Genomic DNA, 57,077 nt, shown 5'->3' with positions numbered 1-57,077 from the left:
CGGGCGCCGCGCTCGGTGGTGTGCAAGTTCGCCTCGAGCGATCCGACCAGTCGCGCGACCGGTGTGGCGCTGCGCACGTACGAGGTCGAGGTCGGGTTCTATCGCGAGATCGCGCGCACCGTCGACATTCGCACGCCCGCGTGCCACTTCGCCGACATCGACCTCGCGACCGGCGAGTTCGTGCTCGTCCTCGAGGACCTCGCGCCCTGCGTGCAGGGGGATCAGCTCGCAGGCTGCACGGTCGAGCAGGCGGGGCTCGCGATGGACGAGCTCGCGAAGCTCCACGCGCCGCGCTGGAACGACCCTGCGCTCGCCGCCGTGGAATGGCTGAACCGCAACGGCACCGAAGAAGCCCACGCCTTCGGCGAGATGCTCCTGCCGCCGCTCCTGCCGGGGTTCGTCGAGCGCTACGGCCACCGGCTCGATCCGCGGCACGTCGAGATCGGCGAGTTGCTGATGCAGCGTATCGGCCGCTTCCTGCGCGACCGCCCCGGACCGCGCGCCGTCCAGCACGGCGACTACCGCCTCGACAACATGCTCTTCGGGACCGCCGACGGCGGCTATCCGCTCGCCGTGGTCGACTGGCAGACGGTCGTGTGGGGCCCGCCGGTGTTCGACGCGGCCTACTTCCTCGGGGCGGGGCTCGAGAGCGATCCGCGCCGCACGCACGAGCGCGAGCTGCTGCGACGGTACTACGGCGGGCTCACGGCGCGCGGGGTCACGGGCTACTCGTGGGACGAGTGTTGGCGCGACTACCGGCGCTACGCGTTCGGGGGATTCCTCATGGCGATCGGCGCGTCGATGATGGTCGTGCAGACCGAGCGCGGCGACGAGATGTTCCTCACCATGCTGCGCCGTCACGGCGCGCAGATCGTGGATCTCGGGTCCGAGGAGTTCCTCGCCTGATCAGCCGACGCTCCACCGTGCCGTCTGGTGCGCGTCGGGGCGGTAGGTGCAGCGGTAGCCGCGGCGGATCGTCGTCCGGAAGTGCTCGGCGAGATCCGGATGCACGTCGTCGAGCCGCGCGATGGCCACCTTGACGCTCTTGGTGACGGCCAGGCGCGCCTGCTCCGCCGTGATCCCCCGCGTGCGACGCCGGCCGTGGGCGGCGATCGCGACCGCGTCGATGGCGGTGCCGGGATTCGCGAGCAGCACCGCCAGGTAGCGAAGGCCCGCCGTGTCGTGCAGGCGGACGACGCGATCGGCGTAGCGGATCATCCAGTAGTCGCCCTCGCGGCGGAAGAGCCACGTGGGTGGCGCGATGCCGTTGCCGACTGCGGCTTCGAGACCCACGATCGGGCCGTCGGCGTGATCGAGGGCGTGGCGCAGGACGTCGAGCACGACGCGCGGGTCGCCCTCGGCGCGCTCGTGCAGCCGCGCCACGACGGGCTCCGCGACGGTCGTCCCGAGCACCAGCTGGACCAGGTGGGCAAGATCGGAGGTTTTCATGGCTGTGGCTCCCCGGAGCACACGGCGTGCCGCCCGGATTCCCACGCCGGGCGGTGACGGGCTCGGGCGGGGTGTCCACTGCCGGAGGCACGAGGACCCGAGGACTGTCAGACGGATTTTACAGGCGGGTGCTACTTCGTCGCGACGGCTTGCCCGTCGCGCAGCGGCGGCGGCGAGCCGACGACGACGACCTCGTCGCCCCCGAGGCCACCCGTCACCTGCACCTGCTCGCCGAACGTGCGATCGGTCACGACGCCGGCGCGCCCGACGCGCCCGTCGCGCACGACCCACACGAACGATCCCGCCTCGTCGGTGCGCAGCGCGCTGCGCGGGACGAGGACGGCACCGGCCCCCGGCGGCGTCGGGACGTCCTCCAGGAACGTGATGCGCGCGCTCATGTCGGGCCACAGGAAGTCGTCGAGGCGTTCGATCTGCACCTCGACGCGCAGCGTCCCCTTCTGGCGATCGACCTGCGGGTAGAGCTTCACGACGTGGGCCGGATACTTCCGGTCGGGATAGGCGTCCGGGACGACCTCGGCCCGCTGGCCCATGTGCACCTTCGCGAGCTCGCTCTCGGTGATGTCGACCTGGCCGCGCAGGTCCTCGAGGTTCGCCATGCGGATCAAGTCGCCCGAGCCGGAGAACCCGCCCGGAACCGCGATCTCGCCGACCTCCTTCAGCTTGGCGAGGATGACGCCGCTGCGCGGCGCGCGCAGGGTGGTGTACTCGAGGTTCACCTTCGCCGCCGCGAGCTCGGCTTCGTTCTGGTTGACGGCGGCATCGGCCGCGTCGGCCTCGGCCTGGCGCACGTCCAGCTCGTCGCGGCTGACGACCTTCGATCCCGCGAGCGAGCGCGCCCGCTCGAGCTGCTTGCGCTTCAGCACCGCCTGCGCGTGCGCGCTGCGGAGCGTCGCCTCGAGCCGCGCGACCGCCGATTCGTAGTCGCGGGCGTCGAGCTGCACGAGCGGATCGCCCGCCTTCACGTGCGCGCCTTCCTCGACGAGGTAGCGGTCGATGCGACCGGGCACGCGCACGCCGATCGAGATGTAGCGATCGGCGCTGACGACGTAGCCCGAGCCCGCGAGCACGGGCACCGCCGACGGGCTGCCGTCGCCGCTCGGGGCGAGCTTCACGACGCGCGCCGTCTCGACTGGCACCGCGGCGCCGCCACGCAGGCCGCGCGCGACGACGAGCAGGAGCACGAGCAGCGCGACGATGCCGGCCGCGATCCGGCGCCGCGAGCGGCGCGGCGCGGGCGCGGGTCGGCGATCCAGCCGGAGCGCCTTCAGGTTCTCGCGCAGCGCGGGAGCCGACTCCGCCATCACGCCCGATGGAGCGCGTCCACGACGCGCAACCGCGACGCCCGCCACGCGGGCGCGAGCCCGCCGAGCCCGCCGATCGCGATCGCGAACAGGAGGCCCAGGAGCACGCCGGTGGTGGACGGTTGGAGCAGCACGGTCGCCACGCTGAAGGTCATCATGCTGAAGGCAACGCCCTGGAGCAACGTGTTGACGGCCCACATGGCGGCGACGCCCAGGACCACGCCGCCCACGAAGCCGCCGGCCGCGAGCAGGAGCGATTCCGAGAGGAACGACAGGAGGATCGCCGTGCGCGAGAACCCGAGCGCGCGCAGGGTGCCGATCTCCGCCGTGCGGCCCGCGACCGCGGCGTACATGGTGTTGAGCGCGCCGAACGTGGCGCCGGTCGCCATGATGACGGCGAGCACGAGCACCAGGACGTAGAGGGAGTTCGCGGCCTCGGCCTGCTCCTCGTAGTAGACGGTCTCCGGCTTCCCCTCGAGCGTCACGCGCGCGTCGGCCGCGATGCGCTCGACGAGCGCCTGCCGGTCGGCTCCCGGCGCGATGCGCAGCCGGATGCCGGAGCAACCCGACGGCCGCCGCGCGTCGTCCTGCACGTCGCTGAGGTCGGCCCAGATCTCGCTGTCGAACGCCGTCCCGCCGCCGTCGAAGACGCCGACGACGGTCCAGGTGCGCCGCCCGAAGGAGAGCCGTCCGCCGACGTGCGCGCCGTCGTGCCGGAGCGCAACGCCCTTGCCGACCACGACCTCGCCGAGCTTCGGCTGCAGCATGCGGCCTTCCACGAGGCGCACGTCGCGATGCACCTCGAAGGCCACGGGCTCGATGCCGCGCACGAGGACGTTCTCGCGCCCACCCTCGCGCGTGCGCATGAACGGCTGGTTGATGATCTCGGGCGAGACCAGCGGCCGCCCGTCGGCGCCGGTCGCGATCCCCGGGAGGGCTCGGACGATCTGCACGGCTTCGCGCGTGAGGAAGCTCGACCCGTCGTTCGTCGCGCCCTTGCGCAGGACGACGAGGTTGTCGGGATCGCCGGTGCCGACCAGCATCCGCTGGAGCCCACCCACCAGGCCCGCGAGGAGGATCGTCACCGCGACCACGAGCCCGATGCCGCCGGCGGTGAAGATGCTCGTCCAGCGCCGGACGAAGAGGCTGCGCGTGCCGTAGGCGATGGGGACGAGCATCGACGTCAGAAGAGGCGCCGGAGCGCGTCGATCACGTTCAATCGCGCGCCGTTCCAGGCCGGCACGATGCCGGACACGAAACCGACGACGAGCGCGATCGCGAGCCCCTGCATCGCCGTCGTGGGCGACATGTAGAAGCTGCCGAGTGGTCCCAAGAGAGGTCCGAGCCCGCCCGTCTTGCCGGCGGCCGCGAGCGCCCGGAAGAGGAAGAACGCGCCCGCCGCACCGGCGGCGCCGCCCACGAGCCCCTGCAGCATCGACTCGCAGAGCAGCACGGTGAGGATCGGCCGGCGGCGGAAGCCGAGGCTCTTCAGCACGGCGATCTCCGGGATGCGCTCGCGGACGCCCATCGCGCTCGTGTTGGCCGCGATCAGCACGACCGCCGCGACGACCAGGAAGCCGACGCCGAGGATCACGCGGATGAAGCCCTGATAGCTCGACATGAAGTTCTGGTAGAAGGACTTCTCCGTCTCGGCGGCGGTCTCGGCCTCGGAGTTGTGGAACAGGGCGTCGATGTCGCGCATCACGCGCTCGACGTTTTCGGGGCGATCGGCCTGCACCCACACCATGCCGACGAACGGGAAGCCGCTGAACGGCCACCCCGGCCGCGGCTGCAGCGACTCCTCGAGGTACTTGTGGTGGAACCACAGCACGACCGGGTTGCCGCTCGCCGCGGGGATCATGCCGACGATCTCGAAGGTGAGGTTCACCGGGAACGCCGTGCCGCGCAGCGTGATGAGCTGTCCGGTCTTCCAGCCGAACTTCCGCATCGTCTGCTCGCCGACGAGCGCCCCGTTGCGGACGGCGCGGAAGCGACGCAGCGCCGCCGGGTCGATCTTGTAGTCGGGCCACATCTCGGCGACGGTGTCGGGGTCGATCCCGAAGTTCGGGAACATGTTCTTCGGCTCGTCGTAGATGCCGCCGAACCACGTGAAGTGGTTGACCGCGGCGACGCCGGGCACGCCCCGGATCTTGTTCACGTACGACGCGGGCAGGAGGTAGGTGAGGCCCGCCTCGTGGTGCACGCTGATGCGCGTGTTCGAGACCGCCTTGTCGAGGATCGCGGCGAGCGCGCTCGGCAGCGAAAGGACGGCGCACACGAGGAAGATCGAGAGCGCGATCGAGAGCGTCGTGAAGAGGCTCCGCAGCGGATGCCGGGAGAGGTTGCGCAGGACCAGGCGGCCGTACGTCATCGGTGCGGGCCGCTCCCGTTCACGAGCACGCCCTTGTCGAGGCGGATCACCGTGTCGACGTAGGCCTCGGCGCGCGGGTCGTGCGTCACCATCACGATCGACTTCTCGAAGGCCTGGTTCAGCTCGCGGAGGAGGGTCAGGATCTCGACCGCGCTCTTGGCGTCGAGGTCGCCGGTGGGCTCGTCGGCGACGAGGAGGTCGGGGTCGGTGACGATCGCGCGCGCGATCGCCACGCGCTGCTGCTCGCCGCCCGAGAGCTGCTGCGGGCGGTGATGTGCGCGGTGCGGGACGCCGACCGCCTCGAGCGCGATCTCCGCCCGCCGGCGCCGCTCGCCGCGCGGGAGATCCGTCAGCAGGAGGGGCAGCTCCACGTTCTCGATCGCCGACAGCACGGGCAGGAGGTTGTAGAACTGGAAGACGAGCCCGACGTGCCGCGCGCGCCAGGCGGCGAGTTCGTCCTCGTCCAGGCGCGAGAGCGCCTCGCCCTCGACCACCACCTCGCCGCTGTCGGGGCGGTCGAGGCCGGCGAGGAGGTTCAGCAGCGTCGACTTGCCCGAGCCCGACGGACCCATGAGCGCGACGAAGCGTCCCCGCGGAATCTGCAGGGTGACGTGCTCGAGCGCATGGACGAGGTCGATCCCGCGCCGATACAGCTTGGAGACGTCGTGGACCTCGATCATCGGCCCTCAAGTTTTGCCGGTTGTCGGCCGATAGCGAAAGTGGAGACGTCCATGCCGAACCCGATCGCCTCGACGACCGACCCGGCGCTGCTGCCGGCCGCCGCCGCGGCGCGGCCGACGCAAGCCGGCATGGAGGCCATGGCGCGCGTGCTCGACGGCGAGACGCTCGAGGGGCGTAAGGCCGTGAAAAGGCCCGCACGCGCGTCGGCGTCGTCCCGCAACGAGCCGGCGTCGGCCGACGGGCGCGGGCAGCTGGTCGATCGTCGCGCCTAGGAGCGGTGCGTTCCTTGATTCGCGGCGGCAGCGGACTATGTTCGATCCGTGGCGACGCCGGCGACTCCGCTTCCTTCGAGCACGCTGCTCCTCCTGCGTGACGACCCGTCGGAGGACGGACCCTTCTCGGTGCTGATGCTGGAGCGGCACGGGAGCATCAGTTTTGCGGGCATGCACGCGTTTCCGGGCGGGATCGTCGATCCGCACGACGCCGAGGCGCCGGGCGCACGTCTTCCCACCGATCAGTCGTGGGCGAGCGCGGGCGAGGGCGACACGGCCGACGACGCGCTCCCGTGCTGGGTGGCGGCGGTTCGCGAGCTGTTCGAAGAGATGGGTATCCTGCTCGCGGCACGCGACGGGCGGACGATTGCCGGAGCGCTTCCGGAGGCGCTGCGCTCGTTGCGGGCACGGCTGCATGGGGGCGAGCCGCTCGCCGCGCTTCTCGCCGAGCACGGGCTCGTCCCCGCCACGCAGGACCTCTTCTACTTCGCGCGCTGGATCACGCCGCGTGTGAACCCGAAGCGGTTCGACACGCGCTTCCTGGTCGGGCGCGTGCCCGAAGGCCAGGACGCCGTCGTCGACGGCACCGAGACGGTGAGCCACGAGTGGCTCACGCCGAAGGCGGCGCTGGATGCGTATCAGGCCGGACGCATCCAGCTCATGCCGCCGACCGTCCGCACGCTGGACGACCTCGGTCGCTTCGCCTCCATCGACGCCGTGCTGGCCGACGCCCGCCGGCGGGTCGTGCGGGCGCTCTGCCCCGAGATCGAGACCGGCGGTGCCGAGCCCGCGATGACGTATCCCGACAACACGGGCTCCGGGCTGCCGCCGCGACGGCTCGTCCTGCGCGACGGCCGCTGGCGCCCGGAGTGACGCTCACTTCGTCAGGGCGTCGTAGATCCCGTCCCAGTCGGGACCGGGCGGATCGGTCATGAGCAGGCGGCAGCGTTTGACGAACTTCTCGATGGCGGCGTCGCCGGGGTTCTGGTCGAGCATCGCTTCCAGCGCGGCGACCGCCTCGCCGAAGCGGCGCGCGCGGTAGGCGACGAACGCCTGCGCGAAGGCCGCGGCCAGCCGCGCGGCGCGCCCCCCGGAGTCGTCCGACCGCAGACACAGGAGCTCGTACACCGTGACCGGCTGCGTTTTTCCCTTGGGACGCACGCGGTCGATCTCGCGACAGATGAAGTCCTCGCCGATTGCCGTCCGGGTCCGCTCCGAGACCAGGATCCGGGTGCCGTAGAGCTTGTTCAGCCCCTCGAGCCGCGACGCGAGGTTCACGTCGTCGCTCAGCACCGTGTAGTTGAAGCGCTGCGACGAGCCGAAGTTCCCGACGATGGCGTCGCCGGTCGCGATGCCGACGCCGATGTTGATCTCGGGCCAGTCGCGCGCCCGCCAGCGCGCGCGCAGCTCCGTCAGCTTGGCGAGGATCTCGAGCGCCGCCAGGCACGCGCGCCGTGCGTGGTCCGGCACCTGCGCCGGCGCGCCCCAGAAGGCCATGACGGCGTCGCCGATGTACTTGTCGAGCAGGCCGCGGTGCTTGATCACGATGTCGGTCTGCGCCCCCAGGTGCTCGGTCAGGAGCTCGCCCAGGTCCTCGGGCGGGATCTGCTCGGAGATGGTCGAGAAGCCGCGGATGTCGGTGAACAGGATCGAGAGCTCGCGCCGCTCGCCCCCGAGGGCCAGGCGATGCGGCTCGCGCGCGAGCTGCTCGACGACCTCCGGGTCGAGGTAGTGCTGGAACGCGCGCCGGATGTACTGCCGCTTGCGCGCTTCGCCGAGGTACTGCTGCACGACGCCGACCAGCGTCGCGGTGATGACCGCCCCGTACGGATAGATGACCGACGCCACGACCCCGCGGTCGGCGAAGGCCACCTGCGTGACGGCGAGGTACACGACGTAGAGGCCGAGCACGCCGACGGCGCCCGCGAACGTGCGCCACTGGATCAAGAGCCCGGCGGCGAGACCGAAGAGGAGCGTGATGCCGGCCTCGACCGGGACGAGCCACGCCGGCCGCACGAGACCGTGGCCGCGGAGCAGGTTGTCGATGACGCTCGCGTGGATCTCGACGCCCGGCGCGGAGCCCGAGAACGGCGTCGGCCGCGAATCGAATCCGACCGCGGTGGGCGCGATCAAGGCGAGCTTGCCCTCGAGCGCCTTCCGTTCCGCCCGTCCCTCGAGCACGTCGCGCGCGCTCACCGTGGGAACGGTTCCGGTCGGGCCCAGGAAGTCGATGCGGAGGTCGCCCGAGGCGTCGATCGGGATCACGTGGTCGCCGATGGCGAGCTCGGTCGGGCCCGCGCTGCCGGTGGTGAGGACGCCGCCTGGGCCGCCGAGGTAGTGCCGGAGCGCCGCGATCGAGAGGGCGGGTGCGACGCGCTCGCCCATCCGGATCGCGAGCGGCACGCGGCGAAACCCCTGGTCGAGGTCGGGAACGAAGTTCACGTGTCCGACGTCGACGGCCGCCGCCGCGAGCTCCGGATCGGGGCCACGGATGCCCTTCGCCTCGCGCAGCTGCGCCATGCCGCCGCCCCGATCGCGGATCGAGATCTCCGGAAAGTCCACCTGCCCGCCGTCCGCGGCGTCGCCGAAGTCGAAGAACTCGCCGAGCACAACACGCCCCGACGACCGCATCGCCTCGGCGAACGCGGCGTCGTTCGCGACGTCGGGCAGGTCGAAGACGGCGTCGAGCGCGATCGTCTTGGTGCCGAGCTCGGTCAGCTTTTGGGTCAGCTCGGCGACGCGGCTGCGCGGCCACGGCCAGCGCCCGTAGCGCGCGAGCGACGGCTCGTCGATGCCCACGATCACCACGTCGCCCGTCGGTGCCCGCGCGCCGCGCAGCGCGAAGCGGAGGTCGAGCGCCTTCAGCTCGAGGATCTCGAGCGGCCGCGGCGTGAGCAGCCGCAGGCCCGCGAACACGAGCGCGATCGCGAGGCAGAGCGTCGTGACGCTGAGACGCTCGACGAGACGACTCACGCGGCTCCGGCCCGGCCGTCAGCGCGGCGGGGGTGGCGGGGGCGGCTGCGGTCCGCGGAATTTGTCGACGGGCTGATCGATCACGCCGTCCGGACGCTGGATCGTGCGACCGCCTCCGGGTCCGGGTGTGGCGGGATCGCCGCGATCGCCGCTACCCTCGGCCGGCACGCTCCCCGGGCCTGACGGAGGACCGCCGGCTTCGCCGCCGCTCGGCGGCCCGGGCTTGATCTCGGTCAGGCCGGTGAAGCTCTGCAGCTCCGTCTTGGTGACCTCGCGGGGCTTCGACGGCTGGCCGCCGACGAGGATCTCGGTCAACTGCCCCGGTCCGATCCGGACCTCGTGGCGTCCCTGCGTGTCGGTCACGCTCCGCACGAAGGTGATGTCGTACAGCCCGATGACGCGCGTGCGCTTGGCGTCGGGATCGACGAGGGAGATGAAGCCCGTCCCGCGGACACCGGCGACGGCGGTCGGGGTCTTCACCTCGAAGCTCGACCCGCGCGTGCCGTAGCGCTCCGTCACGACGGCGCGCAGCGTGCCGACGAGCTGACCCAGACGCGACGTGCTCGGGCCCCCGGGACGCGCCGCCAGCTCGTCGATGGTGATCTCGGACTTCGCGCCGACCGTCAGCACGGAGTCGTCGCGCATGAGGAGCTTCACCCGCGAGGCGTCGGCCGTGCGCACGTGATCGCCGACGAAGACGTCGCTGCCGGCCGCGAGCGCCGCCCAGGTGGCTTCGCCGCCGTGCTGCGCCTCGGCGCGACCCTCGAGCGAGGCGACGCTCCCCGCCGGATCGGCGGCGCGGGCGACGGCGGCCGCGAGCAGAACGAGTCCGAACGCTACCAGCCGGTGGAGTCCTCGATGTCGTGTCATGGTCGACCTGCTCAGAACCAGACCCGCAGCTCGAGCGACACGATGTTGCGGGTGTATTCGAACTCCGAGATGTTCGAGTCGTTCACGGTCGCGTAGTACGAGAGCACGCCATCCACGTGTTCGATGATCGGGCGGCGCAGGAACAGCGCGATGTAGTTGCCGCTGTCGTGCCGCCGCTTCGTGAAGTCGGCGGCGCTGTTCGGCTGCGTGTAGTTCTCGTAGCGGTACACGTAGTCCAGCTCGACGAGCGTGCGCCAGATCGCGGGGAAGCGGAAGCCGAGCGTGCCCTGCTGCACGTGGCGCGCGAAGTCGTTGCCCGACGCGCTGTGCGGCGCGTCCTCGAAGTAGAGATACCCGAGCGTGAGGGCGAGGCGGCGGTCGAAGAAGAACAGGAGCTGCGTGACGCCGATCGCGTTCGACGGCCCATCACGATCGAGGTCGGGCTCGCCGAACGGCGACCCCAGGTAGTCCTCGTAGCTCCACCGGTAGGTGAGCTGCGTCGAGCCGAGGTCGCCTTCGATGAACGAGGCGTACGGCATGACCCAGGGGGTCTGGAGATAGGCGTGGCTGCCCAGCACCGTATGGTCGTAGCCGCCCTGCGTGCCGAGCCATAGCCACGGGACGACGGCGCGCGCGAACGTGCCCTGGAAACGATTCGAGCGCACGTCGAAGTCGGTGACGTCCGTGTGCAGGACCTGGAAGAAATCGTAGTCGAGTCGAACGAGCGTTCGATCGTCGCGATACGGATCGACGTGACCCGCCAGGGTGAAGAGGAAGCCGGCGTCGCCCTTCGGATCCGACGAGTCGAGCCTGACGTTGCTGTCGTATTCGACGCCCGTCCCGGCCTCGATGTCCCACCATTTCACGGTGCTTCCCGGCCGCGTTGCGCCGATTTCCTCGCCAGGTACGTTCGCGTTGATCAGGTCGAGCCAGAGGCGCGCCGCGTCATCGTTGGGATCCGCCTGGAGCGCTTCGCCGAATCGCTGCCGCGCCTCCTCGCGGCGCCCGGCGTTGTAGGCCACTTCACCTTGGGCGACGAGCAGCTCCGAGCGTTCGGACGCGATCGACACGCCGCCACGCAGCACCGCCGTGACGAGGGCGAATCCGGCCCAGAGGAAGCGGGTCCGCAGCATTGGGTGCGCCTCAGTAACAATTTCCATCCGGGTCGCACAAGCCATGGCGGTCCACGGTGAAATTTCTATTGACAGCCGCGCAGCGGCGTTGGATGACCCGAAGCAGGTCCGGGCGTCTCGTACGGCGATCGTTCGCCCGACACAACACAACGAAAACAGGAGGGGTCCATGGTAAACAAAATGAAGGCCCTGCTCGTGGTGGGCGCATTCGCCGTCGTGGCGAGTGGCACGGCGCAGGCGCAAATTCCGACGAACGCGGGGTGCTCGAACGCGAAGATGAAGTGCGCGATCAACTACACGAAGGGCATTCTCGGGGTGCAGGCCAAGGCGGCCAAGACCGGCACAATCGAGGACTCGCTCAAGCTGCAGAAGGTCGTCGACAAGTACTCGGGACTCGCGACCTCCTGCATCGAGAAGGCTGATGCGAAGTACCTGGCGGCGTGTCCGTTCTCCGGCGACGGCGGGCTCAAGACCGAGATGGACGCGTTGATGGTGGGCCTGAAGGCGCAGCTCTACGTCTTGCCGGGGCCGACGAGCATCAACGGGTGCTACGCGGCGCAGACCAAGTGCGTGGCGAACCTGATCAAGGGCCTGATCGGCGCCGACTCGAAGGCGCTCAAGGGCGGTCTCTTCACGGACGCGGTCGCGCTCGACAAGGTCGTCTGCAAGTACGACGACAGCGCGTCCAACGCCGTGTCCTCGCCGACGAAGTGCCTCGGCCTGGGCAAGGGCTGCATGCAGAAGCTCGACGCGCCCGGGAAGGCGTGCACGATCACCGGCCTCTCGGGACAGTCGGCGTCGGTCCTGACGCAGACGACGAACTTCATCAACCAGTCGACCTGTGAGCAGTCGCCCACGGCGGCCACGTTCTCCATCGTTACCGTCGCGGGCTCCGGGACGTGCGGTACGACGAACGGTCCGACAAACCCGACGATCAACTGCGGCGATCTCATCATCGGCGGCGGCGCCGCGACCGTTCCTGCCGGCGCGACACCGGCGGGTACCCAAACGATCTTCAACCTGGCCGGCGGCAAGGACCGCGTCTGCCCGCGCTCGTCGGCGCAGACCGGCTCGAACCTCAACTGCTCGGACGTCGGCTGCTTCTTCGGCTCGCCGCTCCCGATCGCGAACGGCCCGCTCTCGACCTGCGTCGACAACACGTTCGTCGCCAAGGGTTACAGCGCAGTCGTACCGACGACCGGTGCATTCACGGGCGACGTCCTGCTCGGGTCGACCGTGGCCGTGACGGCCAATGCGGCCGAGCCGTGCCCGCAGTGCGTGGCTGGTTTCTGTGATTCCGCGGCGGCGAACGTGGGCGCGCCCTGCGTGGCGGGCGCGACGACGGGCGAGTCGCACGACTGCCTCCCGGCAGGCCCGTCCCTTCCGACCTTCGCCGTCAGCCTGAAGGGAATCACGACGGGGGTCTCCTCGAAGTCGGACGCGGGCGGCCTCTTCTGCCCGCTTCAGGCCAACGCCGGCGCATTCGGCGATCCGACGGTCACCAACATCACCGAGACGGGTACTGCCGGCGGCGACCTGACGGGTGGCTCCGTCGTTGGATCCAGGCTCGCCTCCGTATTCTGTATCCCTGCGACGGGTAACGTCCTGATCGACGGGTCGGCCGACCTGCCCGGTCCGGGCGCGACCTCGCTCGTCGTCGGCGCCCAGATCCTGTAATTTCCTCGAATCCACTGCAGCACGAAGCCCCCGGGCCGGATGGCCCGGGGGCTTCTTCTTTCCTGCCGAGGTAGTGAGGCGGAGCCAACCTACGAACCGGCCGCGAAATCTTCATTGACAGCCGAGCGCGAGCCGGGGATGCCGTTGCGAAGAGCCTGAGGGATCTCGCGCATGAGAATCGAGAGTTTGGAGAGGTCCATGGTGAACAAGGGGAAGGCCCTGCTCGCGGCCGCTGCGTTGGCCGTGACGGCAGCCGGCACGGTGCAGGCACAGATTCCGGCCAACGCGGGGTGCTCGAACGCCAAGATGAAGTGCGCGATCAACTACACGAAGGGCATTCTCGGCGTGCAGGCCAAGGCAGCGAAGGGCGGCGTCGCCGAGGATCCGCTCGGGATCCAGAAGATCACGAACAAGTACTCCGGCCTCGCGACCTCCTGCATCGAGAAGGCCGACGCGAAGTTCCTGGGGGCATGTCCGTTCGCGGGCGACGGCGGGCTCAAGGTCGAGATGGACGCGCTCATGGGCGGCCTCAAGACCCAGCTCTACGTCAACCCCACGCCGACGGGTGCGAACGCGTGCTTCGCGGCGCAGACGAAGTGTGTGGCGAACGCCATCAAGGGCCTCGTCGGCGCCGACTCGAAGGCGCTCAAGGGCGGTCTCTTCACGGACGCGGCCGCCCTCGACAAGGTCGTCTGCAAGTACGACGACAGCGCGTCCAACGCCGTGTCCTCGCCGACGAAGTGCCTCGGCCTGGGCAAAGGCTGCATGCAGAAGCTCGAGGCGCCCGGGAAGGCCTGCACGCTGACGGGCCTCGCGGGACAGTCGGCGTCGGTGCTGGACCAGACGACGGGCTTCATCAACCGGTCGACCTGTGAGCAGTCGCCCACGGCAGCGCAGTACGCCGTGACGACGGTCGCGGGCTTTGGCTCGTGCGGAACCACCAACGGCGCGACGAACCCGACCCTCAACTGCGGCGATCTCTACATCGGTGGCGGCCTCGGCACGACGCCGAACGGCGCCACGCCTGCCGGCACGACCACCAACTTCAACCTGGCCGGCGGCAAGGACCGCGTCTGCCCGCGCACGGCTGCGCAGACCGGCTCCAACCTCAACTGCTCTGACATCGGCTGCTTCTTCGGTTCACCGCTGCCGATCGTGAACGGTCCGTTGTCGACCTGCGTCGACAACACCTTCCTTGCCAAGGGCTACGGCGCCCTCGTGCCGTCGACCGGCGAGTTCAAAGGCGACATCCTCCTCGGATCGACGGTGGCCGTGACGGCCAACGCGGCCGAGCCGTGTCCGAAGTGCGTGGCCGGCGCGTGTGACTCGGCGGCCGCCAATTCCGGCGCGGCCTGCACCCCGGGCGCGACGACGGGCGAGTCGCACGACTGCCTGCCGGCGGGTCCGAGCCTGCCCACCTTCGCCGTCAGCCTCACCGGCACGACCACGGGAACGTCGTCGCTGAGCAACGGTAGCGGTCTCTTCTGTCCCTTGCAGGCCAACGCCGGTGCGTTCGGCGATCCGTCGGTCACCAACATCACCGAGACCGGCACTACCGGCGGCAACCTGACGACGGGTCCGGCCGTTCCGGCCACGCTCGCGTCGGTCTTCTGCATCCCGGCGACCGGCAACGTCCTCATCGACGGCGCGGCTGACCTGCCTGGTCCTGGCGCGACGTCGCTGGTCGTAAACGCGGACGTCCTCTAAGGAGCCTTCCATTTCCCCGTGCAGCACGAAGCCCCCGGGCCCGGCGGCCCGGGGGCTTCTCCTTTTTCGCCAGTCTCCCCCGATTTCCCGATCGACAGGTTCACCGAGGGCAAGGTGATGTGCGGTGGATTGTCCGAGGCAACTCACGCAACAGACATTCAAGGGCGACATCCTGCTCGGATCGACGGTGGCCGTGACGGCCAACGCGGCCGAGCCGTGCCCGAAGTGCATCGCCGGCGCGTGTGACTCGGCGGCGGCCAACGCCGGCGCAGGCTGCACGCCGGGCTCGACAACCAACGAATCGCACGACTGTCTGCCCGCCGGTCCGTCGCTGCCGCAGTTCGCGGTCAGCCTCGCCGGGATCACGACGGGAACCTCGTCGCTGACCAGCGGCAGCGGTCTCTTCTGTCCCTCGCAAACGAACGCCGGCGCGTTCGGTGACCCCGCCGTCACGAACATCACCGAGACGGGATCGCCCGCGGGGAACATCACGACCGCGGCCGGAGCGGCCACGCTCGCGTCGGTCTACTGCATCCCGGCGACCGGCAACGTCCTCATCGACGGCGCCGCGGACCTCCCTGGTCCGGGCGCAGTCTCGCTCCAGATCTCGGCAGACGTTCTGCCCTGATTCACCTCGCATCCTCCGCAGCGCGAAGCCCCCGGACCGCCCGGTCCGGGGGCTTCTTTTCGCGCGCGACACGGCAGATGCGGTTGACGTAGCCGGGGCCCGGCATGGTAACCCTCCTAGGTGGGCCCCTTGTCGGTATTCCAGGATCGCAGAAGTGTATGGTGGGCCGGCCTGTGGGGCTTTTCCCTGGCCGTCCTTCTGCTCGGGCCGTCCGCCGCGCGGGCCTGGCTCTTCCAGCTCCCCGGTACGACGCCCGGTAGCGCGCGGGCAGTCGCGATCGACCCCCAGGGCGAGGTCGTGGCGGCCGGCGACTACGGCTATACGACATTCCCCGTCTTCATGGTCGCGCGGATCAACCCCCAGACCGGCCAGTCGGACAGCTTCTACTTCCCGAACTTCAACGGCGAGGGGCACGCGAACGCCCTCGTCATGCGCGGCTCGAACGCGATCGCGGTCGGCGAGCTGAACGGCGCCGGCCCGGACTTCGCGGTCACGTGCTCCGATTCCCAGGGCGGCGAGGTCTGGTCCAGGCGGTTCAACGACGACAGCTCGGTCTGCGGCGCCGACGTCGCGTACGGGGTCGCCCTCGACTCCGAGAACCGCGTGATCGCGGTGGGCAAGTTCACGCACGACACCGACACGGGCGAGGCGACCGGTTTCGCCGTCATGCAGCTCGCCAGCGATACCGGAGACCCTCTTTGGAGCCGCGAGATCGACGACGGCGTTGCGCGCGCGGTCGTGACCGACGGCACCGAGTCCTACACTGCCGGACAGATCGGTGGCCAGTTCGCGGTCGTCAAGTACGACGTCGACGGGAACGAGCTCTGGCGACAGGACACGCTCGGTGCCGGCGAGGCGCTCGCGATCATCTTCGATGCCGAGCTGGGCGTCGTCTACGCAGCGGGGCAGCTGAACGGCGCGTTCGCCGTCGTGAAGCTCGACGGCGGTGACGGCGATCCCATGTGGCAATCGCCCGCGGGGACGATCCCGAACGGCACGGCCCGCGCCCTGACGCTCCTGTCGGACTTCGACGTCGTCGCCACGGGCGAGATCGGCACCGGAGACCAGCGGCAGTTCGTCACGGTGCGCTTCGCCGAGAGCGACGCCGAAGAAGGCTGGCGGGAGACCTCCGACGTCCCGCTCCCCGCCGCGGGGTACGGCGTCGCGCACGACGACCTCGACGACATCGCGGCGGTCGGCACGGCCGCGTGGGACACGGGTCCCGCCAGCTTCCACGCGGAATCGCGCTTCGGCGCCGACGGCGCGGTCCTGTGGGGCACGGGGATCCTCAGCGACGACAAGGAGACGCGCGCGCTCTCGGTCCTGTTCGACCAGGACGGCGACGTGGTGATCGGCGGGCAGCTCGCGGTCTTCGGATTGCCCCCGGGCTTTGTCGTCCAGAAGCTCGACGGAGCGACGGGCGACGACTTCCAGCCGCTGTGCGGCGACGGTGAGGTCGATCCGGGCGAGGACTGCGACGACGGCAACAACTTCGACGGCGACTGCTGCTCGTCGACGTGCACCTTCGAGGCGGTCGGCTCCTCCTGCGAGAGCGACGGCAACGACTGCACCGACGACGCCTGCGACGGTCAGGGCACCTGCGAGCACCAGGACGTCGCCGACTTCACCCCCTGCGACGACGGCAACGAATGCACCACCGGCGACCAGTGCGTGACCGGCTTCTGCGAGGCGTCGATGGTCGCGGACTTCGGCACGCCGTGCAACCTGGATTTCAACCCGTGCACCACCGACGTCTGCAACGGCGACGGCGGGTGCGTGGCGACGGCGAACACGAATCCCTGCGACGACTTCAACCCGTGCACGACGGCCGACGCCTGCGCTCCCGGCCAATGTTCGAACGCGGACGTCTTCTGTCTCACGGACCAAGATTGCGGCAGCGGTGGCGTCTGCATCGGGGCCGGCACGTGCCGGGGGACGCCGACGCCCGACGCCACCTGCGACGACGGCAACGACTGCACGGCGAACGATTCGTGCGCGACGGGCTTCTGCCGCGGGACGCCGACGCCCGGCATCCCGTGCTTCAGCGACTTCCGCCCGTGCACCGACGACGTGTGCGGGCCGCAGGGCTTCTGTACCCATCCGCCCAACGACTCCCTGCCGTGCGACGATTCGAACGCGTGCACGACGGCCGACCACTGCGAGAACGGCAACTGCGTGGGCACCCCGGGCACGAGCAGCAGCACGACGACCAGTCCGCCGACCACGACCACCACGTCCACCTCGACCAGCACGACCACTTCTTCGACGACCACGAGCAGCAGCACCTCGACCTCGACCTCGTCGACGACCAGCACGTCGTCGCCCGTGCCCACGACGACCTCGACGAGCACGTCGACCACCACCAGCACGTCCACGTCGACGACCAGCACCTCCACGTCGACCAGCACGTCGACCTCGAGCACCACCACGACGTCCACCTCGACCTCGACCAGCACCTCCACGTCGACGTCCTCGACCACGACGACGTCCACCAGCACGACCACCACGACGACGGCGCCCGGCTGCGCCGACGGCACGCGCGAGGGTCTGACCGACGTGGGCGACTTCCCCGACATCGCCGCCTGCGAGGGCGAGTGGGACGGCCACGTCTCGAACGGCGCCATCTTGTGCCAGGAGGGCTGGCGCGTCTGCACCCCCGACGACATGGCGATCCTCAAGACGGTCAGCTTCGAGGATGCGACGGGCTTCCCGGGTTGCTTCGCCTACGACGCGAGCGAGGACAACAACACCTGCGGTCCCTGCACCGGTGTGGACGGCGCCGACGACATGGCCGGCATGGGCACGTACTGCCAGTACAACGACAGCGAGGCGTCCGGCAGCTGCATCGGCAGCGGCCGCGTCGACGCCACCTGCTGCGGGGACTCCCAGTCGGGGACTGCGTGCCAGTTCAAGCCGAAGCTGACGACGGGCGTCGTGTGCTGCCTGCCCGAGGAGGCGACGACGACCACGACCACCACGACCGCGCCGCCGACCACGACCACGACGCTCCCCGCATGCACGAGCTCGGACGAGTGCGACGACGGCGATCCCTGCAACGGGGTCGAGGCCTGCGTGGGCGGCCGCTGCTCCGGCTCCCAGCCGCGCGGCGTCGACGGGCCGACGTGCGACCCCGCCGATCCGATCGCGGTCGTCACGACCTTCCGTGGCGACGGCGTCGCGCTCTGCAACACGCGCCTGCGCTCGGTCGAAACGACGCTCGGCGTCGGCGACCAGCCGTGGGGCGTCGCGTGGCAGGCCGACGGCAAGCGCGTCTTCATCACCAACCGCGGCAGCCGCAGCGTGTCGGTGGTCGACATGGTCTCCCGGACCGTCGTCGCCACCATCCAGGTCGCCTCGCAGCCGCTCGGGATCGCGGCGCATCCGTTCCTGCCGCGGATCTACGTGGCATCCTACGACACCGATTCACTCGACGTGATCGACACGTCGTCGCTCACCGTGGTCGACTCCATCGCGGTGGGTGACGGGCCGGCCGGCGTCGCCGTACACCCGGCGGGCGGGCAGGTCTACGTCGCGAACTACATCGGCGGCACCGTGTCCGTGGTCGACGTCGCGAGCGGCCACGTGACGGCGACGGTCACCACGCCGGACCTCCCCGTCGGCGTGGCCGTGCACCCAGCCGGCACGAAGGTCTACGTCGCGTGCTTCAAGGGACGGCAGCTCGGCGTCATCGGGACGGTCAGCAACACGATGCTCGGTACCGTGCGCGTCGGGCGCCGGCCGATCGGAGTCGCGTTCGATCCAGCCGGTTCGCGGGCCTACGTGACCAACAGCGGCGACGACACGATCACCGTGATCGACGCCGCCGCCGACCGCGTGATCTCGAAGGTGGACGTGGGCTCGTTCCCGCTCGGCATCGCCGTCGTCGACGGTGGTGCGGTGTGGGTGGCCAGCGGCCAGGCCAACGCCATGACCGTGATCCCCGGCTCGGGGAGCACCGCGACGGTGCCGATCGCGAACACGCCGGTCGCCATCGGCGACTTCGTGGGCACGCCGCCCGACAATTGCCCGCGCCCGCCGCTCCCCTGCGACGATGCGAACCCGTTCACGGGCGATGGGTGCCAGCCGGGCAAGGGTTGCGAGCAGAGCGAGATCGAGGGCGTCCAGGGCGTGCAGGCCGGCGTCACCGCGATGCAGACCATCGTGCAGGATCCGGACACGACCGAAGATCCGCTCGTGGCGCAGGTGCGCGATGCGCTGCCCGGGCTCGAGAGCGCCATCGAGGCGGCGCAGACGGGCGGCGATCGCACGGCGATCCGCCTCGTGCGCCGCACCTTGAAGCCCGTCCTGCTGGCGCTCGAGAGCGCGCGCCGCAAGGGAACGCTCGGGGACAGCGGATTGCGGCTCCTCGACATCGCACGGGAGGCGAAGCAGCAGGTGAAGAAGCTTGCGCGCAATGGAGGGCGTTAGATGCAGGCGGACATCGTCCTCAGGGGCGGGACGGTCGTAGACGGCAGTGGCGCCGCGGCGGCGAAGGCCGACGTGGCGATTCGGGGTGATCGCATCGTCGCAGTGGGCGCGTACGACGGCCCGGCGCGCGAGGTGATCGACGCGCGCGGCAAGATCGTCACGCCCGGCTTCGTCGACGTCCACACCCACCTGGATGCGCAGCTCACCTGGGACCCGCTCGGCGCGCCCGCGTGCTGGCACGGGATCACGTCGGTCGTGGTCGGGAACTGCGGCGTCGGCTTCGCGCCGTGCAAGCCCGCCGATCGCGACTACCTGATGTTCCTCATGGAAGGAGTCGAGGACATCCCGCGCGCCGCCATCGCGGCCGGCATGAAGTGGACGTGGGAGAGCTTCGGCGAGTACCTGCGGGCGCTCGGGACGGGCGGCCTCGGGCTCAACGTGGGCGCATACGTCGGGCACGCGCCGCTGCGCGTGTATGCGATGGGCGAACGCGGCGTGGTCGACACGCCGCCCAGCGAGTCCGAGCTCGCGACCATGCAGGCCGCCGTCGACGAGGCGATCGCGTCGGGTGCGCTCGGCATCTCGAGCGGTCGCACGACGATGCACCGCACGCCGGCCGGCGACGCCGTGCCCGGCACGTTCGCCGACGAGCGCGAGGTGATGGCGCTCGTGGAGCCGCTGCGACGCCGGGGCGCCGGGATCTTCCAGATGGTGCCGTACGGCGCCGCGGGCGAAGCGGCCGAGGGTTTCGCACGCGATCTCCCGCTCCTGGTCGAGGTGGCGCGCCGGACCGGGCGGCCGGTCTCGGTGGCGCTGACGCAGGCGCGCCAGTATCCGGACGAGTGGCGTGATTCGCTCGCGCGCATCGAGCGCGCGGCGGGACCCGAGGTGCGCATCGTGCCGCAGGTGGCGCCGCGCTCGATCGGTCTCATGCTCGGCTTCGGCGGCCTCCTCTCGCCGCTGCTGCTCTTCCCTGCGGCCGGCGACCTGCTCGACAAGTCGGAGGACGAGGTCCGGGCGGCTCTGCGCGACGCCGGCCTCCGCCGGCGTCTGGCCGAGAGCCTCGACCCGTCGGGCGAGATCATGGCCGGCATGGCGACGCTCGATCGCGTCTATCCGCTGACGGAGGCGGGTGTGGCGTCCTACGAGACGACGCCCGAGCGGAGCGTCACCGGCATCGCCGCGCGTCGCGGCGTCCTGCCGGGCGAGGTGCTGCTCGACGAGATGGTCGCCTCGGAGCTCCGCCGGCTCTTCATGATCGCGCTCTACAACTTCGACATGGACGCGGCGCGCGCGATGCTCGCGCACCCGATGAGCGTCCCCGGCCTCGGCGACGCGGGCGCGCACACGAGCCAGACGTGCGACGTGGGCGTCCCGACCTTCATGCTCGCGTACTGGGTGCGCACGCGCGGCGCCATGACGCTCGAGTCCGCGGTGCGCAAGCTCACCGCCGCCCCGGCGGCCGCGTGGGACATCCCCGAGCGCGGCCTCGTGCGCGAGGGGTGGTACGCAGACCTGAACGTCATCGATCTCGACCGTCTGGATCTCGGCATGGCGCAGGTCCGGCACGACCTCCCGACCGGGGCGACGAACCTCTCGCAGCGCGCCTCGGGGTTCGTCGCGACGATCGTGAACGGGCAGGTGCTCATGCGGGACGGCGAGCACACGGGCGCGCTCCCGGGTCGCGTGCTCCGCAACGCCGCGGCGGCGTCGTGAGCTGCACCAGCCTCGTGCTCGCGTTTCCGCTGCCTCACCGACGGCAGCAAGCCGACCGGTAGGAACTTCTTCGTCTTCAACAAGAGCAAGAAGAAGGAACGCGCGGCAGTCGCGATGACCGAGTCGGGCGACGTGTCCCGGGGCTATCCCGTGGGCACGCTGCTCCAGCTCTTCCCGTTCGAGGCGATGCTGAAGCGCAAGCCCGGCTTCAACCCCGACGGCGACGACTGGGAGTTCTTCCAGCTCGCGGTCGAGCCGAAGAAGAACGGCAGGTACCGCACGCGGATCGTGAGTCGCGGCAAGAGCGACGTCGCGAACGGGGCGGGATCGTGTCAGGGGTGTCATGTGCGGCTCGCACACGACCACGACCTCGTGTGCGAGTTCGTCATCGGCGCGGCGGGGCTGGGTCTCACCGACGCCCAGATCGCCGCTGCCCAGGCGGCCGACCCCCGCTGCAAGAAGTAGCTCAGCCGCCGTCGCGCGCCCACGCGAGGGCGTTCTCGAGGCGATCGTCGCCCCAGAAGACCTCGTCGCGCGTGACGAACGTCGGCGCGCCGAAGATTCCGAGCGTGATCGCACGCTCGGTCTGGACGCGCAGCGCGTCTTTCGCCTCGCCCGACTGTGCGAGCTCGACGAGCGCAGCGCCGGGCTGACCGATGGCGTCGAGGATCGCCCGCACGGTCTCGGCCGCACCGATGTCGCGGTCCTCGGCGAAGTTCGCGTGGTAGACGGCGCGCACGAAGGCCGGGCACCAGGGTTCGCCCGCCTTCACCGCGGCGATGCGAGCGGCGACGAGGCTGCCGCGCGGGAACTGCGATGGCCGCCGCATCGGCAGGCCGTAGCGCGCGCACTGGCGTTCCATGTCGCGCCACATGTACCGCCCCTTCGCCGGATAGATGTTGAACGGCGAATCGTTCCAACCCTGGCTCTTGAAGATGGGACCCAGGAGGAAGGGCCGCCACACGACCGGCACGCCGGCGTCGGCGGCGACGCGCTCGATCCGGCCCGCCGCGAGGTAGGAGTAGGTGCTCGCGAACTCGAACCAGAACTCGAGGGGCGCCGGCATGCGTCCCCCGCCTATGCCGCCGGCGGGGCGGTCGCAATCCCGGCAAAGACGGGCTGGCACGGGGTGGGGTAGGAAGGATGCGTGAGCGACACCCTCGAGCGGATCCAGCGCGCGATCGACTTCGTCGAGGCGCACCTGTTCGAGGACCTGCCCCTCACGGCGATCGCCGCACGCGCCGACGCATCGCCCTGGCATTTCCACCGGACGTTCTCCGCCGTCACGGGCGAGACGCCCGCGACCTACGTCTGGAAGCGGCGGCTCTCCGAGATCTGCCGGCGGCTCGTCGAGACGCGCGAGCCGCTGGTCGAGGTGGCGCTCGACTGCGGGTTCGAATCGCAGGCCACCTTCACGCGCGCGTTCACACGGTACGTCGGCGTGGCGCCCGGGCGCTTCCGGCGCACGCAGCCGCACCTGTTGCCCGCCTATCGCTATCCCCCACTCGACCTGGCGGCGCTCGCCGAGCGCCAGCGACGGATGGAGTTCATGGAGCCACGGATCGTCCGCAAGCCCGCGTTCATCGTCGTCGGCATGGCCGATCGCTTCACGCCGACCTCGCCCCGGATCCCCGAGCTGTGGGGCCGGTTCGCGCCGCGCATCCACGAGGTGCCGCACCGGCGCGGACTCCACACGCTCGGCGTGTGCATCGGCGCCGAGCCCGCGACCGTCGAGGAGGCGGGGTTCACCTATCTCGCCGGCGTCGAGGTGGAGCGTGCGGGCGACGTGCCCGAGGGAATGATCGTCGTCACCGTCCCCGAGAATGCCTACGCGGTTCTGACGCACACGGGGCACCTCTCGCGCCTTCCCGACACGGTGAAGCACGTCTGGGGACGATGGCTGCCGGCGTCGCCGTACCGTCACGTGCCCGCGCCGGACTTCGAATACTACGACCCGGCGCGTTGGGATCCGGGAACGGGCGAGGGCGAGGTCGATCTGTACGTCCCGATCGCGGACGCATGAGGAGACGGGCGATGGCACAGGACGTCGATGCGTATCGCACCCAGAGCCGATGGTCCGATCCCGGTCGCTGGGCGCCGCGCCTCGCGGAGATCCCGCCCGACCCGGCGGCGATCGTGCGCGCCGTCTCGGGCATCCTGCTGCACCCCTTCATGGCGCCGCTTCGCGGCATCGCGATTCCTCCTGCCGCCACGCACGATCGCGAGCTGCGCTCGGTCGAGGCGATTCTCGACCGCGTTTGCGCGCGCGATCCCCGCGGGCTCGCCGTCGAGCGGGCGCCGGAGGATCGCGGCTTCTGCGTTTGCGCCGGACGCCGACGGGCAGCCACGCGAGATCGCGGTGTGATCCTAGCGTTGCAGGGCGCGCGTGTACCCCTCGAGCTCACGCGTCCACCAGACGCCGGTGTCGCGGCGCGTGCGCCAGTCGCTGAAGCGATAGCGGTACACCGCGACGCGCACCTGCTCGGGCGGCGCGTCGGGGAAGGGATTCGTCGCGAAGAGCGAAGCGACCGCGTCCGGATCGTGCAACAGGCGGTCCAGGAGCGCGTCGAAGTACGGCGCGCCGCGGCGGCCGAGCAGGAGGAACCAGAGCTGGAAGTCGACACGCGGCTGGTGCGGCGCCACGAACGGCGGGGCGCGCCCCGGATCCCCGGGCTTGTAGTCGAACTCGTACGGCAGCCACGTGACGCCGTCGCTCGAGCCCTCGATCACCGGCTCGCGACGCACGAGCGTCATCGAGGCGAAGAGGTGGTACGCGTTGATCGAGCGATAATCGTTCATGACGTCTTCGATCGGTGCGACGGCGCGCGCGAGCCCGGGTAGCTGCAGGAAGGGAAGGAACGGGATGAGGGTCAAGGGCACGAGGACGAGCACCGCCGCCCCGAGGCCCACGTCGGCGACGACCGATCGCTCGCGCGCGACGACCTCCTGCCGGCCAAAATCGTGGTCGTCGAGCGCCCACAGGCAGAGCGCGGCCGAGAGATAGTTGAAGAAGCCGTAGTTCGCGGTGAGGATCACGAACACCTGGAAGCCGAGCATCGCGAGGACCGCCATGCGGCGCACCAGGCGCGGTCCCCAGATGCAGAGCGGTGCTCCGATCTCCACCACCATCGTCGCGGCGCTGGACGCGCGATGCATCCAGAGCGGGAGCTGATGCATCCACCACCCGACCCAGGTCGGGAGCGGCGCGGTCTCGTAGTACGTCGCCATCGCCGTGAGATCGCGCCAGGTGGGATCGCCGGCGAGGAGCTTCGCGGCGCCCGACTCCACCATCAGGCGGAAGAGCAGGCACTGCATCAGGAAGACGCCGATCGGGTGGGGCGGCGGCGCGGCGCGGGGACGGAGCCCCCCGGGAGTCACGAACAGCGTGAAGAAGGCGGTCTCGAGCAGCAGGTTGTCCCACTGGAACCAGAGGAAGTCCTGCCCGACGCTGACGAACGAGAGGTAGAGGATCCAGCACGCGACCAGACACCAGCGCGGCGCCACCAGGAAGACGAGCCCGAGCGAGAGCACGATCCCCGCCGCCGCCGCCCCGACCAGCGCCCCGTCGGTGCACCAGAAGCGGAAGAGCGTCGGTCCCATCGCCTCGGCGACCGGGCAGGCCGGCAGGAGGCCATGCGCACCCCACAGGACGCGTGCCTGCACGCCGAGCGACGCGAACGCGACGGCGAGGATGACGCCGAACAGGCGGAGGAAGAGGTTACGAACGTAGGCTCGGGGCGCGCTCACGTCCCACGCGGCAGCCCCAGCACCTGCATCGCGATGATGCCGCGCATGATCTCCGAGGTGCCCGACGCGATGCTCGCCGCCCGCGCGCCGAGGTACGAGCGCTGGAGCAGGGCGGGCCCGCCGTCGTCGGCGTCGTAGACGAGGCCCTCGGCGCCGAGGATCTCCATGCCGATCTGGGGCATCATCTGCGTGAGCTCGGTCCAGTGCAGCTTGATGATCGCCGACTCGGGCCCGGGAAAGCCGAAACGCATGAGCTTGTCGAGCGTGCGCTGGCAGGTCATGCGGAAGGTCTCGGTGCCGAGGTACGCCTTGGCGAGCTGCTGGCGGAGGATCGGATCGCGTCCGGCACCGCGCGCGCGTGCGAAATCGAGGAGCTTGTCGCGCTGCTCCTTCAAGAGGATCTGCATCCCGACCACGTAGAGGATGCCGCGCTCGTTCTGGAGCGCCGAGGTGGCGATCTGCCAGCCTTCGTGCAGCCCGCCCAGCAGGTTCTCCTTCGGCACGCGAACGTTCTCGAAGAACACCTCGTTGAAGTCGGCCTCACCGGTGATCTGGCGCAGAGGCCGCACCGTCACGCCCGGGGTCTTCATGTCGACGAGCAGGCACGAGACACCCTTCGCGCGCTTCGTCCCGGGATCGGTGCGCGCGAGCAGCATGCACCAGTCGGCGTGGTGCGCGAGCGTCGTCCAGACCTTCTGCCCGTTCACGACGAAATGATCGCCCTCGAGCGAGGCCTGCGTGCGGAGCGACGCCAGGTCGGACCCGGCTCCCGGCTCCGAGAAGCCGAAGCACCACAGGTCGTCGCACGCGAGGATGCGCGGCAGGAAACGACGCTTCTGCTCCTCGGTGCCGTACGCGATGATCGGTGGGCCGGCGATGCCGATGCCGAGGTTGCCGATCACCTCGGGCGCCTGCGCGCGTGCCATCTCCTCGACGTAGACGATCTGCTGAGGGATGCTCGCGCCGCGGCCGCCCGCCTCCTCGGGCCAGTTGATGGCGACCCAGCGGTTCTCGGCGAGCTTTCGCTGCCAGGCTCGCAGGCGCTTCACGCGCTCGGGCTCGGGGAGCTTCTCAGCCGCGTCCGGGTGGAGGTCGCGGGGAACGTTGGTGTCGAGCCAGGCGCGCAGCTCGGCCCGGAAGGCGTCGATGTCGGCCATGATGCCCCTGGCGATAGCAAGGACGCGCGCGTCAATCGAGCCGTGACCCGGTGGTTGCGGGCAGGCGGGCGTCCGCGATACCTCCACCCCGCCGTGACACCCCCCGTCTCGCCCCTGCTCACGACGCATTCGGAGCTGGTGGCCCTGGTGAGGGCCATCCGAGCAGGAGGGCGGCTCGCGCTCGACACCGAGTTCGTGTGGGAGCGGACGTACCGGCCGGAGCTGGGGGTCATCCAGATCGCGACCGACTCGACGGTCGCCGTCATCGACACCGTCGCGCTGAAGGATCTCTCGGCGCTGTTTCCGGTGCTGCAGGATCCGGCGATCCCGGTCGTGCTCCACGGCGGCGGTCAGGACCTGGAGATCCTGGCCGTCCTCATGGGTACGCCCATGCGCGGTGTCGTCGACACGCAGGTGGAAGCCGCGTTCCTCGGCTACGGCCTGCAGGTGGGGCTGTCGGCACTCCTCGAGCGCGTGCTGAAGGTCCGCATCCGCAAGGACCAGACGTACACCGACTGGATCCGCCGCCCGCTCAAGCCCGAGCAGGTCGTCTACGCCGAGCAGGACGTCGTGCACCTCCTCGCGATGCACGACCAGCTCCGCGTCGAGCTGCAGCGCCGCGACCGGCTCGCCTGGGTCGAGGAGGAGCTGCGCGACCTCGAAGATCCCGCGCGGTGGGCCCCCGAGCCCGACGAGGAGCTGTATCGCGGCGTCAAGTCCTGGCAGCGCCTCGACGCGCGCGAGCTGGCGGTCCTGCGCAGCATCGCCGCCTGGCGCGAGCGCGCCGCGCGCCGCGCCAACATCCGGCCGAACTTCATCTGCAACGACGTCGTGCTGACGACGCTCGCGGCGCGCCCGGCCGAGACCGTCGACGAGCTGCGCGGCGTGCGCGGGCTCTCGCCAGGCACCGTCGATCGCCACGGCAAGGGGCTCCTCGCGGCCATCAAGGAAGGCGTCGCGTGCCCGCGCGACCAATGGCCCGAGCCGCCGGTGCGGCAGCGGCGTCACGCGCCGCCGTCGGGACTGATCGCCCTCCTGCGCGCGTCCGTCCAGGCGGTCGCTGACCGCGAGGAGATCGCCCCCGAGGTGATCGCGAGCGCGCGCGACATCGAGGGCCTGGTCGAGCTCTCGACCACCAAGTCACGCAACGGCGATGCCGAAGCCGAGAACCGCCTGCTCCACGGCTGGCGCCGGCGGCTCACGGGCGAGACCCTCCTCCAGATCGCGCGCGGCGAGCTGTGGATCCGCTACGATCCCGAGCGGCGCGAAGTGGTGGGCGAGCCGCGGACGCCGACGGACCGATAGACGTCCCCCACACTCAGCCGGCATTGACGGCGCGTGCCGCGCGAATCATCTCGGCGCGTGTCCTGGCCTCGGCGACGGAGCGGCGTGCCGCCTCCGTCGCGCTGTAGAGCTCGAGCGCCTCGTCTTCGTCACCGTCGATCGGCGCGATGGCGACGTCCGTGTAGCGTCGCGTCGACACGTCACGCTCGAGGCGCCGGCGCAGCCGACCGAGCCGCCAGAGGAACCACAGACCGGGCCCGTACGTCGTGACGATCTCCCACGTCCGCCGAGGGTAGAACACGAATGGAGTCTCGCGGGGCAGGCCGGGGCGGCGCTGGGTGCGGACCTTGCGCCGGACCACGCCGCTCTGCAGCGGGTGCACTCGCTCGTACAGGTGGCTGCCCAGGAAATAGAAGAGCATCGCCGACAGGCGCTGACTCCCGACGCCGGTCGCAATGGCCCGCTTGAGCAGCGTCTCCATGTGCTCCCACGAGTAGTAGAGGGACCAGGCCCGGTCATAGATGGACTGCCAGGCCGCGCGGCTCATGCGGGGATGGTCGGTCGTGACGTGCTCGAGGTCGTAGGCGTTCATGTCCTCGTCCATCGCGACGCTCTTCAGGTGCAGGTCCTTGTGGTCCTGCGATCCCGGAAGCGGGGTGAGGATGAAGAACTCGAGGATGTCGATGGGCAGCTCGCGCTGGATGATGGCGATGTCGCGCGCGATGCTGTCCGGTGTGTCCTCGGGGAAGCCGAGGATGTATCCCGCATACGTGAGCACGCCCGCGGTACGCCACGCCTGCAACATCCGGCGGTACTCCGTGATGCGGTTCTGGCCCTTCGAGGCTCCTTTCAGACTCGCGGGATTGATGCTCTCGAGGCCGATGAAGACCCGCTTGCACCCTGCGTGCATTGCCTTTTCGACGAAGTTCGGAAGCCGATGGCAGAGCGTGTCGACCTGGATCGTGAGGTGCACGCGAAAACCGTGCGTCTCGCGCAGCTCGGCGACCCGGTCGAAGATCGCCTCTCAGCTCCGATTGCGCGCGAAGTTGTCGTCGGTGATGAAGAACTGGTGCACGCCCTGCGACGCGTTGGCGCGGATCAGCTGCTCCACGTCGTCCGCATCACGGTATCGCGACTTGCGTCCCTGGACGTTGATGATGGTGCAGAAGCTGCAAGTGAAGGGGCAGCCACGCCCGGCGTCGAAGCTGCCGAGGGTGCCGACGTAGCGGCGCGCGAGGCGAGCGGGCAAGAACGGGATGGGTTGTCCCGTGAGGTGCGGAAGGTCTTGCAAGTGGTTGTAGAGAGGCTCGAGCCGCCGCTCGTGTGCGGCGCGCACCAGCGCCTCCAGCCGCCCCTCGGCCTCGCCGGCGAACAAGGTGATGCCGAGCGTTTGCGCCTCGGCGAGATCGGAGGGGACCTCGGGGAGCATTGCCAGGCTGCCGCTCACGTGGAAGCCCCCGATGGCCACCTGGATGCCGGCGGCGCGCAGGGGTCGCGCGATGTCGAGCGCCCTGGGGAACTGGTTCGTCTGCACGCCGACCAGGCAGACGAGCCCACCGCCGCCGTTTCTCCGCAAGCGGCGAACGAGCCGTCGCAGCGGGAGCACCCGGTTCGTCTCGTCGAAGGCCTCCACCTCGATGTCGACCTCGTCGCCGAGCACCTTCCGAGCTTGGAGGTCGAGCATCAGACCATAGACGCTCGAGAGCGAGTTCGACGGAATCCAGCCGCGCAGCCACTGGATCACGTACCCCTGATCGTCGTAGTGCGACGGCTTGATCAGCGCGACGAGGAACCGCTCGCGGGCCATGGGGCCTCTTGCCACACATGGCCAGGTCCGTCACCTCGGAGCCCCCGAGGAGGGACGCTACTCGGCCGGCGTCACCTTGACGATGAGCGTCTTCCCCTCCCGCACCCGATCGGCGCGCGGCCGGAAGAATCCCATCCACGAGATCCAGTACTTCTGGTCGTAGACGGGGGCCATCTTGTCGGCGATGGCCGGGTCGTGGACGATCTCGCCCTTGCCGACGAAATGAGGGCCGTTCTCGGCCCCGACCCAGACGAGGACGGGGCTTCCGTGCTCGATCCGCGTCGCCTTGTGGGTGCCGGGCGCGGTCGTGAAGTAGACGGCGTCGCCGTCGAACATGAACCAGATGGGAGCGACGGAGCTCTGCGTGCCGTCCTTCCGTTTCGTGGCCACGTAGAGGTTCTTCGACGTCTTCAGGGCCTCGACGACGTCCGGCGGGAAGCTCGCGGCGCCGCCGACGGCCGCGAGGGCGAGGACGCAGACGGTGGCGAGGGCGACACTCCACATCGGGCGCCTCCTTGGCAGCATTGGTGGACGAGCCAGAGCAGGGCCCCGGGGGCGAGTCAACGCTCCCTGGTGCGCGCATGCATGCCACGGGGCGGCGTGATATGGGCTCGCCGTGGCAACTAGGAAACGATCCACGACACCAAGGAAAAGATCCACCGGCCGAAAGGCCCCAACCCCCACCAGCCAGGACCCAGAGTTCCTGCTCGAGCCCGCCCAGGAGACGGCGATCGTCGAGGCGGAGGCCGAGACGCTACCCGACCCGGTGGTGACGGTCGTCCCGGAGCCGGCGTTCGCCGCCCGGGTGCTGCCGCCCCCGCCGCCGCGGCCCCTTCCCGACCAGCGTCGCGGCATCTTCCTCGACGTCGAGAACACGAGCCGCCCGGAGGACATCGAAACCGTGCTCCGGCACCTCATGATCGACCGCATCGGCATCGACACCGACTTCACCGCGGTCGGGAACTGGCGGGTGATCGGTCACGAGACGGCGCGGCTGCTCGCGCAGACCGGTGCCCACCTCGTGCACAGCGCGCCCTCGGTCGGCGTGCGCGACTGGAGCGATCTCCGCATCGCCGTCGCCGCCGGCGTCTGGCTCGCGGGTGCGCGTCCCGGCGACATGATCGACGTGGTCTCGGACGACCAGGCATTCGACGCGGTCGGTGACGTGGCCGCGAGCCTCGGCGTTCAGTATCGCCGGCTCTCGTATCGCTCGCTCACCGGGCACGTCGTCGCCGAGCGCATGGAGGGGGCGCCCGCCGAGTCGCGCTCGCGCGGCCGGCGCGGGCGCGGCGGACGCGGACGGCGTGGCGGACGGCAGCAGGAGCCGGCGCGGCATCGCCCGTATCCGCAGCCGGTCCGCCCGCACGCCCCGGCGGCCGTCCACCATCACGCGCCCGCGGCCGAGGTCGTCGACGCCGAAGCCCACACGGCGCCGCACGACGAGCTCATCGACGTCGTGCGCGACCTCATGGTGGGCTCGCCCGGCGGCGTCACGCTCGACCAGCTCTCGAACGGGCTCCGCTCCCGCGGCTTCCGGCGCACGCCGGGGTCGCCGAGGCTCATCACCCGCCTGAAGCGCATCAAGGAGCTCGACGTCAGCCGCAACGGCATGATCCGCCTCGTCGACGGGCCCGCCACGGAGCACGTGGCCCCGGCCCGCGCGACGGCGATCGATCCCGACGAATTCGAAGCCGACATGGAATCCGAGATGGAGGAGCGCGGCGTGGCCGCCGTCGCCGACGAGGCGGCGCCCGACACGAACGGCGCGCCCGCTGCGCCGAGCGGCGAAGGAGGGCGCCGGCGACGGCGCCGTCGTGGCGGCCGGCGCCGTCGCGGACGTCGTGGCAACGGCGGAGGCGCCGCCAACGCGCCGGGCGAGGGCCCGGTCGAAGTCGTCGCGGCGGCCGCGCCGGCTGCGCTCGAGACCTGATCGCGCTCAGGCCATCCCGAGGCGCTCGCGCCCCTCGGGCGAGATCATCTGCGGCGTCCACGGGGGATCCCACACGATCTCGACGTTCGCGTCGGTCACGCCCGGCAGCGCCAGGATCTTGTGGCGCGCGTCGGCGGCGATCGACGTGCCCATGCCGCAGCCCTGCGCCGTGAGCGTCATCTGGACGTCGACGCGGCTGCCGTCGCCCTCTGGGCTGATGCGCATGTCGTACACGAGGCCGAGGTCGACGATGTTCACCGGGATCTCGGGGTCGAAGCACGTCTTCAGCATGCTCCACACCTGGCTCTCGAGGCTGCCGCTCTCGGCCGTGGCCGTCGCCACCGGATCGGGCAGGGGTTCCTTCCCGATCGCGTCGGCGTCGCGCCCGGCGATCCGGAAGAGCCCGCCATAGGCCGGCGCCTGCACCGTGTAGGAGCCGCCGAGCGACTGCATGAGGTAGACCTCGGTGCCCTTCTCGAGCGTGACCGCGGTGCCGATCGGAATCTGTACGGCCTCGCAGTCTCTGCCGAGCTCGATCCGTTCCATTGCCATGACGTTCCATACATCTGCCCTTCGCGCGGCTCGTGCAAGGCGGCGTTCGGTGCGTGGTGGCGGCGACCGGCGGCGCGGGCGGCCCGGCGGGGCGAGGCGTTCGCTCGCGGTCCTCGGGCCACGCGCGCCTCGTGGGCCGCGACGTCACACCCGCCAACCGAAGCGCGCGCAGGGCCCTGCGGGCTCGCTCACGCCTCGCCCCGCCGGGCCGCTCGCGCCGCTCGCTTCGCATCGCACGGCACTGCACGTGCGTCCTTGACGCGGTCTCGGGCGGGATTCTACAAACCGCAGTTCCCATGGATTTCGAGCTGACGGACGAGCAGAAGCTGCTGCGCGATACGGCGCGGCGGTTTCTCGAGCGGGAGGTGGCGCCGCGGGTGGCGGAGGCGGAGGCGAAGCAGCAGTTCCCGCGCGATCTCTATCCGCGTCTGGCGGAGCTCGGGTTCGTCGGGGCGACCGTGTCGTCCGAGCACGGGGGGCACGGGCTCGACTTCACGTCCTATCTCGTGCTCGTCGAGGAGCTGGCCTACTGCTGGGGATCGCTGCGCAGCTCGGTCACCACGCACAACATGGTGACGGGGATCATCGCCGAGGCCGGCACGCCCGAGCAGCGGGCGGCGTACCTCCCGGGTCTCACCGGCGGCGCGCTGATCGCGTTCTTCGGCCTCACGGAGCCGAACGTCGGCTCGGACGCCTCCGGCGTGGAGCTGGTCGCCGAGGAGGCGGGCGACGCCTATCGCCTGCGCGGGACGAAGACGCTCATCACGAACGGCACCGTGGCCGACGTCGGCCTCGTGATCGCGAAGGTGCGCGACGCGGGTCCGACCGGCTTCATCGTCGACCGGCGCGAGTCGCCGTTCGAGGCGCGCGCGCTCGAGAAGATGGGCAACCTCGCGACGCCGCTCGCCGAGCTGTCGTTCGAGGACGTGCTCGTGCCGAAACGGAACCTCGTCGGCGAGCGGGGAAAGGGGCTGCGGCTGGCGCTCCGCGGGCTCGCGCAGGGACGCTGCGCGGTCGCGTTCGCGGCCATCGGCCTCGCCCGCGCGGCGCTCGACGCGTCGGTGCGCTATGCGAAGGAGCGCAAGCAGTTCGGCAAGACGATCGGCGGCTTCCAGCTCGTGCAGGCGATGATCGCCGAGATGGCGAACCTGACCGACGCGAGCCGGCTCATGGCGTATCGCGCGGCGGCCGCGCTCTCGCGGGGCGAGAAGGGCGTGCTCGAGTCGTCGCAGGCGAAGCTCTTCGCCACCGAGTCGGGCCAGCGGGTCGCGAAGCTCGCCATCCAGATCCACGGCGGCTACGGCTACACGCGCGAGTTCCCGGTCGAGCGCTACTACCGCGACCTGCGGCATCTGACGCTCGCCGAGGGCACGACGCAGATCCAACAGCTCGTCATCGGCCGGGAGCTCCTCGGCATCGACGCCATACGCTGAGCTTCGGAGGACGCATGTCGGCACGTTTGCAGGGCAAGATCGCGGTCGTGACCGGCGCGGGGCAGGGGCTCGGCGAGGCCATCGCCGTGCGCTTCGCGCGCGAGGGGATCGCCGGTGTGGTGGTGAACGATCTCAACGCCGAGACGGCCGGACACACGGCCGAGCTGGTGCGTGCGGCCGGCAGCCGGGCGCTCGCTGTCGCCGGCAGCGTCACGGACGAGCGCTTCGTCGTCGAGCTCATGGAGCGCGCCGTGAAGGAGATGGGCTCGCTCGACGTGCTCGTGAACAACGCCGGCATCACGCGCGACAAGCTCATGCGCGACATGTCGGCGGCCGACTTCGACGCGGTCGTGAACCTGAACCTCCGCGGCACGTTCCTGTGCTGCAAGTACGGCACGCCGCCCATGGTGGCGAAGAAGTGGGGCCGCGTCATCAACATGAGCTCGCGCGCGCACCTCGGGAACAAGGGCCAGACGAACTACTCGGCGTCGAAGGCGGGCGTAATCGGCCTCTCGCGCTCGCTCGCCTTCGAGCTCGGCAAGTTCGGCGTCACCGTCAACTGCATCGCGCCCGGCGTCATCGCGACGCCCGGCGTGACCTCGCTCCCGCACTACAAGGACCTGGTCGAGCGCATCGCGCCGACGCTGCCGATCCCGCGCCTCGGCAAGGCCGAGGACGTGGCGGGGGTCGCGGCGTTCCTCGCCTCGGACGACGCGGAGTACGTGACCGCCGAGACCATCCACGTCTCGGGCGGCCGCTACTGAGGCGGCGAGCCAGGACTTCGTCTTGGCTCGGGGGCGAGGGCGTAGCTTTGGCGGCACGCACGACCGGTCATCCGCTCGCCGCGGACAGCGTGTCCCTGAGCTCCGGGAGGCGCTTGCGGAGGCGATCGGCGCGCGCGCTTTCGCCCAAGCGGTCGTAGATCGGGAGGACCTGGTCCGGATCGTAGCCGGCCTCGGCGGCGAGGAGCAGGCCGACGTAGTCGGCCTCGTTCTCCTGCTCGGTCTCGAGCGGCGAGGGGCCCTCCGGCTCCGACGTCTCCGTCATCGCGAGCATCTGCGGGATGATGCGGGGCTTCGCCCGCTCGCTCGGATGCCGAAGGATCACCTGTGCCACGGCGTTGCCGAGCGGCCCGGCGAGCTCGGCGTCGGTCCGCGCCACGCGCAGGAGGGCGGCGCCGACGAAGATCTTGCCGTTCTCGAGCACCGCGACGTTGGTGTCGACGCCTTCGGCCACGACGACCTCCCAGGGCAAACGCGCCGCTCGCTCGCCGGCGGGGCCGTTCTTGGCGGCGGCGACGAGGCGCGTCGCGACGCGGTTCGCGCGCTCGGTGACGGCGGGGTCGGCGACGGGCTTGATGCGACGCCGATACTGTTCGGCGGCGCGGTCGGCGAGCTCCATGGCTTCGCTCTCGTCGACGCCCATCGACTGCATGCGGCCGGTGTAGGGGCTGCGCGCGCACGCCGACGCGATCAGCACGAAGCAGACGAGCCGGAGAACTTGCGTCATCGCCGGTCGCGCAGGCTCGAGCGCGGCAGGTTGGCCACGTGCTCTGGCAGGGGAAGCTGGCTCTGCCCGCCGGTGTCCCACCAGCTCGCGGTGAGCTGCGGCGGGGTCGGCTGGCTGCGCATCTGGATCTCCTCGTACGAGCGGAGATACGACGTGCGGCGGATCTTCCAGCGGCCGGCTTCCTTCACGTACTCGTCGGTGTAGAAGGCCGCGCCGCGCAGGCTGAAGTCGCGCTGCGCGTCCACCACCACGTCCTCGAGCGCCCAGGTGCCGGTCGCCGTCGTCGGGCTCGTGAGGTCGATCTCGGGGTGATGCACGCGGTGGCTCGACAGGAAGCTCGTCGAGCCCATGGAGGCGCGAAAGAACGCGAGGATCGCGTCGCGGCCCTCGTACGTGTACTTGCCGCCGCTGTACGCGGCGACGGCGTCGTCGGTGAAGCAGTCCGCCATCTCGTCCCATCGCTTCTGGTCGAGGCAGCGCATGTACTTGTACTTGAGGCGCTTGATGAGCTCGATCTCGACCAGGTCGGCGGGCGTCATGTCGGATCCACTATCCGGCGGCCTCCGGCGCCGTCAACGCCGGCAGGTTCCCGGATGCGGGGCCTTCTGCTACGGAAGCACTCGTTGCGCTCCGCGCTCGCCCTCGCCCTCCTGCTGCTCGTCCTGGCCGCGGCCGGGCCCATCGTCCTGCACGTGACGCAGAACGGGCACGACGTGCTGCCGTTCTCGATCGCGGAGCGGTATCCCGACGGGACGCCTTTCGTGCGGGGCGAGATCTACGCCACGACGTTGGCGGAGCTGGTCGAGCACGAGCTGAAGGGCCTCTCGGGGTGGCGGCCGAACGACTTCATCCTGTGGGGCCCGCGCCTGTGGGCCGACAACAACGCCAATCGCCAGCTCGGGATCCTCGTGGCGGTCCGCGAGAGCACGCGCGTGCTGAAGGATCACCTGACGAAAGTGTCGGCGACCGAGTACGATCCGAACCTGGTCGCGGCCGACACCGCGTTCCGCAACGACATGCAGCGGCTCATGCTGCCGTCGGCGGAGAGCAAGCTGCGCGAGGGCGTACGCGCGCTGCGCGCGTACGTCGACGGGCTGCACACGACGCCGCCGCGCTCGAAGCCGATCGAGGGCCGGAACGTCGAGCTGATCCGGCTCTTCCAGAGCTGGGGCGACCTGCTGGGCGACGCGCATGCGAGCCTCTTCAAGGAGACCGAGGCCGACGGATCGCCCGTGTCGATCCTCAAGACCGACGACTACTACTATCACGCGCAGGGCGTCGCCCATGCGCTCCACCATCTGACCCTCGCGGTGGCACGCGAGTACGCCGACGACCTGATCAACCGTCCGGCGCTGAAGCAGCTCCTCTCGGAGGTCGCCGCGGCGCTCGGCCGCGCGGCGTCGACGAAGCCGCTGGTCGTGCTCGACGGCGGGCCGGCGGGGCTCTTCGCCAACCACCGCCGCAACCTGGACGCGCCCATCATCGACGCGCGGCAGAAGCTGTACTCGATTCGCGAGGAGCTCGAGAAGTAGCGCCCGCCTCGTTGCGCGTTGACCCCCGTCGTCCCAGCGGCTAGGCGGAGCGCGATGCGGGTGCTCGCGCTGGCGCTCTTCCTCGCGCTCGCCGTGTCCGTCGCCGCCCAGGAGGACGACGACAAGCTGCTCGAGACGGCGCCGCTGGGCGAGGGCATTCCCGAGCGGTCGAAGACCCTCGAGCGCGAGTGGGCGGAGGACGTGGGTGCGCCCAAGGTGCCGGGCGACGAGACCGAAACCGCGCCGCCCGAGCACGACGGCGAAGAGCCCGCCGACGAGGAGCACGAGCGCAAGGACGAGCCGCTGGAGCCGGCCGCGCCGCCCGCTCCCGCGCGGACGGGCAAGGGGCCGGTGCGTGGCCGGCGCGAGGAGCGCCCTCCCGAACGACCCTCGACGTCGCCGCAGCCGCCCGCCGCGCCGACCAAGCCCGCGCGCGAGGCGCCGCCGCCTACCGACGAAGCAGAATAGGCGACATGGTCGCCTCGTAGAGCACGGCGCCTTCGGGCACCCGCCGGGGATCGACGAACCAGTCGCGGAGCGCGTCGCCGGTCCGGCGCGCGACCTCCGACGCCGACCACCACTGGCGCGGGAACTTGAACGGCAGAGGCTCCGCCGCGCCGAGGAGTAGGAAGAGGCGGCGGCCATTCAGACCGCAGCGCGCGAGCGCCAGGTCGGCGCTGGAGAACAGCAGCTTCAGCTCGCCCACGTAGTGCGCGTCGGCGTGCGTGTAGTGCGTGATGTTCTCGGCGGGTCGCCCGAGCGCCGGCGACGTGAGGACGATCGAGCCCGCCGGCACGAGCGACTCGACCGCCGCCCGCGCCCGCGCGATCTGCTCCGCCTGGAAGGAGTCGTATCCGCCCTGTGCGCCGAGGAGGCGGGCCATGCCGAACGACGCGAACGCGAGCGCCGGGACGATCGGTGCCCACCCGGCGAGGCGGCGACCCACGGGCAGGAGCGGCAGCGCTCCCGCCAGGACGATCGCCGCCGTGACGGCGCGTTCGAGCGCCGTCAGGCCCCTCGCCGGATCGCGCGGAACCCAGGCGTCGAAGGCGAGGGTGGCGACGACGGCCGCGCCGACGAGGAGCGCTCGCCGCTGCCAGGGCACACCCGCATCCGCGACGAAGGCTGCGAGCTCGGCGGCGCCGACCGCCGCGAGGATGATGAGGCACAGCGAGACGCCGACGAGGTAGCGCGGATCGCCGTGACCCCAGCAGCTGTAGAAGAGGAACGCGATGAAGGCATAGGGGCCGAGCGCGGGCGCGATCGGCCGGCGCCGTGCGATGCCGACGCCGAGCGTCCCGAGCGCCAGCACGAGGAACGCGCCGAAGCCGGTCGCGAGGTAGCGGACGTGGGCCGGGAACGTCGCCGGGAAGTTCGCCAGCCGAAACGCGCCACCCGAGACGAGGCTCACCGCGCCCAGCAGCGATGCCTGGGCCATGTGCCCACCCGACACGAAGAGCCAGCGGAACTCGCTGCCCTGGGTGAAGGAGAAGGGGTGCCCCTGGGTGATCGTGTTGTACGCGAACAACGGCAGCGTCCCGAGGGCGAAGCCGAGCAGCCCCCGCAGCGTCGATCCCCGATCGGGGGCAGATCGGAGCGCGGGGCCTATCGACACCGCCCACAGGGCGGCGTCGGGCCGGATCGACGCCGCGAGCCCCAGGCCCAGCCCGGCCCGGCCGGCATGCCCACCGAGGGCTGCGAGGAGGGCCGAGAGGGCCAACAGGTGGGCGGGAAGATCGCGCGCGACCGTGATCCCCCAGTAGTGGACCTCGATCGGGATCACGAGGAGGGCCCAGATGCTCGCAACCGCGGCTGCGAGTCGCGTCGCGGGACTCGACCAGGCGAGCTTCCAGCCGAGCCGGGCCACCAGGGCGAGCAGGACCAGATAGAGGACGGGATTCAGCCAGTGCTGGGCCGTCTCCCCGCCCAGGAGCTTCGCGAGCGCGAGGAGGGCGGGAAAGCCCGGCGGATAGCGCGAATACAGCGCGCCGTCCCTCCAGATGTAGGTCTGGTAGTAGGCGTCGAGGGAGACCCCTTCCCGGGCGCGAGGGCCGGCGAGGAGGGCGGTCGTGGCGGGGTCGTGGAAGACGCGCCCGCGCAGGAGATCGTCGGCGAAGGTGAGGAAGGCGAACTGATCGCTGGCGAGGTACCAGGTGTTGTGACGGACGAGTCCGCGCGCCGCGGCGAGCAGCGCCAGCACGCACAGTGCGATGCTCAGAACGACGAAACCCCCGGGGATCACTCCCCGGGGGTCCCGTTGGTCAGCTGAAGCCTGAGGCTCGATCAGTCGAGCAGGCCGAGAACGTGATCCACGAAGGCCCGGCTCGGCGAGCCGTAGAGCGTCGTGGTGGTCGTGCTGCTCGAGGTCGAGGTGGAGGTCGACGTCGACGAGGAGGTCGAGGTCGACGTGCTCGTGGACGTCGACGTGGTGGTCGTCACGCACGTCGCCTCGGAGGTGGGCTTCTTCGCCTTGAATTGGAGGCTCCCCTTGTTGTCGATCTGCGCGCCCGTCGGAACGCCGATCGCGAGGCTGTAGGAATCACCACCGGTCAGAGAGAGCAACGTGCAGCTATTCGTGCCGAGGTTCGGAGGCAGAACCGAGATCAGCCCGAGCTTGCCGGCGCCTACGACCTTGATCGTGAACGTGCCGCTCGCCGACTTCTTGATCTGCGCGACCTTGATGGCGCCGTTCTCGCCCTTCGGATCCTTGTACTTGAAACCCTTGACCGCGTCACCGCTCCAGAACGGCTTGCCGGTGATGCCGCTCGTTCCCTGCGGCAGCGAGAACGTCTGGCTGGTCGGGTTGGTGCCGAGAGCGCGCACTTCGAGCGAGCCACCGGTGGCGACGGGGTTTCCCACGATGGTGTTGGCGCTTCCGAGCTCCTTGCCCTTCACCACGAGCTTGCGCTTGGTCGGATCGACCGTCGGGTTCTTCACCAGGAACTGGTTCCCGAGGATCGTCTGGTCGGCGGCGTGAGCCATGCCGGCCACGAACGTACACAGAGCTACGGCAGCCAATTTCCTCCCGAAATGCATGAGCTCCCTCCTTCGTCGGTCTCGCAGGTGCTTCGGCGACCAGTGAGGTGGGTAACCCGGCAACGGAAAGGCTGTCAAGGCCATTTTTCGCGATTGTCGCCCGCGCGAAATAAAGACGCCCCCGGGACCGGAGTCCCGGGGGCGACCGCGCATCGTACAAGGCGATCTATTCGAGGAACGCCGCGCTCGGCGAGCCCGCCATCGTCGTCGACGTCGTCGTCGACGTGGAGGTGGTGGTGGTCACGGGGCCCGTGGTGGAGGTGGTGGTGGGAATCGTGGTCGTGGTCGTCACGCCGCAGACCCCCTCGAGACTCGGCTTCTTCGCTTTGAAGAGCTTGTTCAGCACGTTCTTGATGAGGCTGTCGCTCCCGAAGCTCACGTTGTAGGCGTCACCCAGGTTGATCGAGAGCACCGCGCAGCCGTCGGTCCCCGGGTCCGGCGGCACGATGACCGTCCCGCCATCCAGCTTGCCAGCCACGATGGCTTTGATGGCGAAGGTCCCGCTCGGGGCCTTCTTGATGAACGCCAGCTTCACCGGGCCCTGGTCACCCTTGGGGTCCCGGTACTTGAAGCCGGTCGTGCCGACGGCGGTCCAGAACGGCTTGGCGGCGCTCGAGGTCCCCTGATTCAGCACGAACGTCTGCGAGGAGGGAGTCCCGCCGTTGGCGTTGATCGTGAGCGTGGCGCCGTTGGCCGTGGGATCGCCGACGAGGGTGTTCGGGCTTCCCTGCTCCTTCCCGACGACGACGACCTTGCGGCGGTCCGGCGTGGCCGGGTTCTTCACCGTGAAGGCCTTGCCGAGAATCGTTTGGTTTGCGGCCAGCGCCGAGCCGGCTCCGAACGCCAGCAATGCGGCCGCCGCCATGACCTGTCGAACCTTCATTGAGCCCCTCCTTCGTGATCGGTTCGCGCTCGAGACCTGCGCGATTGCTACTCGCGCCCGCGTCCGGCCGTCAAGCTGTTTCGTAGCCGTTTTCGGGCTCGTTTCGGGGCGCTTCTGGAGCGCGATCCGGCCCGCACGGGGCCCTGGGCTGACGCGGCGCGCAGCGCAGTCCGCGCAGGCGCTGCGCTCGGGATTCGACGGGATAGGCAGCCGAACTGGTTGAGCGTACCCCCGACTCAGGAGGGCTCCGCGATGGTCCTCGCGACGACCACACTCTTCGGCTGGATGTTTCTTCCCTCGTTTCTCCACTTCCCCAACGGGTACGACCTGGAAGTGAAGCGCGATCCTCCCCACTACGCGCTCGGCGTCGACAACAACAACATCGTGTCGTTCGACGTCCCGACCGGGAACCTGCTCCGCGGCGGCAGGCTCAGCCTGCGCTTCGACGGCGAGGATCGCGTGTGGGGACCGGGTAGCGACGCCGTGCGCATCCGGTTCAAGTGGGAGTTCTAGAACCGCTCCGGACGCAGCAGCGCGTCCGTCCCACCGTCGACGAATAGCACGCTCCCGTTGCAGTAGCTCGCGTCCCGGCCGAGCAGAAACGCGATCGCGCCCGCAATCTCCTCGGGCTTGCCGAAGGCGCCGCGCGGGATGGGGAAATTGCGGATCGCATCTCCCAGCACCGCGTGATCGAGCCCGCCCTGCAGGAGCGGTGTCATGACGACACCGGGCGCGACCGCGTTCAGGCGCACGCCGGCGCCGGCCCACGCGGCGCTCGATGCCGCGCGCCGCACCCAACGCGCGAGCGCGAGCTTCGAGCCGCCGTACGCGGACTGGCCGGCGAGGTCGGTCGCGATCCGTCGCGCGGCGCTTTCGTCTCCTTCGAGACAGGCGGCGGCGATCTCGTTGTCGCTCGACGGGATGCTCGCCGAGTTCGACGACACGGCGACCGCGGCGCCGCGCGCGACGGCGAGCGTCTCGCGGAGCTGCTCGAGGATCGCGACCGCGCCGAAGTAGTTGATCGACACGATCGCCGCGCCGTCGGGGACGTGCGGGCCGATGCCGGCGCACGCGACGACCCCGTCCAGCCGGCCGCCGGCGAGCTCGCGCACCCGCGCCGCGGCCGTGCTGCGTCCCGCGGGCGTGCCGAGATCGGCGTCGATCTCGGCGCCGCGCAGATCGACGCCGATCACACGATGGCCGTCGGACTCGAGCCGGCGGCGCACCGCCGCCCCGATGCCGGACGCCGAGCCGGTGATCGCGATCGTTCCCATGGGCGCGCCATGTATCCGGCCGGCCGACCTGCGAGCAACCCGTCACGAAGTTGCTTGACACGTTCGACGGCGCGCGTGGTATGCCGCGAGGGGAGGGCACGATCATGCTTCGCAGCACTGTCGTAGGTGTGGCCGCCGTCCTGATGCTCCTCTTCGCAGCCCCGGCGAGGGCGCAGCCGAGCACGAACCTCGACGACTACGTCCTGTTCGCCACCACCACGCTCAAGACCAAGGGGCCCACGATCTCGGACGGTGACGTCGGCGTGAACCTGTTCGATGGCCGCCTGGTGGCGCCGCGCTTCTTCACCGCGCCGAACTCGATCGTCGCGGCGGACCGCGTGCGCTTCGACAAGAATCCCATGAGCACCGTCCTCCAACAGCTCTTCGCAAACGTCATCGAGCAGTTCGGACCGCCCTCGACGCCGTTCACGACGCCGATCATCCCCGACGTGAAGGCCGCCTGCGGGTTCCCGGTCCCGTTCCCGGCCTGCGCCACGAACCTCGACGTGGACGTCGCGATCGGCGGCACGGTCGTGCTGCCCCCGGGCGTGTACGGGCGCGTGCGCGTGCACGGGACGATGCTCTCGGCCGGCAACCTCGTGCTGACGGGTGGCGCGTACGTCTTCTGCGACGTCAAGATCAGCCGCAACGCGCAGCTTCGCGTGCAGACCGCGTCCACCATCGACGTGGTCGGCAAGGCCTCGTTCGGACCCAGCTCCTTCTTCGGACCGGACACGGGATCGGGTCTGGTCGCGAGCGACATCCAGCTCCATTCGGCCGGATCGCTCGTGAAGCTGACGCGCGACTCGTTCTCCGAGGCCCACGTCTGCGCGCCCGACGCGAAGATGCGCATGTCGCAGGGCGGGACGCACGTGGGCTCGTACATCGCGGGGTTCATCCGCACGCAGGAAGTGACCCTCGACGTCGGGTCGCCGAGCGGAGCGTTCGTCGACCCGTGACCACCGCCCGCCACGACTCCGCGGACACCTCCCGGCCGAGGGCGATCGTGGCGTGGAGCAGCGGCAAGGACAGCGCCTTCGCCCTGTACGAGGCGCGGCGAGCCGCGACCATCGACGTCGTCGGCGTGCTCACCACCGTGACCGAGGGCTTCGGGCGGATCGCGATGCACGGCGTGCGCGAGGAGGTGCTGGCGCGGCAGGTGGCCGCGCTCGGCCTACCCGTCGTCCGCGTGGGCATTCCGAATCCGTGTCCGAACGCCGCATACGAAGCGGCGATGACGCAGGGTCTGGTCCAAGCGAGGGAGCTCGGTGCCACCCACGTCGTCTTCGGCGACCTCTTCCTCGCCGACATCCGAGCTTACCGCGAGGCGCGCCTGGCCGAGGTCGGGATGCACCCGGTCTTTCCGCTCTGGGGGCGGGATACCGGCGCGCTGGCGCGCGAGATGATCGACGCCGGCCTCGAGGCGAGGATCGTCTGCGTGGATCCGCGCAGGCTCGATCGCTCGTTCGCAGGCCGGCGCTTCGATCGGGCCTTCCTCGACGCGCTGCCCGGCGACGTCGATCCATGCGGCGAGAACGGCGAGTTCCATACCGTGGTGACGGCGGGGCCCATGTTCGCACGGCCGATCGCCGTCACCATGGGCGACGTGGTGGAGCGGGACGGCTTCGTGTTCGCGGACGTCGTGCCCGCGGGAGCGTGAGCATGGGGAGCAGATGGCTCGTCGCGGTGCTCGCCCTGGTCGCGAGCGGGGCGGCAGCGGTCGGGGGCCCGCCGGTGGATGCAACGGCGACGCGCGCACCCGAGCTGGTCGACGTCGTGGCGCTCGATCCGACGATCCGGCTCGACGTGCGGTATGCGACCGACGACAACGTCGCCCACCGCCGTCTCTATCCGGCCGCGCGGGCGCTCCTGCAGCGGCCCGTCGCCGAAGCGCTCGTGCGCGTGCATCGCGCGCTCGGAGCCGACGGGTTCGGCATCGTCGTCTTCGACGCGTACCGTCCGTGGAGCGTGACGCAGGCCCTGTGGGATGCGACCCCCGCCGACAAGCGCGAGTTCGTGGCCGACCCGGCGCGCGGATCGCGCCACAACCGCGGCGCCGCCGTCGACGTCGCGCTGTTCGATCGCGCGAGTGGCGCCATGGTGGCGATGCCGAGCGGCTACGACGAGATGACCGAGCGCGCGTATCCGACTTTCAAAGGCGGCGACGCGGACGCGCGCGCCCATCGCGAGACCCTGCGCGCCGCCATGGAGCGCGAGGGCTTCTTCGTCCACCCCTCGGAGTGGTGGCACTTCGACTACAAGGACTGGCGTGACTATCCGATCCTCGACGTCGGCTTCGACGTCGGGCCGCTGGCGCCGTCTCCCGCGTCCTTCGACCTCGCGCACGCGCGCGTGGTCGATCTCACGTGGACGTTCGACGATCGTACGCCCTACTGGCCGACCGCGCCCTCGGGGTTCGAGCTGAAGCAGCTCGCGCACGGCAAGACCGCCGCCGGGTATTTCTATGCCGCCAACGCGTTCTGCGCCCCGGAGCACGGCGGCACCCACATGGATGCGCCCATCCACTTCGCGGACGGCAAGTGGACGGTCGACCAGATTCCTGCGGAACGGCTCGTCGGGCCTGCGGTCGTGATCGACGTCCAGGCCGCCGCCGCGCGCGACGCCGACTACCGGTTGACGGTGGACGACGTCGCGGCATGGGAAAGGCTCCACGGTCGCATCGCCGCGGGAACGATCGTCCTCTTGCGCACGGGGTGGGGCGCGCGCTGGCCCGATCGCAAGCGCTACTACGGCGACGACACGCCGGGCGCGACGACCGCGCTGCACTTTCCGTCCTTCGGTGCCGAAGCGGCCGCGCTGCTCGTGCGCGACCGCCGGGTGACCGCCATCGGCGTCGACACGGCGAGCATCGATCATGGCCCGTCGCAGGACTTCCCGGTCCATCAGATCGTGGGCGCAGCCGACGTGCCCGGCCTGGAGAACGTCGCGCACCTGGATGAAGTGCCGGAGACGGGCGCGTGGGTGGTGGCGCTGCCGATGAAGATCGGCGGCGGATCGGGCGGCCCGCTGCGCATCGTCGCCCTCGTTTCACCCTGAAGCGCACGCGACGCGACGTTGCACGTCCTGTTTCGCCGCCGCTCGTGGCGCTCGGGTCGTCGGGCCACGGGTCGTGGCGTCCGGATTGCACCGCGTTCGTGCATGGGAGCCGGCGAGCGAACGGTGCTGGTGCTCGACACCGATTCTGCGTGGGAGCGCATCGGGCTCGCCTCCCATCGCGTCGCGTGTGTGCCGCCGTCCGAGGCCGCGCGCGTCGACGCGCACGACGCCGCCGCGGTGGTCGCGAACCTCTCGGCGCCATGCGTGCTCGACGCGATCGCCCGCTGGCCGGCGCGCGCCGCGCCGCCGCTCGCGGCATGCGTCACCGTGCCGGGCGCCGAGCAGGTCGTCTCGCTGCGCGGCGTGGCGGTCGTGGCTGCCCTCCGCCCGGCCGATCCCATCGCCGCGCTCGTGCGCCGCCGGCAGCGCCGCAGCCCTCGGGTCGTCGCCGCCGGCCCGAGCCCGGGCGCGCTGCTCGGGCTCCGGCGCGTGCTCGCCAACGACGGCGCCGGCGTCTCGCTCGCGTGGGACGCCGTGCAGGCGCGGGATCTCTGCGACCTCGTCCATCCGCACGTCGTGGTGCTCGACCTGACGTTGCCGCGCGGCGCCCACGATCTCGTCGTGTCGCTCGGCCTCGAGCGCTGGGTGCCGGATCTGGTGCTCGTTCCGGGTCGGAACGACGCCTTCGCGTTCGCGGTGGCCTTCGTCCACGAGCAGCGGCGGTCACGCCTGCCGTCGCGCGCCGACGCGCTGGCGGCGCTCGTCGCGCCGGCCGCGCCGCCGGGATTGCGCGCCCACCGCGCGCACGGCTAACAGGGGCGCGTGACCCGATGGCTCGCCTATGTGCTCCTGCTCGCGATGTCGGCGGCGCACGCCGGCGATCGGACGCTGGTGGCGCTCCTCGACGACGGCTCGCTCGTCGTCTTCCAGCCGGGAGCCTCCGCGCCGATCCGGACCTTCGTGCCGAAGGGGGTCTCGGACAAGCTCGTCGGCATCGACCAGCGCCCCGCCGACGGCCGTCTGTACGGTCTCGCAGGCGGAACCGACGTCTACACCATCGACACGACGACCGGCGAGGCGACGCTCGTCTCGACGCTCACGGTCCCCTTCGACGGGGACGTCCGCTCGGGCGTGGATTTCACCCCCGCGCTGGACCGGTTGCGGCTCGTCTCGTCCGACGGCCGCAACCTGCGGGTCAACGTGGCGATCGGCGCGACCGCGGTCGACACCCCGCTCGCCTATGCGCCCGACGACCCCCACGCCGGCGCCCGGCCGCGCATCGGCGCCGCCGGCTACGCCAACAACCGCGCCGGGGTCGCCACCACCATGCTCTACGACATCGACACCGACCTGGACGTCCTCGTGACCCAGGACCCCGCCAACGACGGCATCCTCAAGACCGTCGGCCCCCTCGGGGTGGATTTCGACCCGCTCTGCGGCCTCGACGTCGTGACCGACGCCGACGGCCGCGACGAGGCCTTCGCCGCCACCGGCAGCACCCTCTATACGATCGACCTCAAGACCGGCCACGCCACCCCCGTCGGCGCCATCCCCGGGCCGGGGCGCCCCGTCGTCTCGCTCGCCGTGATCACTGGCGAATCGCGTCCTTAGACGGCCTGCATCCAAGGCGTGGCGTCGCGCGTAGGGGGAGCAGATTTCGAAGTGCTCCTTCGGATGTGGTAGGGCCATGCGACTTTTCCGCGAACTTGCGTGGACGAACGGGTGGACTGGTCGAACCAGCCGGATGAGCAACTGCTCGCGGCCTTGTCGGAGGACCCCTCCGCGCTCGGCCCTCTCTACGATCGACACTCGAAGCTGGTCTACGGTCTCGCCCTGGCGGTGCTCAGCAGCGCCGACGAGGCTGCGGACCTGACGCAGGAGGTTTTTCTGTCGCTGTGCAACGAGAATACGTACGACGCGAGCCGCGGCTCGGTCGGCGCGTATCTCACGACCGTCGTCCGGACCCGGGCGATCGATCGGCTGCGGCGCCGGACCCGGCGGGTGCGTCTCCTGCGCGACCACCATGCGGCCATGCCCGTTCCGGTGGCCGAGCCGACACCCGTCGAACGACTCTCGATGGGCGAGACCAGCGAGCGCGTCCGCGCCGCCCTCGCGACGCTTCCCGACAACGAGCGGCGCGCGCTCGAAATGGCCTATTTCCAGGGGCTCACCCAGGCAGAGATCGCGGACGACTTGAACGCCCCCCTCGGCACGGTGAAGAGCTGGTGCCGGCGCGGCCTCCTCACGATGAAGAAACAGCTCGGCGATCTGGTGCAGTGATGGCGCTCGACGACGTCGATCAGCAGGACCAGGCGGTCCAGTACGTGCTCGGTGAGCTTCCCGCTCCCGAGGCGCGCGACCTCGAGCGCCGCATGGCGAGCGACGCGGCGCTCGCCGCCGAGGTGCGCCGTCTCCAGACGACGCTCGGTCTCCTCCCCTACGCGACGATCGCCGAGCCGCCGCCGGCCCTGAAGACCCGCATCATGAGCGCGGCCGAGGCGCAGCACGGAAAGAAGCAGGTGCGCCGGCCGCGGCGCGTGGTATGGAGCCGCTTCGCGGCGGCGATCGCCGCCAGCCTGGCGCTCGCGCTCGGCATCGACTCGTACCGGACCCACCGGGAGCTCTCGATCGAGCGGCAGGTGTCCCAGCTCCTGCTCGAGCCGAACGTCGTGAAGAGCTTCTCCATCGCGGGCACCGGCGGCGCCGGTGGCATCGGGACCGTCGCCCTGGACCTCGACTCCAAGCGCGGCGCCGTCGTCCTGCGCGGTGCGGCCGTGCTCCCGGCCGGTCAGACGTACCGCCTGTGGGCGCAGGTGGCCGATCGCGCGGTCCCGTGCGGCGACTTCGCCCCGGCCGGCGACGGCACCGTGCGCGCCGCCTTCCGCGTCCCGGTCGACGCCTACACCGATCCGATCAGCAAGCTCTTCGTCACGATCGAGCCGTCGGGCCCTAGCGAGAAGCCGACGGGCCCGGTGGTGATGCAGAGCGCCTGAGCCCGCAGCGCCACCAGAGAATCGGGACGGCGCATCGATTCACGAACCAAGCGGGCCCTTCCAGCCTCTCGGTCGTAGATCGGAATGCAATGCCATGCGCAGATGCAATGTGCTCCGCGCGGGTCGGCGTCGAGTTCCCAAATTCTTCCGCGTGCCTACGGTCGCGAGATGGTACGGTAGTTGCTGGGATCTAAGGCACAGTCCGCGTCAGGACTTCCCTCTCCGCAAGAGGATGCACGTGCCCGTCGTCCGGGCCACCAACGACGCAGCAAAGGAGGAGGCTAAGAATGAGGCTTCTACTGTGCGCTACCGCGATCCTGCTGGCCGGTACTGCGTGGGCCCAGGACGGGTTCGACTGTTCCCAGTGCGCCGTCTGTCCGCCCGAGAGCTGCACCCAGGCGCAAGATCTGCTCGTGTACGAGTGTACGGGGGGCGCCCAGCCTCATTTCGTCATCGGTGACGGGACCACACTGACCGAGGTCACAGGCGTGAACGCGTCGTTCTCGGTTGCGGGCCTCACCGTGCACACGACGATCGGCGGCGTGACGTTCGATCCCTTCACGATCGGGACCAGTGAGCAGCGGGTCCGGTTCACGACGAGCAATGGGGGAGAGTGCGTCGAGGTGAAGAACCTCATCGGCTTCGACAACCCGTCGCCCATCGTGGTCCAGGGACGTGCGCTCAACATTCTGAAGAAGGCGTTCTTCTGCCGCGAACCGAGCCGCGATCTCATTTGCTTCTCCGTGAAGGGCCAGGTGACCGGCGATCCGATTCCCTTCCCGCCGCTTTCCTGCACTCCGGATCGCGTCGAGTATGCGTGCGGATTGGTCAGCTAGGCGACCGCCCCAAGACTCGTTCTGATGTAGAGAGCGTGCAGGGCGGACGCGGGCGGTGGAAGCCGTACGTGCCAGCGACAGGGGCAGTCGCTGCCGGCGTGTGTGGACGACGCACTCGACCCGAGCGACGCAATCTTTTCATCGACGACGTGAGCGAAGGTATGGGGCGAGTGGAATCTGGTCGCGGCCGCCGGCAACCTGCGCCGCCTGGTCGCGCTCGGAGTCGCGCCGCACGAGACCCTCGTGCGATGACTGCGGCGGCTTCCTAGTACCGGAGCGTCATCTCGATGAAGCCGTAGTTCGCGTCGCGGCCCGCGAACGATGCGCCGACGACGTCGCCGCCGAAGGCGTGGCCGTAGTAGCCGCCGAACGTCAGCTGGCGGCTCACTGCGACGGTGACCGACAGGTCGACGAGCTGCGCGAGGTCATGGTCACCTGAGGCCGGCGATCCGGCGTAGCCGAAGACGGTGTCGTTCGTGGCGCCGCTGCCCTGGTACCAGAGGTCGCGCGCCTGGGTCACCTGCAGCCAATGATAGTCGGTGCGCAGCGTCACCATCGGGTGCGGGCGCAGGATGAGCGAGGTGAAGACGTCCTGGCTGTTCATCAGGTTGAAGAACGGGAGCTGCGCGTACACGCGCGCCGTCGGCAGGAGCTGGAAGAACGTGCCGTGCTCGCGGTCGTTCGGATCGCCGTCGCCCGATGAGCGATCGATGCCGACGCGGAGCCACGGCGCGCCCGGAACGCGCGGGAGCTGGTAGGCGGCCTCGAGCGCGTACGCCCACGCCGATTGGTGGAGCATGCCCCAGTCGCCGCCCTGGCCGGCGGCCCAGGCGAGCAGGTCGACGATACCGGGCCCCACGTCGAACGCCGTCATCGCGTGGGCGCCGATCGTCTGCAGCGCGATCGCTTCGTGGTCGAGCTCGCGGACGGAGAGCGGCCGGTTGTCGACCTTGATCGTCTCGCGCCGGCGATCCTCGTAGTAGAGGTAGAAGAGACGGCAATCGATCGGCGGACCGAACGGGAGGCGCTTCAAGGTGAGCGCCAGCCCCGCGAGGTCGATGTCCTCGAGCTCGCGGTTGGCGCTGATCTCGAAGCCGCCGTCCGTGGGCCGCACGGCGAGCGCGGTCGCGTTCCAGATCGGATCGTCGTAGACGGCGCGCACGCCGTCGAAGCTGCGCGTGACGTGCGTGAACTCGAACGGACCCACCAGGCGCTCGGCGATGCGCGTGCGCTTCACCTCTGCGAGCGTCGCGTCGGCGGGCACGGTCTCCAGGCCGTCGCGGTAGTCGAAACGGCCTGCCGTCGCCGCGAAGCCACCGCGCCGGAGCGTCAAGAAGCCCTGCTTCAGGAACGTCTCGCCCTGCGTCGTCTCGTGCGTGTTGAGGAAGTAGGTGGCGCCGGGGCCGAGGCTGCCCTGCGGCGGCGCGAGCGTCGCGTTGTCGGGAACGGGCGTGATCTCCGTGTTCTGGATGTCGACGCCGAGCTCCACGTGCGGGAAGAGGACGCGGAAGCCGGCGCGGAGACGGCTGCCGAAGAAGTCGTAGCGCTCGACGCCGTTCGGTGCCGTCCCCGGCGGCGGTTGGAACCAGTCGACGAACTCGCCGCGCACGCGCAGGCTGCCGACGAAGGTCACGTGATCGAGCCAGCTCGGCCCCGCGTCCTCGGCCCACGCCGCTCCGGCGACGAGTCCCACGATGGCCGCCGCCGCCCCCCAGCCCCGCATGTGCTCGCCACTAGTAATGAAGTGCCTGCGGGTCAAACGCGGGGTGCAAAATGCGGCCGGGCCGTGCGACGCGCGCACGGCCCGGCCGTTCGGTGTCTGGCAGGGAGCGCCTGCGCGCTCAGGGGGTGAGGCCGTCGAGGAACTTGTCCATGTCGGAGGGGAAGGTGGGCGTCGTGCCGTCGATCGAGCTCAAGAAGTCGCGCAGCGCCGCCCGGTCGTTCGCGTCCGTGATGACCTGTGCGATCTTCTGGCCGGCGCCCGTGATCTCGTGCTTGGTGAACACGTCGTCGAGGGTCGCCGCCGAGCCGTCGTGCAGGTACGGGGCCGAGTGGCCGATGCCGAGCAGCGACGGGGCGTTGTAGCCGAAGACACCGAGCGCGTCGGTTCCGTCCTGCTTCAGCTCGAGGGGATTTCCGGCGTCGAACGTGCCGGTCTGGTCGAGGAAGCTGATGAGCGGGAGCCCGAGCTGGTAGAAGCGGATCTGCGCGCCGGTCCGGAAGATGCCCGGATCGAACGCCACGCTCGCGGCGTCGGCCGGGTTGCGGTCGAAGGTCGGGTTGTTGAGGTAGATCGTCTGGCTCTTGGTCCACTTGGCGCCGCCGTGGCACGAGGCGCAGTTGGCCTCGAAGACGGTCGCGCCGGCCTCGATGTTGCCGAGCTTGGGACGGTTGAGGGGCCGGATCGTCTGCACCCAGAGCGTGTTGGCGTCGAGCGCGTCGCTCACACCCTGCGTCGGGCCGTGCTGGAAGACCCGCGCGGGATCGTCGACGAACCCGGTGCCGTTCTGGACGCCGCGCGAGTTGTTGTTGAAGTCGGTGATGCTGCCCATGACGGCGCTGTAGTTCGAGATCTTCTGGTCGCCGGGGTTGTGCTTCGAGAAGAAGCCGTCGAGCGGCAGCGTCTGGCGCGGGCCGGTGCCGAAGATCCAGGTGACGCCGTCGGCGAGCCCGTCGGGGTGGCACGAGGCGCAGCTGCTCCACGCGTCCTTCGACGCCTTGCCGCGCGACTCGAGCGGCACGATGTCGCGCACGGGGATGGAGAAGATGCCGTCGTTCGGCACGCCGAGCGCGGTGTGGAACACGAGCTTGCCGACCAGGACCGCGTGCGCGAACGAGCCCGGCTCGGGCGGGGTGGAGGTGGGGAAGTCGCGCGTCAGGACCGTGTTGGCCGTGAGGTCGAGCACGGAGACCGAGAGGCCGACCTCGTTGCTCGTGTAGGCGCGCTTGCCGTCGGCGCTCATCACGACGCCGTCGGGCAGGTTGCCGGTCTGGAAACGGACGACGGGCGAGCCGAGCGTCACCTTGCCGGCGGCGTCGCGCGCGGCCTTGAAGACGAAGTTGCCGCCGCGGCTCACGATCAGGACCACGCCGCCGGTCTTGTCGGCGTCGATCGCGACGAGGTCGTTGCCGAAGAGCTTGTCGAGGCTCTGGGTCGGGTTCGCCGGGTCGGCCTCGGCCTTCACCTCGGCGTTGAGGTTGACGGCGAGGTCGGCGTTCTCGGCGAGGCCCGCGACGTCGACGACGTTCACGAGCGCCTGCACGTTCGTGTTGAACGCCACGGGCGGCTCGGGCGCGGCGCCGATGTTGGGCAGGAGCAGCTTGCCGCCCCGGATGACGGCCGACGCGAGCTGGTTCGGGTAGGCGCCCTGGGGGTCCTTCACGATCACGTCGTCGGTGATGGCCGCGTTCTGGTCCGGACAGAAGATGGGATCGTGGAGGTTCGGGTTGCCTGCGGGGCAGAGCTTCGTGCGATCGGCGGCGAAGCCGCTCTTGGCGAGCGGCGCCAGCGTGATCTTCGTGACGGGCGTGAGCGCGCTCGCCGGGAAGGCCTGCACGACGCCCTCTTTGCCGTCGTCGAAGCCCTCGCCCGGACCGCCGGGAACGAGCTCGGCGAAGAACTGGGTGACGAAGACGGTCTCGTCGGAATCGTCTTTGTCGCCGTCGTTCGTGACCGCGACGGCGAACGGATTGCCACCGACCGGTACCGTGCCGACGACGCGCCGGCCGGCCGGATCGACGACCGCGACCGCACCGTCGGTGTAGTTGGCGACGAAGAGACGCGTCCCGTTCGGGCTCATCGCGCAGCCGCGCGGCTCGGTCCCGACCGGGAACTCGGCCACGACCTCGTTCGCGCGCGGGCCCTTCAACGCCACCACCGAGATGGTGCCGCTGGCCGCGTTCACGACGAACGCCTCCTTCTCCTTGGCGCCGATCGCGACGCAGCGGGGCTCGTGGCCGACGGCGATCTCGGCGATCTTGTCGCCGACGTCGGCGCCCCGGTTGCGCACCTGGAGGATCGTCAGGCTGTCGGCCTCGCGGTTCACGACCGCCAGGCGCGCGTCCTTCTTGTAGAGCGCGATCGGCGTCGATCGGGTCGGCAGCTTGGGTCGCCTCTGGGCCAGGGCGGGCGCGGGCAGCCACAGGCCAGCGGCGAGCAGGGCGGCGAGCGTTGCAGAACGGGTCATGGCGATCTCCTTCCGTCGAGGGTCGCCAGCCCTACGCCCCAGCCGTCGGGGCGGATGCGGGGGCCTATTTCGGTACGACGAACAGGGCCATGGCGATCTCCTCGCCCTTCGGCCCGGCCTGACGGGTCGCCTCGTAGGCCACGCGGTCGGCGGGGGTGCCGCTCTGGGACAGCTTCTGGGCCCGATCGAGCTCGCGCTTCACGAGACCCTCCATGCCCATGTAGCTCCCCCAGCCCATCTGCGGCGTACCGTTGATCATGAAGCCCGGCGTGCTGCGGAGGTCGAGCGAGGCGGCGAGGTCGGCCTCGTACTCCACCTGCGCCGTCACGGCGGGATCGTCCATGTCGGCCTGGAAGCGCGGGACGTCGAGACCGATCGCCTTGGCGTGCGCCGCGAGGCTGTCGTCGTCGAGCTGCCCGGGGTTCGCGAACACCCGGTCGTGGAACTCCCAGAACTTGCCCTGCCGGAACGCGGCGAGCGACGCCGCCGCCAGGCGGGAGGCGCGGCCGTGCATGGCGAGCGCGTTCTCCTTGAAGACGATGCGCACGTCGTTCGGATAGGTGCGCGCGAGGAGCTTCAACGGCTCGACGACGCGGCGGCACACCGGGCACTGGAAGTCGCTGAACACGAAGATCCGCACCGGCGCGTTCTCGGGCCCGAACGCGGGCGAGGGTCCGGGCGTCCCCTTGAGGCCGGCGACGGGCATCGTCGCCGGCTCGACGCCGTGCGGGAGCGGCGGCGTGCTGGCGGGCGTCGCTTCGATCGCGATCAGATCCTGTGCGGACAGCACCTTCGTCGTGGTGGTCGTCGGGGGCGGCGCCTCCTGCTCGGGCCCCGAGCAGGCGGCGATGAGGCCGGCGAACGCGAGAAACAAGACACGAACCGTCATGGGCGAAGTCCCATAGCACAAGGTCGTCCGCTCCGCCGCGCGGGCAGGGCGGGGCGGCCCGGCCGGCCACCACATCTGCTATATCGACGTCATGATCATCGGAGTCCCCCGCGAGATCAAAGCCGAGGAGAACCGCGTCGCCCTCACGCCGAGCGGTGCCGGCGCCCTGGTCGCGCACGGGCACCAGGTGCTCGTCGAGCACGGCGCGGGGGAGGGGTCGTCGCTGCCCGATCGTCTCTACGCCGACGCCGGCGCGCGGCTCTCCGACGCCGCGACCGTGTGGGGCGAGGCCGAGATGATCCTCAAGGTGAAGGAGCCGCAGCCACGGGAATACCCGCTCCTGCGACCCGATCTCATCCTCTTCACGTACCTGCACCTCGCGGCCATCCCGGACCTGGTCGCCGTGCTGCGGCAGAAGCGCGTTCGTGCCCTCGGCTACGAGACGCTCCAGCTCGACGACGCGTCGCTGCCGCTCCTCGCGCCGATGAGCGAGGTCGCCGGCCGCCTCTCGGTGCAGGTGGGTGCATGGTGTCTGCAGGCGCAGAACGGCGGCCGTGGCGTGCTGATCTCGGGCGCGTCGGGCGTGCGCCCGGCCAACGTCGTCATCCTGGGTGCCGGCATCGCGGGCGCCAGCGCCTGCCAGGTGGCGGTCGGCGTCGGCGCCCACGTGTCGATCCTCGACATCGCACCCGCGAAGCTCCGCTACGTGCACGACATCCTGGGCGGTCACGTGACGACCGTCATGTCGAACCGGGCGAACATCGAGGAGGAGGTGCTCGCCGCCGACCTCGTCGTCGGCACCGTCCTCATCCCGGGCGCGCTCGCGCCGAAGCTGGTGTCGCGCGCGCTCGTGCGCGCCATGCGTCGGGGCGCCGCGATCGTCGACATCTCGATCGACCAGGGCGGCTGCTGCGAGACGTCACGCCCTACGACGCACGACGATCCGATCTACGTCGAGGAAGGCGTCGTCCACTACTGCGTCACGAACATGCCGGCCATCGTTCCGCACACCTCGACCTACGCGCTCACGAACGCGACGCTCTCGTACGCCCTCGCCATCGCCGACCAGGGATTCGCGGCCGCGCTCCGCGCCTCGGCGCCGCTTCGCCTCGCGGCGAACGTGGTCGCGGGCGAGATCACGCATCCCGGCGTCGCCGCCGCGGTGGGCGCGGCGCCGGTGCCGGTCGAACGCCTGCTCTAGGACGCCCGCAGCGCTAGCTGCGTCCCCGCCACTTCATCATGCTCGTGTTGACGCCGAGCAACGCCGCCACGCGATAGAACACCCGGAACGGCGTGAGCGCCTTGAGCGCTGGGGTCACCTTCACGAGCCAGGGCGTACTCACCTGCGCCTTGTTCGCGAGCACGGCGCGCGTCGTCAAGTCCGCGACCCGATCGGCGGTCAGCAGGCGCGTCATGAACGGCGCCTTCGCTCCGTCGAACAGCCCCGTCGCGACGTAGCTCGGACAGATGGACGTCACGTGCACGTGGCCGTGTCCCAGAATCTCGAGCTCGACGGCGAGTGATTCCGAGAAGCCGATTACGGCCCACTTGCTCGACGCGTACGTCGCCCCGAACGGCAACCCGACGAAGCCCGACGCGCTCGCCACGTTGACGACGTGGCCGTCGCGGCCTGCGATGAGGTCGGGCAGGAACGCGTGCGTCATGGCCACCAGGCCCTCGGTATTCACGCGATAGGTCGTGAAGTGCTTCTCGAGCGGCACGTCGAGGAACGCACCGCCGAAGACGAGACCGGCGTTGTTGACCAGCACGTCGATGGGGCCGCCGTCGCGATGGATCTCGTCGCGCAGGCCCGTGATGCGCGACGCGTTGGTCACGTCGAGGGGGTACGTGCGCACGCGTGCGCCTTTGCGTGCGAGCTCGGCGGCGGTCTCGCGGAGCAGCGGCTCGTTCAAGTCGACGAGCAGGGTCTCAGCGCCGCCCGCGGCGAACCGCTCGGCGATCGCCTTGCCGATGCCCGAGGCGCCGCCGGTGATGAGCGCCCGCTTGCCCTGGAGGGTCTGCACGCAGCGCCTTATCGCGTGTCGTCGCGCGGGGGGCAACGTCGGTGCTCGTTCCGCTGACATGCGCCCGGGCGTCCGATCGTGCTACGCGTCCGCCATGGTCGCACGCGGCGCGCTCCTCGTCCTGCTCGCCCTGGCGATCGCGTCCGGATGCTCGGGCTCGGACCCGAAGACCGCCGACGAGCTGCGCGGGTCGATCGCGGCCTACGAGCAGGCCACGCCAGACGCTTCCGAGGACCGCATCAAGTCGCTCTTCGCTCGCCTGGACGCGGAAGTCGCCGCGGTACGGGCCGACGAGCTCGCCAAGCCCCCCGGCGCACGCGACGCCCTCACCCAGCGTCGCGAAGCCCTCGAGGCCGAGCGCCGCGATCTCCAGATGGCCTATCTGAAGGCCCGCGTGGCGCGCCTGGGCGCCGCCGCCCAGGACGCCCTCAAGAGCGTCGGCCAACAGCTCGGCCAGGAGTTGGAGGACGCGGGCCGCAAGCTGCGAGAGAGCTCGGAGGGGACGAACCCCCCCGCGACGCCGTGAGCGTCGCCCGCGCGCTCAGTCCGAGACCGCTTCGAGAAGCCGCGCCGTGTTCTTGCGGGCCGAGCCGAAGGTGGCCGCCCAGCAGGTGCCGTCCGCGTTCACGAGTTGCGCCGTCAGGGGCAGCGTCGCGAGCGGGAGGCGCGGGACACCCAGCCGCGCGCCCTTGCCGGCGACCTCGAGCGTCGTCGTACCGCTCGCGGTCGCGCCGAGTCCGACCGAACGAAGGCCCATGCTCGCGCGCGGGTCGGCGAAGCGGAATCCGGTTTTCGTCTCGCTCCAGCACGGCTTCTTCCCGCAGGTGGTGCCGGCCGGCGCCATCGCACCCGCGATGAGGTTCGCCGCGCCGTCGTAGATGCACAGGGCGTAGTCGGTGGTCGCGGTCGGATCGCCCAGGCCGGCCGGCGTCGTCGCGCCGGTCGTCTTCCAGCGCCACCCGAGCCGACCTTGCGCGGCGCGCGGCCCGACGCCGATGGCGATGCGCGCGGCGCGCGGCGCGCCGGTCGTGCGGCAATCCGTGCGCGCGGCGAGCGTACAGCCGTGGAGCTCCGGTCCTTCCGGCGGCAGCACCTTCGCTGCCGGGGACTCGATCGTCTTGCCGTCGGGCGTCTCGCGCACCGGCAGGCGCAGCTCGAGCCGGCTCACCGTCACCGTGAACACGCCGTTCGAGGGCCGCACGTACCCCGCGCTCTGGCCGAGCAGCTCGAGCTTCGGGACGTGCCCGGTGGCGAAGCGCCAGCCGTTCGCATGGAGCTGGAAGACCTGTCCGGGCGCATTGTCGGTGCGCGGCCGGTAGACCGACTGCGCGACCAGCGTCTGGTTGCCGTCGGGCGCGACGTCCCACAGCCGCCCCACGACCTGCGCGCCTTCACCCGTCGACGCGAGATCGGCGATGATCGTCGGCGCGCCGAGGAGCGTGTAGCCGTCGCCCTTCACGACCGGCAGCCGGTACGTCGCGGCGCCCGCATCGTCGGCGGCGGGAACGGTGCGGCACGGCGTGCCGCCCGCGAGCAGCGGATCGGTCGCCTTCGCATTGTCGGGATTGCCGCCGGCCGAGTCGAAGCGCTGCGTCTTGCGGGTCGCATAGCGCACCTCGCCGGGATGGATGGAGTCCCAATCGCTCGCGGTGAACGGCCCTTCCTCGCTCGCGCCGTTGCACGGCTGCGTGAAGGCCTCGATCGCCGGCAGCGGATCGCC

Annotated in this window: 51 protein-coding genes and 1 pseudogene (1 of these 52 running past the window's edge); 27 read left to right on the top strand and 25 right to left on the bottom strand. The window is 70.5% G+C overall.

Going from position 1 to position 57,077, the window contains the following annotated elements:
- Positions 1-906 carry the 3' portion of a phosphotransferase gene (locus VMS22_16950; protein ID HXJ35723.1) on the top strand. It extends 186 nt beyond the left edge of the window, so only the last 906 of its 1,092 coding nucleotides appear in the window; its start codon lies beyond the left edge, outside the window; its stop codon occupies positions 904-906.
- On the opposite strand, the gene VMS22_16945 is transcribed toward VMS22_16950, so the two are convergent.
- The 5 genes from VMS22_16945 to VMS22_16925 all read right to left on the bottom strand — a co-directional run bounded on the left by VMS22_16945 (position 907) and on the right by VMS22_16925 (position 5,822).
- Positions 907-1,449, bottom strand: coding sequence for a hypothetical protein (locus tag VMS22_16945; GenBank protein HXJ35722.1), 543 nt, complete (start codon positions 1,447-1,449; stop codon positions 907-909).
- Positions 1,450-1,580: 131 nt separating this feature from the next.
- The gene (locus VMS22_16940) at positions 1,581-2,771 is read right to left on the bottom strand and encodes an efflux RND transporter periplasmic adaptor subunit (protein ID HXJ35721.1); all 1,191 of its coding nucleotides are present in this window, start codon (positions 2,769-2,771) and stop codon (positions 1,581-1,583) included.
- On the bottom strand, positions 2,771-3,949 hold the full coding sequence (locus tag VMS22_16935; protein HXJ35720.1) for an ABC transporter permease: 1,179 nt from the start codon (positions 3,947-3,949) through the stop codon (positions 2,771-2,773). The genes VMS22_16940 and VMS22_16935 overlap by 1 nt, the downstream gene beginning before the upstream one ends.
- Positions 3,950-3,954: 5 nt before the next feature.
- On the bottom strand, positions 3,955-5,142 hold the full coding sequence (locus tag VMS22_16930) for an ABC transporter permease (GenBank protein ID HXJ35719.1): 1,188 nt from the start codon (positions 5,140-5,142) through the stop codon (positions 3,955-3,957).
- Entirely contained in the window at positions 5,139-5,822 is a 684-nt protein-coding gene (locus VMS22_16925; GenBank protein HXJ35718.1) for an ABC transporter ATP-binding protein, read from the bottom strand. The genes VMS22_16930 and VMS22_16925 overlap by 4 nt, the downstream gene beginning before the upstream one ends.
- Positions 5,823-5,873: 51 nt before the next feature.
- Between VMS22_16925 and VMS22_16920 the strand changes: the two genes are divergently transcribed.
- The gene (locus VMS22_16920; protein ID HXJ35717.1) at positions 5,874-6,095 is read left to right on the top strand and encodes a hypothetical protein; all 222 of its coding nucleotides are present in this window, start codon (positions 5,874-5,876) and stop codon (positions 6,093-6,095) included.
- Positions 6,096-6,143: 48 nt separating this feature from the next.
- On the top strand, positions 6,144-6,968 hold the full coding sequence (locus VMS22_16915) for an NUDIX hydrolase (GenBank protein HXJ35716.1): 825 nt from the start codon (positions 6,144-6,146) through the stop codon (positions 6,966-6,968).
- A gap of 3 nt (positions 6,969-6,971) precedes the next feature.
- Here the strand turns inward: VMS22_16915 and VMS22_16910 are convergent, their stop codons facing one another.
- Genes VMS22_16910 through VMS22_16900 form a run of 3 tightly spaced genes read right to left on the bottom strand, consistent with a single transcriptional unit; the run spans position 6,972 to position 11,071 of the window.
- Positions 6,972-9,068 carry an adenylate/guanylate cyclase domain-containing protein gene (locus tag VMS22_16910; protein HXJ35715.1) on the bottom strand — a complete coding sequence of 699 codons (2,097 nt, stop codon included), beginning with the start codon at positions 9,066-9,068 and terminating at the stop codon, positions 6,972-6,974.
- 18 nt (positions 9,069-9,086) lie between these two features.
- Positions 9,087-9,938, bottom strand: a complete 852-nt coding sequence (locus VMS22_16905; protein HXJ35714.1) for a FecR family protein — start codon at positions 9,936-9,938, stop codon at positions 9,087-9,089.
- Between the two features lie 11 nt (positions 9,939-9,949).
- The gene (locus tag VMS22_16900; GenBank protein HXJ35713.1) at positions 9,950-11,071 is read right to left on the bottom strand and encodes a tetratricopeptide repeat protein; all 1,122 of its coding nucleotides are present in this window, start codon (positions 11,069-11,071) and stop codon (positions 9,950-9,952) included.
- Between the two features lie 168 nt (positions 11,072-11,239).
- Here VMS22_16900 and VMS22_16895 point away from each other — a divergent pair, with 168 nt between their 5' ends.
- The 6 genes from VMS22_16895 (at position 11,240) to VMS22_16870 (ending at position 21,692) form a co-directional block, all read left to right on the top strand.
- Positions 11,240-12,748: a hypothetical protein gene (locus tag VMS22_16895; GenBank protein HXJ35712.1), complete on the top strand. Its 1,509-nt coding sequence runs from the start codon at positions 11,240-11,242 to the stop codon at positions 12,746-12,748.
- Between the two features lie 198 nt (positions 12,749-12,946).
- Entirely contained in the window at positions 12,947-14,455 is a 1,509-nt protein-coding gene (locus VMS22_16890; GenBank protein ID HXJ35711.1) for a hypothetical protein, read from the top strand.
- A gap of 124 nt (positions 14,456-14,579) precedes the next feature.
- Complete coding sequence (locus VMS22_16885; protein HXJ35710.1) at positions 14,580-15,083, top strand: hypothetical protein; 504 nt, start codon at positions 14,580-14,582, stop codon at positions 15,081-15,083.
- 129 nt (positions 15,084-15,212) lie between these two features.
- Positions 15,213-19,511 carry a hypothetical protein gene (locus tag VMS22_16880; GenBank protein HXJ35709.1) on the top strand — a complete coding sequence of 1,433 codons (4,299 nt, stop codon included), beginning with the start codon at positions 15,213-15,215 and terminating at the stop codon, positions 19,509-19,511.
- Positions 19,512-21,227 carry an amidohydrolase family protein gene (locus VMS22_16875; GenBank protein HXJ35708.1) on the top strand — a complete coding sequence of 572 codons (1,716 nt, stop codon included), beginning with the start codon at positions 19,512-19,514 and terminating at the stop codon, positions 21,225-21,227.
- 114 nt (positions 21,228-21,341) lie between these two features.
- Positions 21,342-21,692 (top strand): hypothetical protein, encoded by a 351-nt coding sequence (locus VMS22_16870; GenBank protein HXJ35707.1) that lies wholly within the window; start codon positions 21,342-21,344, stop codon positions 21,690-21,692.
- A gap of 1 nt (position 21,693) precedes the next feature.
- Here the strand turns inward: VMS22_16870 and VMS22_16865 are convergent, their stop codons facing one another.
- Positions 21,694-22,293: a 2-hydroxychromene-2-carboxylate isomerase gene (locus VMS22_16865; GenBank protein HXJ35706.1), complete on the bottom strand. Its 600-nt coding sequence runs from the start codon at positions 22,291-22,293 to the stop codon at positions 21,694-21,696.
- An 81-nt stretch (positions 22,294-22,374) separates the two neighbouring features.
- Here VMS22_16865 and VMS22_16860 point away from each other — a divergent pair, with 81 nt between their 5' ends.
- Complete coding sequence (locus VMS22_16860) at positions 22,375-23,250, top strand: AraC family transcriptional regulator (GenBank protein ID HXJ35705.1); 876 nt, start codon at positions 22,375-22,377, stop codon at positions 23,248-23,250.
- Positions 23,251-23,594: 344 nt separating this feature from the next.
- Here VMS22_16860 and VMS22_16855 read toward each other — a convergent pair whose 3' ends face one another.
- Complete coding sequence (locus tag VMS22_16855) at positions 23,595-24,974, bottom strand: lipase maturation factor family protein (protein HXJ35704.1); 1,380 nt, start codon at positions 24,972-24,974, stop codon at positions 23,595-23,597.
- Positions 24,971-26,131: an acyl-CoA dehydrogenase family protein gene (locus VMS22_16850; protein HXJ35703.1), complete on the bottom strand. Its 1,161-nt coding sequence runs from the start codon at positions 26,129-26,131 to the stop codon at positions 24,971-24,973. The genes VMS22_16855 and VMS22_16850 overlap by 4 nt, the downstream gene beginning before the upstream one ends.
- Here VMS22_16850 and rnd point away from each other — a divergent pair.
- Positions 26,060-27,436, top strand: a complete 1,377-nt coding sequence (gene rnd, locus VMS22_16845) for a ribonuclease D (protein HXJ35702.1) — start codon at positions 26,060-26,062, stop codon at positions 27,434-27,436. The genes VMS22_16850 and rnd overlap by 72 nt on opposite strands.
- 13 nt (positions 27,437-27,449) lie before the next feature.
- Here rnd and VMS22_16840 read toward each other — a convergent pair.
- Positions 27,450-29,222, bottom strand: a pseudogene (locus VMS22_16840) (radical SAM protein).
- 57 nt (positions 29,223-29,279) lie between these two features.
- Positions 29,280-29,726 (bottom strand): pyridoxamine 5'-phosphate oxidase family protein, encoded by a 447-nt coding sequence (locus VMS22_16835; GenBank protein ID HXJ35701.1) that lies wholly within the window; start codon positions 29,724-29,726, stop codon positions 29,280-29,282.
- Between the two features lie 112 nt (positions 29,727-29,838).
- On the opposite strand from VMS22_16835, the gene VMS22_16830 reads away from it, so the two are divergent.
- Entirely contained in the window at positions 29,839-31,152 is a 1,314-nt protein-coding gene (locus VMS22_16830; protein ID HXJ35700.1) for a hypothetical protein, read from the top strand.
- Between the two features lie 6 nt (positions 31,153-31,158).
- Here VMS22_16830 and sufT read toward each other — a convergent pair whose 3' ends face one another.
- Positions 31,159-31,704, bottom strand: coding sequence for a putative Fe-S cluster assembly protein SufT (gene sufT, locus VMS22_16825; protein HXJ35699.1), 546 nt, complete (start codon positions 31,702-31,704; stop codon positions 31,159-31,161).
- Between the two features lie 296 nt (positions 31,705-32,000).
- On the opposite strand from sufT, the gene VMS22_16820 reads away from it, so the two are divergent.
- Together VMS22_16820 and fabG are read left to right on the top strand one after the other, a co-directional pair.
- Entirely contained in the window at positions 32,001-33,137 is a 1,137-nt protein-coding gene (locus VMS22_16820; GenBank protein ID HXJ35698.1) for an acyl-CoA dehydrogenase family protein, read from the top strand.
- A 14-nt stretch (positions 33,138-33,151) separates the two neighbouring features.
- Positions 33,152-33,901 (top strand): 3-oxoacyl-ACP reductase FabG, encoded by a 750-nt coding sequence (fabG, locus tag VMS22_16815; GenBank protein ID HXJ35697.1) that lies wholly within the window; start codon positions 33,152-33,154, stop codon positions 33,899-33,901.
- 67 nt (positions 33,902-33,968) lie between these two features.
- Here the strand turns inward: fabG and VMS22_16810 are convergent, their stop codons facing one another.
- Both VMS22_16810 and VMS22_16805 read right to left on the bottom strand, forming a co-directional pair.
- Entirely contained in the window at positions 33,969-34,646 is a 678-nt protein-coding gene (locus tag VMS22_16810) for a hypothetical protein (protein ID HXJ35696.1), read from the bottom strand.
- Positions 34,643-35,185 carry a nuclear transport factor 2 family protein gene (locus tag VMS22_16805; GenBank protein HXJ35695.1) on the bottom strand — a complete coding sequence of 181 codons (543 nt, stop codon included), beginning with the start codon at positions 35,183-35,185 and terminating at the stop codon, positions 34,643-34,645. Before VMS22_16805 ends, VMS22_16810 begins: the two co-directional genes overlap by 4 nt.
- Positions 35,186-35,269: 84 nt before the next feature.
- Between VMS22_16805 and VMS22_16800 the strand changes: the two genes are divergently transcribed.
- A complete protein-coding gene (locus tag VMS22_16800; protein ID HXJ35694.1) occupies positions 35,270-36,178 on the top strand; it encodes a DUF2333 family protein in 909 nt (302 codons plus the stop codon).
- Between the two features lie 54 nt (positions 36,179-36,232).
- Positions 36,233-36,646 carry a hypothetical protein gene (locus VMS22_16795; protein ID HXJ35693.1) on the top strand — a complete coding sequence of 138 codons (414 nt, stop codon included), beginning with the start codon at positions 36,233-36,235 and terminating at the stop codon, positions 36,644-36,646.
- On the opposite strand, the gene VMS22_16790 is transcribed toward VMS22_16795, so the two are convergent.
- The 3 genes from VMS22_16790 to VMS22_16780 form a co-directional block, all read right to left on the bottom strand.
- Positions 36,627-38,420: a hypothetical protein gene (locus tag VMS22_16790; GenBank protein ID HXJ35692.1), complete on the bottom strand. Its 1,794-nt coding sequence runs from the start codon at positions 38,418-38,420 to the stop codon at positions 36,627-36,629. The two genes, VMS22_16795 and VMS22_16790, sit on opposite strands and share 20 nt — an antisense overlap.
- Positions 38,421-38,461: 41 nt before the next feature.
- Positions 38,462-39,160 carry a hypothetical protein gene (locus VMS22_16785; protein HXJ35691.1) on the bottom strand — a complete coding sequence of 233 codons (699 nt, stop codon included), beginning with the start codon at positions 39,158-39,160 and terminating at the stop codon, positions 38,462-38,464.
- 220 nt (positions 39,161-39,380) lie between these two features.
- Positions 39,381-40,097 (bottom strand): hypothetical protein, encoded by a 717-nt coding sequence (locus VMS22_16780; protein ID HXJ35690.1) that lies wholly within the window; start codon positions 40,095-40,097, stop codon positions 39,381-39,383.
- A gap of 252 nt (positions 40,098-40,349) precedes the next feature.
- On the opposite strand from VMS22_16780, the gene VMS22_16775 reads away from it, so the two are divergent.
- Entirely contained in the window at positions 40,350-40,610 is a 261-nt protein-coding gene (locus VMS22_16775; GenBank protein ID HXJ35689.1) for a hypothetical protein, read from the top strand.
- On the opposite strand, the gene VMS22_16770 is transcribed toward VMS22_16775, so the two are convergent.
- Positions 40,607-41,371, bottom strand: a complete 765-nt coding sequence (locus tag VMS22_16770; protein ID HXJ35688.1) for an SDR family oxidoreductase — start codon at positions 41,369-41,371, stop codon at positions 40,607-40,609. The genes VMS22_16775 and VMS22_16770 overlap by 4 nt on opposite strands.
- A gap of 104 nt (positions 41,372-41,475) precedes the next feature.
- Between VMS22_16770 and VMS22_16765 the strand changes: the two genes are divergently transcribed.
- The 8 genes from VMS22_16765 (at position 41,476) to VMS22_16730 (ending at position 48,257) form a co-directional block, all read left to right on the top strand.
- Positions 41,476-42,330, top strand: coding sequence for a hypothetical protein (locus tag VMS22_16765; GenBank protein ID HXJ35687.1), 855 nt, complete (start codon positions 41,476-41,478; stop codon positions 42,328-42,330).
- Positions 42,327-43,031 carry an ATP-binding protein gene (locus VMS22_16760; protein ID HXJ35686.1) on the top strand — a complete coding sequence of 235 codons (705 nt, stop codon included), beginning with the start codon at positions 42,327-42,329 and terminating at the stop codon, positions 43,029-43,031. The genes VMS22_16765 and VMS22_16760 overlap by 4 nt, the downstream gene beginning before the upstream one ends.
- A gap of 2 nt (positions 43,032-43,033) precedes the next feature.
- On the top strand, positions 43,034-44,428 hold the full coding sequence (locus VMS22_16755) for a cyclase family protein (protein HXJ35685.1): 1,395 nt from the start codon (positions 43,034-43,036) through the stop codon (positions 44,426-44,428).
- A 102-nt stretch (positions 44,429-44,530) separates the two neighbouring features.
- Positions 44,531-45,241, top strand: coding sequence for a hypothetical protein (locus VMS22_16750; protein ID HXJ35684.1), 711 nt, complete (start codon positions 44,531-44,533; stop codon positions 45,239-45,241).
- 9 nt (positions 45,242-45,250) lie between these two features.
- Complete coding sequence (locus VMS22_16745) at positions 45,251-46,039, top strand: DUF4394 domain-containing protein (protein ID HXJ35683.1); 789 nt, start codon at positions 45,251-45,253, stop codon at positions 46,037-46,039.
- Between the two features lie 99 nt (positions 46,040-46,138).
- Positions 46,139-46,708, top strand: a complete 570-nt coding sequence (locus VMS22_16740; GenBank protein ID HXJ35682.1) for a sigma-70 family RNA polymerase sigma factor — start codon at positions 46,139-46,141, stop codon at positions 46,706-46,708.
- Positions 46,708-47,421: an anti-sigma factor gene (locus VMS22_16735; protein ID HXJ35681.1), complete on the top strand. Its 714-nt coding sequence runs from the start codon at positions 46,708-46,710 to the stop codon at positions 47,419-47,421. The genes VMS22_16740 and VMS22_16735 overlap by 1 nt, the downstream gene beginning before the upstream one ends.
- A 287-nt stretch (positions 47,422-47,708) precedes the next feature.
- Positions 47,709-48,257, top strand: a complete 549-nt coding sequence (locus tag VMS22_16730) for a hypothetical protein (GenBank protein HXJ35680.1) — start codon at positions 47,709-47,711, stop codon at positions 48,255-48,257.
- A 265-nt stretch (positions 48,258-48,522) separates the two neighbouring features.
- On the opposite strand, the gene VMS22_16725 is transcribed toward VMS22_16730, so the two are convergent.
- The 3 genes from VMS22_16725 to VMS22_16715 form a co-directional block, all read right to left on the bottom strand.
- Positions 48,523-49,980, bottom strand: a complete 1,458-nt coding sequence (locus VMS22_16725) for an alginate export family protein (protein HXJ35679.1) — start codon at positions 49,978-49,980, stop codon at positions 48,523-48,525.
- A 118-nt stretch (positions 49,981-50,098) separates the two neighbouring features.
- The gene (locus VMS22_16720) at positions 50,099-52,444 is read right to left on the bottom strand and encodes a hypothetical protein (GenBank protein HXJ35678.1); all 2,346 of its coding nucleotides are present in this window, start codon (positions 52,442-52,444) and stop codon (positions 50,099-50,101) included.
- A gap of 64 nt (positions 52,445-52,508) precedes the next feature.
- Positions 52,509-53,333, bottom strand: a complete 825-nt coding sequence (locus VMS22_16715; protein HXJ35677.1) for a DsbA family protein — start codon at positions 53,331-53,333, stop codon at positions 52,509-52,511.
- A 91-nt stretch (positions 53,334-53,424) separates the two neighbouring features.
- On the opposite strand from VMS22_16715, the gene ald reads away from it, so the two are divergent.
- A complete protein-coding gene (gene ald, locus VMS22_16710) occupies positions 53,425-54,534 on the top strand; it encodes an alanine dehydrogenase (protein HXJ35676.1) in 1,110 nt (369 codons plus the stop codon).
- Between the two features lie 13 nt (positions 54,535-54,547).
- On the opposite strand, the gene VMS22_16705 is transcribed toward ald, so the two are convergent.
- Entirely contained in the window at positions 54,548-55,357 is an 810-nt protein-coding gene (locus VMS22_16705; GenBank protein ID HXJ35675.1) for an SDR family NAD(P)-dependent oxidoreductase, read from the bottom strand.
- 94 nt (positions 55,358-55,451) lie between these two features.
- Between VMS22_16705 and VMS22_16700 the strand changes: the two genes are divergently transcribed.
- Positions 55,452-55,883 carry a hypothetical protein gene (locus VMS22_16700; GenBank protein HXJ35674.1) on the top strand — a complete coding sequence of 144 codons (432 nt, stop codon included), beginning with the start codon at positions 55,452-55,454 and terminating at the stop codon, positions 55,881-55,883.
- A gap of 15 nt (positions 55,884-55,898) precedes the next feature.
- On the opposite strand, the gene VMS22_16695 is transcribed toward VMS22_16700, so the two are convergent.
- A partial coding sequence (locus tag VMS22_16695) for a hypothetical protein (GenBank protein HXJ35673.1) occupies positions 55,899-57,077 on the bottom strand: 1,179 nt, incomplete at its 5' end.

It is taken from the genome of Candidatus Eisenbacteria bacterium (genome assembly GCA_035577985.1).
Lineage (GTDB): Bacteria > Desulfobacterota > Binatia > DP-6 > DP-6 > DATJZY01.
This window is presented reverse-complemented; position numbering and strand designations above follow the sequence as displayed.

Bases quoted from the DNA above. Each gene is read 5' to 3' on its own strand.
- VMS22_16765 (HXJ35687.1), top strand. From the start codon at position 41,476: ATGCTTCGCAGCACTGTCGTAGGTGTGGCCGCCGTCCTGATGCTCCTC.
- VMS22_16920 (HXJ35717.1), top strand. From the start codon at position 5,874: ATGCCGAACCCGATCGCCTCGACGACCGACCCGGCGCTGCTGCCGGCC.
- VMS22_16905 (HXJ35714.1), bottom strand. From the start codon at position 9,938: ATGACACGACATCGAGGACTCCACCGGCTGGTAGCGTTCGGACTCGTT.
- VMS22_16940 (HXJ35721.1), bottom strand. From the start codon at position 2,771: ATGGCGGAGTCGGCTCCCGCGCTGCGCGAGAACCTGAAGGCGCTCCGG.
- VMS22_16795 (HXJ35693.1), top strand. From the start codon at position 36,233: ATGCGGGTGCTCGCGCTGGCGCTCTTCCTCGCGCTCGCCGTGTCCGTC.
- VMS22_16925 (HXJ35718.1), bottom strand. From the start codon at position 5,822: ATGATCGAGGTCCACGACGTCTCCAAGCTGTATCGGCGCGGGATCGAC.
- VMS22_16930 (HXJ35719.1), bottom strand. From the start codon at position 5,142: ATGACGTACGGCCGCCTGGTCCTGCGCAACCTCTCCCGGCATCCGCTG.
- VMS22_16850 (HXJ35703.1), bottom strand. From the start codon at position 26,131: ATGGCCGACATCGACGCCTTCCGGGCCGAGCTGCGCGCCTGGCTCGAC.
- VMS22_16935 (HXJ35720.1), bottom strand. From the start codon at position 3,949: ATGCTCGTCCCCATCGCCTACGGCACGCGCAGCCTCTTCGTCCGGCGC.
- VMS22_16700 (HXJ35674.1), top strand. From the start codon at position 55,452: ATGGTCGCACGCGGCGCGCTCCTCGTCCTGCTCGCCCTGGCGATCGCG.
- VMS22_16780 (HXJ35690.1), bottom strand. From the start codon at position 40,097: ATGAAGGTTCGACAGGTCATGGCGGCGGCCGCATTGCTGGCGTTCGGA.
- VMS22_16755 (HXJ35685.1), top strand. From the start codon at position 43,034: ATGGGGAGCAGATGGCTCGTCGCGGTGCTCGCCCTGGTCGCGAGCGGG.
- VMS22_16785 (HXJ35691.1), bottom strand. From the start codon at position 39,160: ATGGCTCACGCCGCCGACCAGACGATCCTCGGGAACCAGTTCCTGGTG.
- VMS22_16805 (HXJ35695.1), bottom strand. From the start codon at position 35,185: ATGACGCCCGCCGACCTGGTCGAGATCGAGCTCATCAAGCGCCTCAAG.
- VMS22_16895 (HXJ35712.1), top strand. From the start codon at position 11,240: ATGGTAAACAAAATGAAGGCCCTGCTCGTGGTGGGCGCATTCGCCGTC.
- fabG (HXJ35697.1), top strand. From the start codon at position 33,152: ATGTCGGCACGTTTGCAGGGCAAGATCGCGGTCGTGACCGGCGCGGGG.
- VMS22_16870 (HXJ35707.1), top strand. From the start codon at position 21,342: ATGACCGAGTCGGGCGACGTGTCCCGGGGCTATCCCGTGGGCACGCTG.
- VMS22_16735 (HXJ35681.1), top strand. From the start codon at position 46,708: ATGGCGCTCGACGACGTCGATCAGCAGGACCAGGCGGTCCAGTACGTG.
- VMS22_16865 (HXJ35706.1), bottom strand. From the start codon at position 22,293: ATGCCGGCGCCCCTCGAGTTCTGGTTCGAGTTCGCGAGCACCTACTCC.
- VMS22_16715 (HXJ35677.1), bottom strand. From the start codon at position 53,333: ATGACGGTTCGTGTCTTGTTTCTCGCGTTCGCCGGCCTCATCGCCGCC.
- VMS22_16945 (HXJ35722.1), bottom strand. From the start codon at position 1,449: ATGAAAACCTCCGATCTTGCCCACCTGGTCCAGCTGGTGCTCGGGACG.
- VMS22_16720 (HXJ35678.1), bottom strand. From the start codon at position 52,444: ATGACCCGTTCTGCAACGCTCGCCGCCCTGCTCGCCGCTGGCCTGTGG.
- VMS22_16875 (HXJ35708.1), top strand. From the start codon at position 19,512: ATGCAGGCGGACATCGTCCTCAGGGGCGGGACGGTCGTAGACGGCAGT.
- VMS22_16820 (HXJ35698.1), top strand. From the start codon at position 32,001: ATGGATTTCGAGCTGACGGACGAGCAGAAGCTGCTGCGCGATACGGCG.
- ald (HXJ35676.1), top strand. From the start codon at position 53,425: ATGATCATCGGAGTCCCCCGCGAGATCAAAGCCGAGGAGAACCGCGTC.
- VMS22_16775 (HXJ35689.1), top strand. From the start codon at position 40,350: ATGGTCCTCGCGACGACCACACTCTTCGGCTGGATGTTTCTTCCCTCG.
- VMS22_16725 (HXJ35679.1), bottom strand. From the start codon at position 49,980: ATGCGGGGCTGGGGGGCGGCGGCGGCCATCGTGGGACTCGTCGCCGGA.
- VMS22_16835 (HXJ35701.1), bottom strand. From the start codon at position 29,726: ATGTGGAGTGTCGCCCTCGCCACCGTCTGCGTCCTCGCCCTCGCGGCC.
- sufT (HXJ35699.1), bottom strand. From the start codon at position 31,704: ATGGCAATGGAACGGATCGAGCTCGGCAGAGACTGCGAGGCCGTACAG.
- VMS22_16750 (HXJ35684.1), top strand. From the start codon at position 44,531: ATGGGAGCCGGCGAGCGAACGGTGCTGGTGCTCGACACCGATTCTGCG.
- VMS22_16900 (HXJ35713.1), bottom strand. From the start codon at position 11,071: ATGCTGCGGACCCGCTTCCTCTGGGCCGGATTCGCCCTCGTCACGGCG.
- VMS22_16890 (HXJ35711.1), top strand. From the start codon at position 12,947: ATGGTGAACAAGGGGAAGGCCCTGCTCGCGGCCGCTGCGTTGGCCGTG.
- VMS22_16770 (HXJ35688.1), bottom strand. From the start codon at position 41,371: ATGGGAACGATCGCGATCACCGGCTCGGCGTCCGGCATCGGGGCGGCG.
- VMS22_16810 (HXJ35696.1), bottom strand. From the start codon at position 34,646: ATGACGCAAGTTCTCCGGCTCGTCTGCTTCGTGCTGATCGCGTCGGCG.
- VMS22_16730 (HXJ35680.1), top strand. From the start codon at position 47,709: ATGAGGCTTCTACTGTGCGCTACCGCGATCCTGCTGGCCGGTACTGCG.